Origin of the sequence: Janthinobacterium sp. SUN100 (assembly GCF_030397705.1) — a bacterium.
Taxonomy (GTDB): Bacteria; Pseudomonadota; Gammaproteobacteria; order Burkholderiales; family Burkholderiaceae_D; genus Janthinobacterium; species Janthinobacterium kumbetense.
This window is the reverse complement of sequence record NZ_JAPUBU010000005.1, coordinates 173,015-230,685: the sequence shown is the minus strand read 5'-3', so window position 1 is coordinate 230,685 and position 57,671 is coordinate 173,015. Positions and strand designations below refer to the sequence as shown.

Below are 57,671 nucleotides of genomic sequence, written 5' to 3'. Positions count from 1 at the left end.
ACCACCAGGTTGTTGGCGCGCACGTTGTAGCCGCCCGACTTGAAGCCGCGCGACAAGTTGCTGTAGAAATTCGTCGTCTTCGACGCTTCATAGCGCACGGACAGTTTCGGCGAGGTATTGCTGACCGACAAAGACTTGTCGAAATCGGCCGCCGTCTGGATCGGCCGCGTGAAGCTCACGTCGGCAAAAGCACGGTTGAGCACGATGGCGCGCTTTTCCTCGCGCGTGTGGCGCAAGCCCGCATTGATGCTCCACGCCTTGCCCACAGGCCAGGTCCAGTCCGTGTACAGCGCAGTGCTGTCCGTCTCCACCGTGCTGACGGCGGCCTGGAACTGGCGTCCCAGGAAATTGTTGTAGATGCCGCCGCCGGCCGTGCCTTCGAAACGGTACAAGCCGATCACGCCGGCGCCATAGTCGCCGCTGTAGGATGCCTGCAATTCCAGGCTTTTCTGCTCGTCGCGCGAGTCGCCGAACACGTCGGCGATGGGCTGCGGCAAGCCGTCGAAGTCGATGGTTTGCTCGGACGTGCTGCGCCGCTTGGCGCCGATCACTTTCACGGACCAGTCGTTCGACAAGGTGTAGTTGGCCACCAGCGAGCCGCCCCGGTTGTGCGTGAAGTTATTGCCCGGCATGCCGCTCTGGATATCGTAGGCGCTGGTGCTCGGTGGCCGCTTGAGCGGATCGAAAGCGCTCACGCCCATGCGCTGGAAGCCGCGCACGCCCGATTTGTCGTCCGTGGCGTCCAGGCTCAGCACGACGGTCAAGGGGATGTCTTGCGGGAAATAGCCGACGGACAGGCGCGCGGCCGTGCTGTCCTGGTCGCTGACCTGTTCTCCGTTAAACGTGTTGCGGCCGAAACCGTCACGGTCCAGCTTGGCAGCCGCCAGGCGCGCGCGCCACGTGCCGTTTTCGTTGGCCACGTTGAAGGCGGCCTTGAAGTTGCGCTGGTTGTAATTGCCGATGCCCACTTCCGCCGAGGCGCCGTTTTCCTTCGCCAGCGGACGCGAGATGTACTTGATGGCGCCGCCGATGGTGTTCTTGCCGTACAAGGTGCCTTGCGGGCCGCGCAGCACTTCGATGCGCTGCACGTCGAACACGTCGAGCAGCGCGCCTTGCGGACGGGCCATGTAGACGTCGTCAAAATAAATGCCCACGCCCGGATCCACGCCCCAGACGGGGTCGGCCTGGCCGACGCCGCGGATAAACGCCGTCAGGGTGGTGTTCGTGCCGCGCGAAGCGTACACGGTCAGGTTCGGCACGCGTTCCTGCAAGTCCGCCAGGTTCTGGATATTCGCCCGTTCCAGGGCCTTGGCGGAAAACGCCGTGACGGCCAGCGGCACGTCCTGCAGGCGCTCTTCGCGGCGCCGGGCGGAGACCGTCACGGTTTCCATGCGTTCTTTCGCGTCGCTGGCTTCCTGGGCGCTGACGGCAGTTGCCGGGTTGGCTTCCTGCGCCTGGGCCTGGGTGGCAAACGCGCCGGCAACGGCGAGGGCGGCGGGCATCAATTTCAAAGCAAGTTTCATAGCGTCTCCAATGTCAGGCTTGCTTACCGCCTGGGAAAACGGCCGGATTCCAGAATCGCAAGACGTAACGGTACCCGCGCGCAAAAAGCGTGCACCTGCCCTGCGATGACTGTGTTCCGGCCCTCGGCCCGTGCGGCGAGTGGCCTGTTTATTTTGAATTTATAGTAAGGAAGGACTGCAACAAGGTATTCACACGCTGCGCCTGGTCCAGGGGCGTGGCGTGGCGCGAGTTCGCGATGATCTCGATCTCGCACTGCTGAAACTGTGCGGCAAAGGCCCGCTTGCTGGCGACGGGCGTGTAATCCTGGTCGGCCGCCATGATCAGGACGGGCATGGCCAGGGCCTGGAAATGGATGTCGATATCCCAGTGGAAAATGGCGTCCAGCGCGGCCAGGTAGGCGCGCTTGTCCATGCCCGCCATCTGCGTGGCGAAGCGCTCGACGAGGGCTTGCTGTTCAGGATCGGGAAACAGTTTCTTGCCGATGATCTTGCCCATGGCTTTCAAGCCGAAGGTGGCGATCACCGTGCGGCGCAGCCAGTAGGCAAACAGCAGCGCGGCCGGTTTGCTGCCCTGGAACGGCTGGGAATTGATCAGGCACAAACTGGTGACCCTGCCGGGGGCGCGGTTGGCCATTTCCAGGCCCATCATGCCGCCCAGCGAAAAGCCGACGATGTGCGCGCGCGCCACGTCGAGCTGGTCCATCAGGTTGAAGAGGTCGTTGGCGAAGTCGCCGATCTGCCAGTCGCCGTTGGGCGCCGGACTGGCGCCATGGCCGCGCAGGTCGGGCACGATCAGGCGATGGCTGCTGCCGAGGGCGTCGATTTGCGGGCGCCAGTCTTCGGCGCAGGAACCGAGACCGTGCAACAAAAACACGGGATCGCCCTGCCCTGCCTGTGTGCCGGGACCGAGGTCGAGATAATGCAATGGAACATCGGATGTCGTGTGACGCCGCATTCTGTCTCCTTGCTGTTGAACATGCTTTGTGTTCAGGTGCAGGAATATATTTTCCTGCTGTTGGAAAACATAATACGGAATCCGAATTCCGATTTCAAGTTAAATCGGTAAATATCTCAAGTCAGGTAATTTAAAGCAACACGTACCAGCTCGTCTTCCAGCGCGGCCGCCGACAGGAAGGACAGCGAACCCGACAACACGTGCTGGTTCAGGATGCCCAGCAGCACGGGCGGCACCACCATCATCGCCTGCGTGGGATTCGGATGGCGGATGCTGGCCGACTTGCTGGCCAGCACGGCGACCGTGCGCTGCGAGATCAGATGGTTGATCTGGTGCACCTTGTCGCGGAACTGCGCATCCTGCGAGCAGCGCGTGATCAGGGCGCGCAGCACGCCGCGCCGGCCCATGTTGACGGCCACGAACATGGCCACCATGGCGCGGATGAAGTCTTCCAGGCTGCGCCCTTCCCACTGACGCAGCTCCGTCAGGGTTTCGACCTTTTCCACCATGTCGGAAAAAAAGCGCTGCAGCAGCAAGCGGCTCAAGGTGTCCTTGTCGCCCAATAAGCGGTAAAACGTGCCCACCGAGGTTTCCGCCAGTTTTGCCAGGTCGGCCACGCCGATTTCATCGAAACGGTTTTCCGCCAGCAACTGTTCACCCACCAGCAGCAAGCGCTCGAAGGCCAGCTTGCTGCGCGCCTGGGTGGGCTCGGGTGGAACGATCAACTGCGGGAAGGGCATCGGGAAGGAAGGCATGCGGCGTCGGCGTCTCGGAATAGTGGAACCTAAGTTCCGTTATGGATGCGCGTATTGTAACGCGGGAGACGGCCGATGGGGAGCGCCGCGTGGCGCCATGGCGTGCGTTAACGGCCCTGCCACTCCATGTAGACGTCGGCGCGCTGGTAATGGGCCTCGCCGGCGGGCCGCGCCACGTGCGTAAAACCGCTGCTTTCATACAGGCGGATGGCGGGCGCCAGCTTGCTGTTCGATTCCAGGAACAGCAATTGCGCGCCGCTGGCCTCGAAGGCGTCGAAGGCCCGTTCGATCAGGCGGCGCGCGATGCCCAAGCCCTGGCACTCGGGGGTGACAGCCATCTTCGACAGCTCGATGCTGGCGTCGCCGGCGCGGATCAGGGCGCAGGTGCCGACGATGCAGCCATCGAGGCGCGCGAGGAAGATCTGTCCGCCGTCGTCCAGGATCGAGCGTTGCGGATCGGACAGCACCTTGTCGTCCAGCGCCTCGACATAGAAATACCGCTCCAGCCAGGCGATGTTCAGCCGCTTGAAGTCTGCCGCGTATTGCGGCTGGTAATCGATGATTTCCACGGCGGCCCGCTCGCGCTGGCGCCGGCAGGCGGCGATGGTTTCGCCGAAACCTTGCGCCTGCAGGCGCGCTTCGGCCCGGTCCAGGGTGGCCATCAGCTGCGGCGTCCCCTGCTCGAAGACGCTATCGACGGCCGCGCGTACATCGTCCCACAGGGGCGCCATGTTGCGCAGCAACGCTTGACCGGCGTCGGACAGCGCCAGCAGCCGGCGCCGCTCATCCTTGGCGTCCGGCATCTCCACCACCACGCCGGCATCGAGCAGCTTGCGCCCCAGCTGCACCACCACCGGATGCGTCTGCCCGATCTGCGCGGCCAGGGCCGTGATCGCCGTCGGGCCATTGTCGCGCAGCAGCAATAACAGGGGGAAACAACGCGACGTCAACTCGACGCCGGCGGCCAGATAGCTGGTATCGACACCGGCATACAGTTGATCGGAAAGACGGCGCAGGCGGCTGGCCAGCATCAGGGAGCCGTAGGTTTGCAAGTTGGAAGACATGTTGGGTGGGATATATGTAAGTAGTTACGTATACCCTAACGTAAACGGGCTTTCCAGGTCAAGGGCAGGCTTGCCTAGTCCTCATCGTCCGCCAGCGCCTCCTGCAGCCTGGCCTGAAACACGGTCTCGACCAACTCTTCCAGAGTCGGCCACACCTGCGTCAGCCAGCGCTTGCCCTCTGCGCTCACCGCCACATACGGCGCGTCGCGCGTGACGCAGGCCAGGCCGAGCTCGATGACTTGTCCCGCATCGTCCAGGCCGCCCGCGATCATGGCGGCTATGGGCAAGGCGATCAGCTCGGCGGTCAGATGCGGACGCAGCAGGCAGGCGGGCGCGATGATGGCGAACGATGCTTCCACGTAACTCCAGCAGTTGGTGGGCCAGTGGGCGGCTTTGACGGCGCCGAGGAAGGCCGCGTCGCCGATAGCATCCGGATGGGCTTGCGCCTGCGCATAAAAGCCGGCCAGGGCGACGAGTTGTGGCGGGGAAGTCCAGGTGGGCATGGGGTCTGAGGCAAGGTGGGCTGGCGAACGCGGAACCGAAGCCCGGCGTTCGCCATATTACATCACTTAGTTACATCACTTAGTTTGACGTGAAGTCGGCGTTATAAACGAAAGACTGGCCCGTTTCCGCCACAAAGAACTTGTAGCTCAGTTTAGCCGTTGCGCCATTCGTCTTGGGCGACACCAGCGAGAAGGTGGCGCTGCTGCCGGCAGGAATGACCTGGCCCGACACCAGACCGACGATGGCTGGAACGACCTTGCCGGTACTGTCGACGGCCGTCACATTGGTAATCATGAAGCTCGTCCCGGCGGCGGCCACCTTGAAGGTATCGACCGTAAAGTTGACCGCGCACGATCCCGAGCACGACTTCTGTACCGTCGCATTGGCGAGGTAAGGCAAGCCGGCCTTCGTCTCGACCGGACCGGCCCCATTGTCCTGCACCTGGTATAAATTGAGCAGATTCGGCGTCGCCGTTACCGTGACATTATCTTCGCCACTATTCACCGAGCCATCGTTGACGATTAATGTCGCGACATAATCACCGGCCATATCTGCGACAAATGTCGGCTGCGCGTCAGTCAGCGACGACAGCACGGCCGCACTGCCAGCAGGCTTGCTCTTCAACTGCCAGCGGTATGTCAACACATCGCGGTCCGCATCCGTACTGCCAAGTCCCGTCAAACGCACGGTCGTTCCTGGTGCGACAACCTGATCTATGCCCGCATTGGCCATCGGCTCCGCATTGGTCGAGCTTGCAGTGGCAATAATGGTGGCGGTTGATGGTGCACTGTCGACCGTACCGTCATTGACGACAAGGCTGACGACATAGGTTCCCGGCACATTCGCCCAAAATCTGCTGACTGCCTGGCTGCGGTACCATTCGCCGGGAAACGGTTGCAGCATGCTATTTGGCGGCACGGAGATGAACGTCCATTTATAGCTGAGATTGTCGCCGTCCGCATCCGAACTGCCCCTGCCATCGAGGGTCACACCATACGCACCTGCCTGCACACGCTGATCCACCCCGGCATTCGCCACCGGGGCGGCATTCGTGGACGTCGCCGTAATCGTGACGCTCATTGAATCGCTCGATGTCGTTGCGTCCCACACACGCAACGTGGCGACATACGTGCCAGCCTTGTCGGCGATAAACGAGGGTTTCACCAGCGTTGCGGACGACAACGTGGCAGTACTCCCCGCAGGACGGTAAGTCAGGGTCCAGTAATACGTCAGGGCATCGCCATTCGCATCGGAACTTGCGCTGCCATCAAGAATAACGGTGTTCCCCTTGAGCACGTTCTGCGCCACGCCCGCATTGGCCAATGGCCGGGCATTGCCGACAACCGCCGTCGTCGTCACGAAAGCCGGCGCACTATCGACCTTGCCATCGTTGACAACCAGGCTCAGTTCATAGGCACCCGGCAAATCCACGCCGACATACGGACGCACGGAGTTTGCATCCACGATCCGTACAGTACTGCCGGCAGGCTTCGATACCAGGCTCCATTTATAGGTGAGGATATCGCCATTCGCATCGCTGCTTGCGCTACCATCCAACATGATACCCATACCCGCAACAATGGTCATTGACTGCCCCGCGTTAGCGACAGGCGGGGCATTGGCTACCGACGCGGCAACCGTCACCGACGACAGCTCGCTGCTGATCTTGCCATCATTGACCATCAGCGTGGCCACGTACACGCCCTCCACATCAGCGGTAAAAGTCGGTTTCACGGCAGATAAGGAATCCAGGACAGCGGCGCTGGATGCAGGTTTGGAGCTGATCACCCATTTGTAGGTCAAGGCATCGCCATTGGCGTCGGAGCTGGTACTCGCATCCAAGGTCACGACGCTGCCGACCACCACGCTTTGGGCCGGCCCGGCTTGCGCGACTGGCTGCGTATTGACCACGGTGACGGGGGGAGTTACGGGTGGCGCCACGACGCCGCCATTGTCCGCCGCGTCATTACTGCCGCCGCCACAGGCCGACAAGGCAGCAAAAGCCAGCGCACAAAATAAAATTCTACTATTCACGTGATATTCCGATCAGGTTAATGACATTTCACTCGACCCGAATTATTCACGATAACTAAAAAATATGATAGGCAACCGCTGAATTGAACGGCATAAAAATATATTAATTCCAGCGCCGCCTTCGTATTATCCATTTCAAGCAGAGAAAAATATCGCACCACAACCATCTAATAAAATTCATTTGTAACGATGAGTCACCACAGGAAGCCGAATTAATAAACACGAAAACAAGGACGATGCATTTTGATCGAAAAGAAATCTGCCACCATCAATAAAATCACGGGCGGCACAGGTCATAATGGCAGCTCATCGCGATCATTTCATTCATGCCATGCCATCCTCATTCGAACACTGGAAAGCCGAACTTTTAATTTTGGGCAACATCATCCAGGATGACGACACCGCCACGCCGCCCGATGAAGCCCAGCAGCGCTTCCAGCGCTATTGCGCCATGCTCGATGCGCTGACGGGCAAGGAAGGTGCGCAATACGCACTGGCCATCTTTCAATCCGTGCAAGCCGAACACGATTACGGCGCCTATCAGATAGCCAACCGCGCCGCCTGGCGCTACGGCGAGACGGCGTATTGCATGGCACTGCTGCATGAACTGCCGCGCCTGATCGCCACCTTGCCCGACTGGGCTGGCGAGTTTCTCGTCGGTATCGCCAATGGCGCCGGTACGCCCCACGCCTCGGCCATCAATTGCTTCAACTCCCTGCTGGCCGGCGCGCCGCCCGCGCCTCAGGCGCTGATCGCGGCCTTTATTGCCGAGGAAGAAGACGATGGCTGGTTCGAGCATTGCCCTGGCGTGCTGGGCGTCATTGCCAGCGAACGCTACGCAGGCATCATGCCAGGCCACGCTGGCGCCCCCGGCTACCAGCTGTTCCTGCTGCCCGGCGAAGGCGGCGCCCTGCCCTGGCAAGCCGCGCTCGACTGGGCCGCGGCGCGCGGCGCCTGCCTGCCGACGCGCAGCGAACTGGCCTTGCTGCACGCCAACTTGCGCGACGCCTTCCCGGATGCCTGGTACTGGTCGTCGGAAGCGGACGCCATCCTGCCCCGCCTGGCCTGGAGCCACGATTTCGATAACGGCACCCAATACAACTTTCGCAAGACCTACAGCGGCCGCGCCTGCGCCGTGCGCCGGGTCGAATTGGCGCCATCGGCGACCGCACCCGTCCCCTTGCGGCAGGGCGAACGCTATGCCGGCCTGATTCTCGGCAAGGATGGCGCGCCCGACTACCATCTGGTATTGCAGCCGGACAAGTTCGAGCAGGAGTACGACTCGTGGCAAGCCACGTCGGACTGGGCCGCCAGCCTCGGCCACAGCTTGCCGGATCGGCGCGAGCAGACCTTGCTGTATGCGACATTGAAAGAGGCGTTCCGGCCAAACTGGCACTGGTCGAGCGAGCCGGGCGACATCGAAGACGAAGCCTGGTGCAAGGACTTTGACACGGGCGTCGCCTATCTGACTTTGCGCGAGTTCGACGGCTACGCGCTCTGCGTGCGCCGGGTGCTTGTATAGTGCGCGTTTGCTCAGCCGAGCTGTCCCATCAAGGAAAACCATGCTGTTATCACTCGACGATCCCCTCTGGCCCACCCTGGAAGGCGGCTACCGCATGCCTTACGACGTGGCCGAGGCGCTCAAGGCCATGCAGTCGGGCGAAGACGTATGGCATGAGCTGTGGGAAGAGCTGCACCACCAGGGCGACGTGGGCGTCGCCTCGTATGCGGCCGTGCCCCAGCTCGTCGCCATGCTGGGCGGCGCGCAAGCGCGCGAGGAAGATTTCTATGCGCTCATCGCCCTGATTGAAATCGAGCGCCACCGCCTGCACAATCCGCCTCTGCCGGACTGGCTGGCCGACAGCTACCGCGATGCCTGGGCGCAACTGCCCGCCATCGCCGCGCGCGACTTGCAGGGCCAGCTCGACCCCGTCATGCTGGAATCCGTGTTCGCCGTGCTGGCCCTGGCCAAGGGCAAGCTGCGGCTGGGCGCCGCCCTGATGCACATGGATAGCTCGGAAGTGGACGAATGGCTGGAAGAGCGTCTCGGCTGGTCCGAGGTCTACGGCGAAAACGCGTAAAGACTGGAAATAAGCTAGAAACGCTCGTCGCGCAGCGCGGGCATCACCAGTTCGCGCACGAACGAGGCGTTCGACAGCTTCAGCAGCATGCGCACGACGGCAACGACGTCATGCACGGGTATCAGCTCGCCTTCGCCGCGCGCGCTAGCGTCCGCCAGCGGCACGGATAAGCCATCGTAGGTATTCAGGTAGCCGAGTTGCAGCGCCGTCACGGCCAGTCCCTGTTCGCGGAAACCTTCGCGCAAGGCGTCGGCGATGCCGTTCAGAGCGAATTTCGACGCGCTGAACGTCACTTCCGGGCGGCCGCTCTGGCGCAGGCCGGACGTCGACCCCGTGAGTATCAGCTGCGGCTTGTTGCTGGCCAGCAAGCGTGGCACCAGGCGCTTGAGCAGCAAGATCGTCGCCGTGATATTCGTATTGACCATGTCGACGATGGCGTCGTCCGCATCGCCGAGAAAAGCGTAGTCATCGCTGAATGCCTTTTCTTCCCACACGCCCAGATTGTAGATCACCGCGTCCAGCGCGGCAGGCGCTGCACGCGCGATGCGTTCGACGGCCTCGGCAGGTGCGGCCAGGTCCGCCGCGATCCATTGCAGCTGCGTGCCCTGGCCGGCGGGCAAGTCGGCAGGTTGCTGGCGCGATACACCGATGACGGCATGCCCGTCAGCGAGCAAACCGTCCACCAGCGCGCGTCCCAGGCCCCGGCTGGCGCCCACAATCATGATGTGCATACTGTGTCCTTTGCAATGAAGTCAACGCCGATGATAGCGGCGTTGTATTAAGCACAGCTGAGGCGGCTCCCCCTCCCCCCGCATTTACTCACGCGGCGGAATTGCGTATGCTAGGTCTGGCAATCTCCCATAACACACAAGAACGAGACACATGCCTACCTCCGACACCGCCGCAAGCAACGCCGCAAGCCGTCCCCTCACCCAGCAAGACTACAAGACCCTGTCGCTGGCCGCCCTGGGCGGCGCGCTGGAGTTCTACGACTTCATCATCTTCGTCTTCTTTGCCAACGCCATCGGCCAATTGTTCTTCCCGCCGGAAATGCCGGAATGGCTGCGCCTGCTGCAAACCTTCGGCATCTTCGCCGCCGGCTACGTCGTGCGTCCGCTGGGCGGCATCGTCATGGCCCACTTCGGCGACTTGCTCGGCCGCAAGCGCATGTTCACCCTCTCCATCCTGATGATGGCCGTGCCGACACTGCTGATCGGCCTGCTGCCCACGTATGCCACCATCGGCCTGGCCGCCCCGCTGCTGCTGCTGTTGATGCGCATCTTCCAGGGCGCGGCCGTGGGCGGCGAAGTGCCGGGCGCCTGGGTGTTTGTGTCCGAACACGTGCCCAGCCGTTTCACGGGCTTTGCCTGCGGCGTGCTGACGGCGGGCCTGACTGTCGGTATTTTGTTGGGTTCGCTGGTGGCGACGGGCTTGAACACCGTCTACACGCCGGCAGAAATCACCGATGGCGCCTGGCGCTATCCGTTCTTGCTGGGAGGTATCTTCGGCTTCGGCGCCATGTATCTGCGCCGTTGGCTGCATGAAACCCCCGTGTTTGCGGAAATGCAGCAGCGCAAGGCGCTGGCGACGGAAATGCCCTTGAAATCCGTGCTGCGCAGCCACCGCGGCGCCGTCGTCGTATCGATGCTGCTGACGTGGATGTTGTCGGCCGGCATCGTCGTCGTCATCCTGATGACGCCTGCCCTGCTGCAAAAGATCCACCACATCGCGCCGCGCACCACCCTGGTGGCCAATACCGTGGCGACCCTGTGCCTGGCCTTCGGCTGCATCATCGCCGGCATGCTGGCCGACCGCCTGGGCGGCAAGCGCGTGATCTTCGTCGGTTCCGTGCTGCTGGCCATTTCCACGTACCTCTTCTACACCACCGTCGGCACCCGCCCCGACCTGCTGCTGCCCCTGTACGCCATGACGGGCCTGTTCGTCGGCGTCGTCGGCGCCGTGCCCTACGTGCTGGTGCAAGCGTTTCCGGCCCAGGTACGCTTCTCGGGACTGTCGTTTTCCTACAACTTGTCGTACGCGATTTTCGGCGGCCTGACGCCCGTGGTCGTGACCCTGATGCTGAAGAACAACGTGCTGGGCCCCGCCTATTACGTGATCGGCGTGTGCGTGGTGGGCATGCTGACGGCCCTGTTCATCAAGGATCAGCGGCAGACGGTGGGACGCTAGACTCGGGCAGCGCACGGGCTTGCCTCGTGCGCTGCAGCAGTTGCCCCGGCAAGCGATCAGGAAAATAGCAATAGAAAGTCTTCAAAGGAGTTTGAAATCTTCCGCCAGTAATCATCGTCCCACAAGATGACGGATGGTGCGCCCCGGACGCCCCTGAAATCGAGACAGAATGGACTGCCGTCACCGGCCATGCCGAAACAAATGATTTCTGTAAAATCAACGATGTCCGGCATGGCTCCCGGGCCAGCACTGCCGCTTCCAGGCTCCCCATAGCAGCCATCGCCAACGAAGTACGCCCCCAGCTGCGCTGTCCGGGCAGTCAATTCGGCGGCATCCATATAGATGTGCGCCAATTCCGTCTGCAGGATGCGACCGAAAGAATCGAGCTCCTCCTTCAGCCGCAAATTGCAGAATCCTGCCGCATCCCGATACCTTGCCGCAAAAGCAATATACTCGACGGGTAAATCCATACCGTTAATCTGCATCGCTGACGTTACCTTTCACAAGCGGAGCATGATATTAAAACAAATGTACCGCTACGCCACCTTCGGGTGGCTCCTTTCGCCCCGATTTGTCGCGCTGCACCAAAATCTGAAAAGGCGTTTCACATCGCGGGATTTCAAACGACAGACTCATCCATTAATGCTCTCACTTTTTGAAAATTCATTTCACATCCTGAAAAATTATAATTAAGTCGTTGAAAAACAACGATTAAATTTAAGTTATATGTCTTATATAAGACTTGAAGATCGGCGCGAATCGGCCTACTATTTAGTCATGCAGTTTGCTTCGACAAGACGTTGTGGCGCACTCGGCGATTTTCTCAAACATAGCTTTTCTTTTTAGGAGATTCACATGTCCCAATATCAAGACGACATCAAGGCTGTTGCTGGTTTGAAAGACCAACAAGGTAGCGCCTGGAACGCCATCAATCCCGAGTCCGCCGCCCGCATGCGTGCCCAGAACAAGTTCAAGACCGGCCTGGACATCGCCAAGTACACGGCGAAGATCATGCGCAACGACATGGCCGCCTACGATGCGGACCCATCCAAGTACACCCAGTCGCTCGGTTGCTGGCATGGTTTCATCGGTCAACAGAAGATGATCTCGATCAAGAAGCACTTCAACAGCACCGACCGCCGCTACCTCTACCTGTCCGGCTGGATGGTCGCCGCCCTGCGCTCCGAGTTCGGCCCGCTGCCGGACCAGTCGATGCATGAAAAAACCGCCGTCTCGGCCCTGATCAAGGAACTGTACACCTTCCTGCGCCAGGCCGATGCCCGCGAACTGGGCGGCCTGTTCCGCCAGCTGGACGCGGCCCAGGGCGATGCCAAGCAAGCCATCCAGGCGAAGATCGACGGCCACGTGACCCACGTCGTGCCCATCATCGCCGACATCGACGCCGGTTTCGGCAATGCCGAAGCGACCTATTTGCTGGCGAAACAGTTCATCGAAGCGGGCGCCTGCTGCATCCAGATCGAAAATCAGGTATCCGACGAGAAACAATGCGGCCACCAGGACGGTAAAGTCACGGTACCGCACGAAGACTTCCTGGCCAAGATCCGCGCCATCCGTTACGCCTTCCTGGAACTGGGCGTGGACGACGGCATCATCGTCGCCCGCACGGACTCGCTGGGCGCCGGCCTGACCAAGCAGATCGCCGTCACCAATGAACCAGGCGACCTGGGCGACCAATACAACTCCTTCCTCGACTGCGAAGAAGTGTCGGCCGACGCGCTGGGCAATGGCGACGTCATCATCAAGCGCGAAGGCAAGCTGCTGCGTCCGAAACGCCTGCCGAGCAACCTGTTCCAGTTCCGCGCCGGTTCCGGCGAAGAGCGTTGCGTGCTCGACTGCATCACCTCCTTGCAAAACGGCGCCGACCTGCTGTGGATCGAAACGGAAAAACCGCATATCGCGCAAATCGGTGGCATGGTCAGCGAAATCCGCAAGGTCATCCCGAACGCCAAGCTGGTGTACAACAACAGCCCATCGTTCAACTGGACCCTGAACTTCCGCCAGCAAATCTTCGACGGCATGAAAGCGGCAGGCAAGGACGTGTCCGCCTACGACCGTGCCCAGCTGATGAGCGTGGAATACGACCAGACGGAACTGGCGATCGCCGCCGACGAGAAGATCCGCACCTTCCAGGCCGACTCGGCCCGCGAAGCCGGCATCTTCCACCACCTGATCACCCTGCCGACCTACCACACGGCAGCCTTGTCGACGGACAACCTGGCCAAGGAATACTTCGGCGACCAGGGCATGCTGGGCTACGTGGCCGGCGTGCAGCGCAAGGAAATCCGCCAGGGCATCGCCTGCGTGAAACATCAAAACATGTCCGGCTCGGACATCGGCGACGATCACAAGGATTACTTCAGCGGCGAAGCGGCGCTGAAGGCGGCAGGTAAAGACAATACGATGAACCAGTTCTGAGGTTTTGGTTTGGTTGTAGAGTGAAAAAAACCCGCTTTGGCGGGTTTTTTTGCGTCTGAACGAGAGGGGGATTCACATTACTTAAGGAGTTACTCCCAAATGAGAGAATTTTTGCGCTCTAAGAATACTGTATGCCCCCATTCATGCCCCAAGATAGGAAAGCCGATATTGAGCTTGATCCATTTAAGATAATTCAAAAAACAGGGGCCGATCAGATCGAATTTTAGGGAGCAAGCGTATCCCTACGCAATTCGCAATCACTGTCGGTGGACCTCGCACCAGCGAACACGTCGGTAAGATCCCGCAATGTCACAAAGACACACAACAATTAACTCACGAAGGAAACTCAAAGAGAGCTATAACCGCGTTTTTAGCTAGAAAACAAAATTCCACCTTCGCTGCCTTCGATGGGAATGAGTGCCGGTGAACAACGTAAAAAGGCAGCACTTAGAACCGGTTAAGCAAGCGCTCCGATTTTTTAAAGATATCCTTTTTCACAGAACCAATCGTTCGCCGCTAGCGCTTGGAAAAATGCTGCACGCCACGAATTCTTGTGCAAGGCCAATTCTGTCGTTGCACACGCCGTTAAAAATTCACGAACCGCACCGGGTCCGCTATGGCTAACATAGTCGGCCAACATTCCCGTTAGACTCGACAACTCATTCGCTGCCATGATTGAAAATCTTGCCGCAAGCTTAAAGGCATCGAAATGTGCTTTAGCTCTTTCCTTATTTTCACGAAGCCACGTATCTGGAGCTGAAACAAAAAATCTAATCGTTGCAGGTGAGGAAATTAAAACCTCAGCAAATATCCATTGTTCAGTAACAAAGGGGGAAATATCAAAATAAGGATGTAGAGACTGAGATTCTTTATCCTCACCAAATTCCGCGAGTTTCCCCGTATTGCAATCACGGCAAGCAGGGACCAAATTTAAAGGTAATACTGAGAATAATGGGAACTTCGCCTTGGGCATATAATGATCAAGGGTCGCCGCCATACCCACCCCACACAATGGACATATCCCCCTAGGTGCCGCCGCAAGTATAGAATCATAATAACTCCGGGCTCCGATCTTTTTTACCAAGTTGTAAGTATAAAGATTTTTGACTTCGCCTTTTGTTACATTACCAACCAGAATTTCTTCATCTTTTTGGTGGTTTACAAGAAAAGTATATAACTGTGCAATCTCAGCAGATTTTCGATAACTAACGGAAGCGTCTATAAAATTTTGTCTTACTTCGAGCATACGATTGCGCAAATCTTCATTACCAATACTGCCTATACAAGCATCTAATACTTCAGCAGGCATACCCACCGGAATTTTCATCTCACGCATAGCTCAATATCCACGCGTAGCAATTAGAGAACGAAGCACAGCCTTGCCTTCTAGCCCTATCTGGCCGTCGTAGTCATTTAAAATTTCATCAAACGACTTCCCCTCATTTACGTCTCGATTCAGCAGATCATGAAATCCAGACTTTTGCACTTCCAGTTGAAATACCTCACGAGTTAATACCCCAACGTTCTCGCCAAACGTTTCGCTTTCAGGTCGATCCGCGTTTGCGTTCAGTTTGGTACGTCTAAGCTTCCAAACACAACGCCGAGGTACCTCTTGCAGTACTACAGGCGAATGAGTGGCAATAATGCAAACGGCGTTACGATTGGTGAGTAGATCAGAAAGTGCTCTTGTGAATGCTGAGAGCAAGGGCGGGTGTAAATGACTTTCCGGTTCGTCCATCAATACCAATGTTTTTTCATCAACTTTTTCAACCAGTTTAGTCATCGTCAGTAGTACTACGGCATGACCGGAACTCATTTTCTTAAATAGTTTAAATTTAAGTTCGTTCAACCTAACGGTCCCATCTTCTTCTGCAAAACGGGTCAAATCCATTTCCGCAAAATTCTCGTCGGACTCAAGAAATCGAATTGCCCTAATCCAACGATGCTTTTTTTGGGGTTGGCTAAAACAGCTTGACAAACTCGAAGCAAATTCTACGCTAAATTTTTCTATATCTTTGTGTTCGCTTTTCAAGACATTATTTTCACGAACAACTTTTTTTAGGCCTACATAAAAATATTTTAGATCATTGCTGTGATCTTCCGAGTCAAGTGGCGGTGTGAATGGATCAAAGGCGCTGAATGACACCGAAACCAACGATGAAAAATATTTATCTTCGATTAGGCTAAAAGGAATCTGCGACACATTCCAAAAATTCCCGGCCCCACGCTCTAACTTATGACCCTTAACAATCGCAGATATCATTCCATTTAATAAAGTAGTTTTGCCAATTCCGTTTCTACCAATCAACACATGAATATTTGTTGATGGTTTAGAATCAGGCGAGACATCAAACCTTAGTTCCAACCCCGCTGTCTCAGCATCGGCTTGCACTTTATAAATAAAGTTATAAGGAGTCTGCGGCGCACCCCCACCAAGTGTTCGTCGAAATTGCTCAGATATAGAAGTAAAGCTGACGCCACGGGTTAGCGATGTCTGAAACGCTTTATCATCTTTTATGCGGTTCAAAAAATCCGGATCAGCAACGACATCATGTAAAGAACCGGTAATATTTCTACATATCTCAGGTGGCAATTTAGAAAGCTTCTCATAATACTCTACGTCCAGTCCAAGTGAGTAAAAATTGGGTGGCAAACTTTCAAATTCTTTCGGAAATGAATGAGCTGTCCAACCACTAGACTGGTTCTCAAAAGCAATTTTTATCTCTCCCAAGTAGTGCTCAGAAGCATTGAAATCACACCACGTAACCGCAAATTGTGTTTTGAATCCGAAATCATCCCAGTTGTTTGGGTTTAGGAAAACTATATTTTTACCACCTGGAACTCGCCCCCTGTAAACACCATAATCCAGTGGAATAAATTTTAGTTTCATAATATTAGAATAACTCAGCTTGAAAAATTTTAAATATATCGATTAAAAATCCGAACTTCTATTGGATCAAGCAAACTAGCAATATTTCTCATTCTTAGCTTTTTAACACGCTGAACATCATCTAAGGTTTCGCAATTAGAAAAAATGTTCGATATTTTGCGAATGGACTCCGATGGAATACCACAATCCTTCAGTATTATTTCATGATTTTTTGTCGTACCGTATTCCAGTTGTGCAATCATCAACTCCAGAGAGATTGGGCTTGCATCATTTATCTTGGCTGCATAATTGTAAATATTTTGGAATGCCATAATGTATCGAGGCCATATAAATTCAAAATATCTAGACGTTAAATCAAAAATATATCGTATTCTAGAGTCAATTTTTGGCCTAAACTTTATAATCGTCGCACTAGAAAGTAATTCCGTAAATGACGGTTTATAAAAAAGATAATAACTTGTCAACTGCAATAAAATTGACTTTCCAACCTCATCTTTAAAATTCCGTCCACGATCGCTCTCGGTGAACAAATGGTCGTATATACAGGAAAGTATGAGCTTGGCCACTTCAGCATTCGGCATGCCACCCATAAAACTAAATTGTTCCCAAGACTTACTAGTGATCAAGTACTTTAACAACGATGCTTGACCACCAACGCTAACATATTTATTCTCTTTGAACATCTCAAACGGAAGGCCAACGCTTTCCATTGTTGATTTTAGTTGATTCTTTTTATGATGCCCGGCTTCTGACAAGAGTTCATCGTCGAATTGGATAATAGCTTCGATTGACGGATTCTCGCTATCCAGAGATTCAATTTCCACTACTCGATCGTCATTATTTTCAATATACGCCTCCAGATGAAAGACACGACCAACAAAGTGGCGCATAAACCGCCCCGCACGCCCCTCAATATTACGCCGGTCCAGAACACCGATCGGGTCTCCAGTACCAATCTTTTCATCATATAAGACCACATTCTTTGCCGAGGTGTTAATTCCCTCTGTCAATGATGTTGTGCAAAATAAGAAATCGATGCCTCCGCCCGATGAGTTATTGAATTCGTCGACAATCAGGTCCTGGATATGTCGAGGCATCGCGCCATGATGAAATGCTACCCCCTTTTTTATGCATGAAACCAGCTTCCATTCAGGCGAAACAGTTTTTTCAAGATATCTTATCAGATTTGAATCCCATCTAACTTCAGATCTTGCGGAGGAAAACTTTCCTGCAGACTCTTCAACATACCGTTTTTGATAACGATATATCAAAAATTTTCCATCAATATAATCATTCGAAGTTAGTCTGGTCAAATTCACAAACTTATCTCCGACAATTTTTATGAAGCGGCCTTCAATTTTGTGCGAACCTTTTAATCCAACATTATCAAGAAAATAGAAGTCCTTCTGAACGATCTCAACCTCGAATTTGAGCATCTTTGCGTTGAACAGCGCACGAAAACGTTGACTAAAATCGGTAATATATGGGCCAATTAAATAAAAATCGGAACCTCGTTGCGCCAAACGTAGCAATACATCAGAAAACACTCTAAACCTATCGTCATTAAGCTTAAAGTCAGTTTTATAAATTTCATCCATCACAAAAAAATCAAAATGAAATTCAGGATTCTCACTGAGGAATGCACTCATTCGTTCTGGAGTCAAAACAAGAATATAATTCCTATCAGGCTCAATCTTAATTTTTGAGGTCTTTGATACCACGTACCCGCTAATGGAATCCTTTATATCACGGTATTGCTCAGACAAAAGCGATACCGTAGGTAGTATAAGCGCTATATTGCGATAGTTGTTGTGACGGATGATCTCACGAATTATTCGTGTCTTCCCGAATGAAGTTGGCGCACTTACAATTAAACGCCTACATTCTTGAAAATTATCAAAAACCTCTTTCTGTGGTTTCGTCAAAGTAGTTTCTGTAGTACGGCTAGTGTAAAAGGCTTTTAATATATGATCCTGCATTGAAAACTCAGGATTGTAATTTTCATCTCTCGTATGCAGCAAATTATCGTAAAGAAATATTCTTGATTTTGAAACATTATCGTGTAGCAATTGCTGAATCATTACATCGCTAAATCTTCGATCTGCCACGTGACATATTACGGCCAAACATAAACTGAAATCAGAGGGATCGATTGAGTCTAATAACTCATATGTGCTGAGTAACAGACATTCCAAATCATCGATTTTCATTTCAACATTAGATCGAAGCACATTTAATTGGTACTGAACAGTTTCTCTCAAGACACCCCCTAAAATTTCATCGCAGTTTCAATTGTATCTAACATTTCTTTAAGCTCGGAAACCGACCTCAATGGTAGTAAATAAAATGAAATAGTTATATTATTTTTAGCTGGCCAAGTGCGCTCATAGACAGAAAGAAATTTTCCCTTCAACTCAGCAATCAGACTTTCTTGAAAAACAGCTGAGCCGATATCGGCATTTTCTGTTCCACAAAAATCCCCAATGCATTTACTATCGTATGTCAACAGAACAGGGACCTGGATTGAAACTTTATCTAACGACTTTGACCCGTTTGTATGCGACTTTAGAAGCAAATACTCATCAGGTAGTATATTTTTATTTATTTCTATCTCACCACTCAAAAGTCGCAATTCAGACTTAATTTTTTCCGCATCCATCAAATGATCGTTGAGTGATTTAAATGACTGAGCAATTGCACCTGAAAAAGTTTGATGAAATTTTGCCTCTCCGAGCCAGAGAGTGATCGTTCTATCCGCATTTATTGAAAAATGTGCGCAATCAAAACCCTTAATCTGCTCACGAGTCGATGAACGAAGTCTTGCTTTTGTGACGAATTTCGGAGTGTCATAAAATATGTTCAAAATAATGTAAAGCAACAATTCACCGTAGTCGCCTTTTTTTGTCGGCTGAGCATCAGAGATTCTAGTGAAGCTGCTTTTATTCCAATCTGACTTATCTAATGATGCAATTTCTTCCTGGGTTAAAGCGAAATATGGAACAGTGTCACGGATAAGACCGGCTAACGCTTGTTGCCGATAATTCTTTTCTTCAAAGTCTAACGTGAACGTCGCATCCTTCCCAGACTCACATCCAAGTGACGCGTCTATCTTAAAAATTTGATTTACAGCGCGTAATCGTAATGCGTCATCCATATCCGGCCCGTTCATTTCTACGTAATTTCAGGTAAATCTGCGGCTGCTGCTCGATTGGAACAGGTAGGTAACCTTTCGTTCATGATAATCCAATAATTGCTTGATGACAATTCGAAGATTGCCGCTAAAGAAATATTTTCGAACAGAGCGATAATTTTGGATTCGATTTGGCTAAATGTCTCGTGCGATGGCACTGCAAGTTCAAATTCAGAGCGCCGTTGATAGGAAAAGCCATCAGAGCAAAAGGTTTAAGTGCCCAGTCCCGCTCGAAAGGGAGCAGGAGAGCAAGGGTCAGATCTGCCATTCGGACATGGACTCACGCAAAGGTGCAGTAGATGCATGCTCATTCGAAAGTCTCATTTGGAGCGATACGTTGAGCACAAAGTGAGAATAAGCAGGTGTGAAGTTAGCGAAACAAAGATTAGCTAACTTCACCTATCCTGCCCCACTCTGTGCAGCGACTGAATCACTAAAATCATCGGACGCAACTTCGACCGAGTCGTTTTTTCAGGTACGAGAGCAGGTTTAGCAGGACCGCCAAGGTCTGGTCCGCCATTCGGACACAGACTGATGCATTTGATGCCATAAAAGCATGCTCTATCGATGCCTAATTGGAACCACGAACGCGCGCCACAGGCGCGCAGGACTGCCGCGCAGCGGCAGCAGTTGGACGATTCGGAGAAGGCCGGTAGGCCCGCCCCAGGACATCTTACGAGGTAGAGCGCTGCTAATCCAGCCACTATTAACTCCCACTCAAGCAACTCCCCGCCTAGCGTCAATACAGCGCTGCTGCCATTGAGCGATTTCCTCTGCGTCCCAGGCAACGGACTTGGGGCCAATAGGAATTGGCGCTGGCAACACGCCTGCCTTCACCTTGCGCCAAATTGTGGCGCGGGACCAGCCGGTGGCTTCGATTACCGCAGGCAAGCGGAGGAATTTTTTAGTCGTGGTCATAAGATTCTCCTTCGATTGATGAACAGCAAACAATGAAGAGTCATGCCGACTCTCCGCGATCATTCCGGCAGCGCCAGCGCTGCCCCTTCTGCATCTCTTCTATTCCATGCGCTGCGGCCCTGATACAAGTGGGCGGTCATCTACCCAGATAAATGGACGTAACCTGCTCACGCCCATGCCCCATCTCCACCGAAATCTTCAGCCGTGCAGCTTGATCTGCGAGCTTTTGTGAAACATCCAGTTGTCTGGACGTCGCGCCGCCACACGCTGGGCTAGGTCGGCCAGTCAACTCGGCATAGCGCCGCTGTGCGTACTCATGACGTAGCCCGTGCACGCCATGGATGCCAGCCTTGTCGCACTGCGCCCGAAAGCGGTTCAACTGGTCCCGATAGCGCAACTGCGCCGGAATCAAGCTGCCTTTTCCCGCCAGCGCCTTGGCCGCTTCCAGCACGGCGCGCTGCTGCATGGTGGCAATCGGCACCTCCCGGTACTTACCGCCCTTGGTCCAGCTATCCTGCAGACGCAGGATGTTCCCGCCATCGGCCCATCCCGGCTTGATCTTGATGCTTTCCTCGCGCCGCAAACCAAACGCCGCCTGCAACTGCAAGGATATGCGCGTATACGGATCATTCACGCGGGCCAGCGTGTCGGCGTCGAGCACCTTCGCCTTCGAGACATTGGTGACAAACACCCGCTCCGCGATGCCGTATTCGCCGTTGGTGCGCGCAACGATATTTTCCTTGCCGATCTTCTCGGCCCACCAGCGCAAGGCGCTCATGCGATTCTTGATCGTTCCAGTACTGACGCCATCCTGCTTCCACTTGTCGAGCAGCGCCGCCACATGCTTCGGCTTCAGGCTGTCCACGCTCATATGCTGGAAGCCCCGTTCCGCCAGGTCGTTGGCGCACAGGTTTAGTAAGCGTTCGCGGTCGGCCTGCGTCGCAAAGCTGCCATCCCGGTTGCGGTGACACAGTTGCTTGAGCTGGTAGTTCAAGTCGCGCATGGCAAAGTCATCCCTTCGATCTTTGGTTTTCACATCGATGCCGCGTGGTGTAATCCTGTCTGGTAAGTGTTTCTGGCCACCCTCACTGCCTCGGCAGAAAAGGTTGAATCAAGGGCCTCGGGACACCACTCCCGTGTATGCGGTTGCTGTTACTGCCTGCCCGCGCCGCATGCGCGTGTGGCACCGCTGCGCGCTCCCGGAGGAAGCTACCGCAGCGGGGACCAATCACCCAGGGTCCATGGAGTGCACATCGTGCACGGATCAACTTCTATTAATCAGCCCGTAGCGGGCAAAGGACATCGCAGGGCTTGCCTGCGATGCGGGGCGCCTGGCCCTGTCACTGAACAACATCACGCGGTGGAATTCCGCTTGCCGCCTGGGCGTATGCCGTCGGCGGCGCGTCGTCACTGGCAGCACGCCGCCAGTAACGACGCGCGCACGCAGCCATGGCATGTGACGGCATACATGCCAGCATCGCACTCGCGGTGACGATACTGGCGACTCTGAAGCACATGCGCTGGCGGCGGCCGCGATGGCATCGCATCGCTGGCATTTCTGCTGACGGTGCGGCTTGCGGCAAAGCCATGCTGTGCTTCATACGGTGCGCTACCTCGCGGGGCATGCGAACCAATCAGGGCAGGAGTCTTGCTCCTGTTTGAAGAAGCGCCCATCGGGCGCAATCATCCAGGCAATCCGACTTGCGGATTGTGGGATATGAAGACGCTGAAGGCAGCGCTTTATCGTGCCGAGATGTGCATGCTTCTGCATGGCCCGGCGATTTATCTAGCAGAAACTGCTAAGTATCATGGTGGCGGGTGACGACCGCAACGCCTATGCCGCTAAGCATAGGATCATGCTCGAAGCATGCCCTCGTGGGAGCGATTCCCACATAAGAGAGCTTCATTCTATGCCTGATATCGACGTTTGCAAGTGGTTCGTTTCGTCAAGTGCGCTTTTCGTAGTACGCAGCATCGGAACCGGCGCGGACTGGGCTGCTGCCACTGGCATTGACCGGCAGCGTTGCAGCCCGGACAAAGGCTCCGATAGCCAGTTTATGTAATTTTTCCTTGGAAGCGGTCTGCTTGATAAGCGCATCCGTGAGGCGCAATACATACTTAGACATGGTGCCCTCCTGTTCCGCCATCCCGGCTGAATTCGCCACTGACCAGCGTTAATCTTGGCGTCTGCGGTGGCGCTCCCTTGCCGCTGACGGCATCGATGTAATCGGCCCAATCCTGCATCATCCGGCGCCGTTCCGCCAGGAACTGCGCCCGGTCATAAGCACTGGCCACCTTGTCCTTCGGCGCATGTGCCAGCTGCCGGTCCACGACTTCATGCCGGTAGCCCAGGCGCTCCTTGATAGTGCTCATGGCCAGCGCCCGGAAGCCGTGGCCGGTCATCTTGCCCTTGTATCCCATGCGTCCAAGCGCCACCAGTATCGTGTTATTGCTGATCGGCTTTTCGTGGTCGCGCTGATTCGGGAACAGGTACTTGCTGCGGCCCGTGATCGCGTGCAGTTCGCGCAGCAGCTCCAGCGCCTGGCGCGACAGGCATACGTGATGGTTGGTCATATCCGGATTGACGGTCAGCTTGCCGCGCTTCATGCGCTGCCATGGAATGATCCACTCGCCGCGCTCCAGGTCAATTTCACTCCAGGGCGTTTCGATCAACTCGCTGGTACGCACAAAGCACAGCAGCATCAGCCGCAGCGCAATGCGGGTCGGCGCGAACATGCGTGCTTCGTTGCGGTCCAGAATAGCCAGAAACTGCGGTAGTTCGTCGGCGTTGATTGCGGCGAAGTGTCCGGCGCGGACGGTCTTCAACACATCCTTCATATCGGTGACCAGATTGCGCTCTGTGAATCCGCATTGAATCGCGTAGCTGAAAATTGACGCACATACCGCTCTCAGGCGATGAGCGACTTCGCTTGCGCCACGCTCCTCGATCTTGCGCAGCGCGGCAATCAGATCGCGGTGCTTTATCTCATCGATCGGCATGCGGCCGATGGCTGGGAAGATGTCCGCTTGCAGGCGCTGGATGGTGCTCTTGGCGGTGCGTTCGCTCCACGTCGGCACTTTGTTGCCGTGCCACTCGCGCGCGATTTTTTCGAACGTGTTGGACGCCTTATCCTTTGCCAAGCGTTTGGCGTCGTCACGATGCTTGGCGGGGTCGATACCTTGCAGCAGCAGGCGGCGTGTCGCCAGGCGCTTTTCCCGTGCGTCCTGCAAGGTGATTTCCGGGTAAGGGCCGAACGTCAGCGTATTCTCTTTGCCGTTGGCCTGCCGGAACTTGAAACGCCAGATGCGGGAACCGGTAGGAGCGACGACGAGGTACATACCGTCACCATCGAACATTTTGTACGGCCGCTCGCGTGGCTTGGCGTTGCGGATGAGTAAGTCTGTCAGCGGAGCAATGATCTTTGGCATGGCAAACCTCCTGCGCGGCATGCTGTAAAGATCAATATAGTCGTTTTTTTGAATTTTTGGGGCAAGCGGCAATGGCTGAGTACGAGAAGCCCCCAAACTTGCGCCTACTTGAGGTTGATGTCCTGGGACGCTGTGCAACGTCCAGAAACGAAAAAACCGCTTAGAATCAAGGCTCTAAGCGGTTTTTGAGGGACTTCCTGAGACGTCCTGATCTTACTTAATTACTATCCGTGGCGGAGAGAGGGGGATTCGAACCCCCGATAGGCTATGAACCTATACACGCTTTCCAGGCGTGCGACTTCAACCACTCATCCACCTCTCCTGCAGGCAATGCATCTACTTGCTCGCATTGCGTACTATTTCTCGCTTGTCGCGAAGCCGCAGATTATAGCAAAGATTCTACGGACTGCCAAAGTTATTTACCGTGGGGTAAAAGTTAAAGCACACAGCGACAAGCAGCAGCCCAATACAGGCCATGGTCGGCCCCCGCAGGGACCGGCCTTTCATTACGACGCTTCCTTCAACTGCTCCAGGATGGCCGGGTTTTCCAGGGTCGAGACGTCTTGCGTGATCGTCTCGCCCTTGGCCAGCACGCGCAGCAGGCGGCGCATGATTTTGCCGGAGCGGGTTTTCGGCAGGTTGTCGCCGAAACGGATTTCCTTTGGCTTGGCGATCGGGCCGATTTCCTTGCCGACCCAGTTGCGCAGCTCCAGGGCCAGCTTCTTCGCTTCCTCGCCTGTCGGACGCGCCTGCTTGAGCACGACGAAGGCGCAGATCGATTCGCCTGTCGTGTCGTCCGGACGGCCCACCACGGCCGCCTCGGCCACCAGCGGGTTGGCCACCAGGGCCGATTCGATTTCCATCGTGCCCATGCGGTGGCCGGACACGTTCAGCACGTCATCGATGCGGCCCGTGATGGTGAAGTAGCCCGTGTCCTTGTTGCGGATGGCGCCGTCGCCTGCCAGGTACATCTTGCCGCCCAGTTCTTCCGGGAAATAGCTGGACTTGAAACGCTCGGGGTTGTTCCAGATCGTGCGGATCATCGATGGCCATGGACGCTTCACCACCAGGATGCCGCCCTGGCCGTTCGGCACGTCCTGGCCCGCTTCGTCGACGATGGCGGCCATGATGCCCGGCAATGGCAGGGTGCAGGAACCGGGGACCATCGGCGTCGCGCCCGGCAACGGGGTGATCATGTGGCCACCCGTTTCCGTTTGCCAGAAGGTATCGACGATCGGGCATTTCTCGCCGCCGATGTGCTTGTAGTACCACATCCACGCTTCCGGATTGATCGGCTCGCCGACCGTGCCCAGCAAACGCAGGCTGGTCAGGTCGTAGTTGCCTGGATGGACTTTCGGGTCCACGTCGGCCGCCTTGATCAGCGAACGGATGGCCGTTGGCGCCGTGTAGAAGATGCTGACGTTGTGTTTTTTGATGGTTTCCCAGAAACGGCCCGCGTTCGGGTAGGTAGGAATGCCTTCGAACACCACTTGCGTGGCGCCCACGGCCATCGGGCCATACGCGATGTAGCTGTGGCCCGTCACCCAGCCGATGTCGGCCGTGCACCAGAACACGTCGTCGGGCTTGATGTCGAAACTCCACTTCATCGTCAGCGCGGCCCACAGCAGGTAGCCGCCGCTCGAATGCTGCACGCCCTTCGGCGTGCCCGTCGAGCCGGAGGTGTACAAGATGAACAGTGGATGCTCGGCATCGACCCATTCCGGTTCGCATTGCGCGCTCTGGCCTGCGACCAGGTCGTGCAGCCACGTGTCACGGCCTGCCACCATCGGCAAATCGCTGCCCGTGCGCTTGTAGACGATGACGTTTTTCACGGTATCGCAGCCGCCCAGCGCCAGCGCTTCGTCGACGATGGATTTCAATGGCAGCTTCTTGCCGCCGCGCAATTGCTCGTCGCCCGTGATGACGGCCACGGCGCCCGCGTCGATGATGCGCTCCTGCAAGGATTTCGCGGAAAAGCCGCCGAACACGACCGAGTGGGTGGCGCCGATGCGCGCGCAGGCTTGCATGGCGGCAACGCCTTCGACGGACATCGACATATAGATGATGACGCGGTCACCCTTGGCGATACCCTTGGATTTCAGGCCGTTGGCGAACTTGCAGACTTTTTCGTGCAGTTCTTTATAGGTAGCCTTGGTAACGGTGCCGTCGTCCGCTTCGAAGATGATGGCCGTCTTGTCGCCCAGGCCATTTTCGATATTGCGGTCCAGGCAGTTGTACGACACGTTCAGCTGGCCGTCTTCGAACCATTTGTAGAACGGGGCATTGTCTTCGTTCAGGGTGCGGGTGAACGGCTTTTTCCAGCTCAGGTTTTCGCGCGCCAGCTTGGCCCAGAAGCCTTCGTAGTCGGTTTCTGCCTCTTTCACCATGGCCTGGTACGCGGCCATGCCGGAAATGGTGGCTTGTGCGGCAAAGGCAGCCGATGGTTCAAATACGCGCGACTCTTCTGGTCCTTGCTGCTGCGTGCCCTGTCCTTGGTTTTCTGTAGCGGCCATGCTTGTCTCCAGTGTAGTAATTGTTTGCTAACACGATAAGCGCCCTGTCTTACGGACGCCTTACATTGCGCATTTTCTGCAGCGTTTTCCTCTGTCAAGGCTAACCATAAGCGCCTTCGGCGATGGGCGTCAAGAGGACGCCGTACAGTATTTTCACTGGGAAAATGCCTGGCGCGCCGAAGCTTCAATACCACTTTGTGTTTCATCAAACCCAATAATACAGAGCAAGGCCATGCGCAGTAATCGACAGCAAGTGTAAAATGTCGGGCATGCCAAAAATTGGTATTTACTCCCCCAGGAACCCCTACATGATCGACCACCTACCACCGTCTGCCAAACATACCAAGCTGCATCCATTGTCCGCCTTCATCTTCATGTCGCGCTGGCTGCAGTTGCCGCTGTACCTGGGCCTGATCCTCGCACAATGCGTGTATGTCTTCCATTTCTGGGTGGAATTATCCGACCTGATCGGCGCCGTGTTCGGCAATGATGCAGCCCTGCAGCACGTACTGACGGCCGTCGCCGTGCCCGGCAGCGCCCTGCCGACCAAGCTGAACGAAGCGACCATCATGCTGGTGGTATTAGGCCTGATCGACGTGGTCATGATTTCGAACCTGTTGATCATGGTCATTATTGGCGGCTACGAAACCTTCGTTTCGCGCATGCACCTCGATGACCACCCAGACCAGCCGGAATGGTTGTCGCATGTAAATGCTTCCGTGCTGAAGACGAAATTGGCGATGGCCATCATCGGCATCTCGTCCATCCACCTGCTGAAGACTTTCATCAATGCCAACTCCTACAAGATGGAAGTGATCATCGCGCAGACGGTGATCCATATGGTCTTCATCATTTCCGCCATGGCGATCGCGTACACCGACCGCATCATGACGGTGACACAGAACCAGGCACGACCGCATTAAGGAGCATCCATAAAAAAGTCCAGGGCGTTGTTGCCTTGCCTCGCCGTACATTCGTACTGCCTTCGGCAAGGCGCCTAGCCCTGAACATTTTTCTGGCGCTCCCGTACTAATTAGCAAGCAGCACCAGGCATCAAGTAACTAGCATCAAAGTCTTACCCTTCTTATCTACCGCGAGAACACCATGACTGTCATAAAGCAAGAAGACCTGATCGAATCCGTCGCCGCAGCGTTGCAGTACATTAGCTACTACCACCCTGCTGATTACATCGAACACCTGGCGCGCGCCTACGCGGCCGAGCAAAGCCCGGCGGCAAAAGATGCGATCGCGCAAATCCTGACCAATTCGCGCATGTGCGCGGAAGGCAAGCGTCCGATTTGCCAGGACACGGGTATCGTCAACGTCTTCCTGAAAATCGGCATGGGTGTGCGCTTCGAAGGTTTCAGCGGCACGGTTACCGACGCCGTCAACGAAGGCGTGCGCCGCGCGTACAACTTCGACGACAACAAGCTGCGCGCCTCCATCGTGGCCGACCCGCATTTCGACCGCAAGAACACCAAGGACAACACGCCAGCCGTCGTGCACATGGAATTGGTTGAAGGCAATACCGTCGACGTGAAAGTGGCTGCCAAGGGCGGCGGTTCGGAAAACAAGTCGAAAATGATCATGATGAACCCGTCCGACTCGCTGGTGGACTGGGTCATGAAGACCGTGCCGACCATGGGCGCCGGCTGGTGCCCGCCTGGCATGCTGGGCATCGGCATCGGCGGCACGGCCGAAAAAGCCATGCTGATGGCAAAAGAAGTGTTGATGGAAGACATCGACATGTTTGAGCTGAAACAACGCGGCCCGCAAAATAAACTGGAAGAATTGCGTATCGAGCTGTGCGACAAGATCAACTCGCTGGGCATCGGCGCGCAAGGCCTGGGCGGCCTGACAACCGTGCTCGACGTCAAGATCATGATGCACCCGACGCATGCCGCGTCGAAGCCCGTCGCCATGATCCCGAACTGCGCCGCCACGCGCCACGGCCACTTCGTGCTGGACGGCTCGGGCCCTGCCTACATGGAACCGCCATCGCTGTCGTCGTGGCCGGAAGTGCACTGGACGCCGGACACGGAAAAATCCAAGCGCGTCGACCTGAACACCCTGACGAAGGAAGAAGTCGCTTCGTGGACGCCGGGCCAGACCTTGCTGTTGAACGGCAAGATGCTGACGGGCCGCGACGCCGCGCACAAGCGCATCCAGGACATGCTGGCCAAGGGCGAAGAGCTGCCGGTCGACTTCAAGAACCGCGTAATTTACTACGTCGGCCCGGTCGATCCGGTACGCGACGAAGTGGTCGGCCCGGCCGGCCCGACGACCGCCACGCGTATGGACAAGTTCACCGACATGATGCTGGAACAGACGGGCTTGATCGCCATGATCGGCAAGGCCGAACGCGGTCCGGTCGCCATCGAATCGATCCAGAAACACCAGTCGGCCTACCTGATGGCCGTGGGCGGTTCCGCCTACCTGGTGTCGAAAGCCATCAAGGGCGCGAAAGTGCTGGGCTTTGCCGACATGGGCATGGAAGCCATCTACGAATTCGACGTCGTCGACATGCCGGTGACGGTGGCCGTGGACTCGAAAGGCACCTCCGTGCACAACACGGGCCCGAAAGAGTGGCAGGCAAAGATCGAGCAACTCAATAGCGTCAGCAAGATTCCCGTGACGGTCGCTTAAACAAGCACTACCATTAACGCCGCGCGGCAACACAGCGCGGCGTTTTTTTATCTTCTTCGGCTTTATATGACTTCTATTGCAAGCAATGCCCGCCCGGACGCCCCCATCGGCATTTTTGACTCCGGCGTGGGCGGCCTGTCGGTACTGCGCCATATCCGCGCGCAGCTGCCGCAGGAAGACCTGATTTACTTTGCCGACTCCGGCTATGCCCCGTATGGCGACAAGACGGAACAGCAAGTGATCGACCGTTCGCTGGCGATCACCGCCTTTTTATTGCAGCAAGGCGCGAAGGCGCTGGTCGTGGCCTGCAACACGGCCACCATCGCCGCCATCAAGGCGCTGCGCGCGCGCTACCCCGACCTGCCCATCGTCGGCGTCGAACCGGGCTTGAAACCGGCGGCAGGCATCAGCCGCAACGGCAAGATCGCCGTGCTGGCCACGGAACGCGCCTTGCGCGGCGACAAACTGCTGGCCTTGCGCGAGCAGGTGAGCGCCGCCACGGGCGCCACGTTCATCTTGCAGCCCTGCATCGGCCTGGCCGACCGCATCGAGCAATGCGAGCTGGGCACCGATCCGCTGGACGCCACCAGCGCCATGCTGGAACGCTACATCGCCCCCATGCTGGAACAAGGCGTCGACACGCTGGTGCTGGGCTGCACGCACTACCTGTTCGTGCAGGACGCCATCGAACGCACGGTGCGCGCCCACACGCAGGAACAGATCACCCTGGTCGACACGGGCGACGCCGTGGCGCGCCAGCTGGCCCGCCTGCTCGATGCGGCAAGCTTGCGCCGCATCAACAACGACGCGCCACGACTGCAAGGCTACACGACGGCCAAGGTCGAGTCCCTGGCGAAAGCCTTCGCCGGTTTGCTCGACTTGCACCCGCCCGTCGAACACCTGTCCGTGTGAGCTGGGTGAGCAAAAGCGACCGTTTTCATGCAATCTTTCGATTCTTTAAAAAAGACTGCATTTAGATTTGCCACTTTGCCGAGTTCTTTGTATAATTCGGCACCTGTTCAGCAAAACAGCTAAACAGGTAAGTAAGACAGTGGTGGCTGTAGCTCAGTTGGTAGAGTCCAGGATTGTGATTCCTGTTGTCGTGGGTTCGAGCCCCATCAGCCACCCCACAAAATTCAGTAAGATCAGTGCTCGTAAGAAGCAAACTGATTTCACAAGGTGAAATTTCGAGAATTCTAGAAATTTCCCAATGAGCGAAAAACCAAGCCAGCTATTTGCTGGCTTTTTCGTTTGTGCATTTGCAACGTATTTTCGTACGTTAGACGCTTTCCACAGATTCTGCTGTATTGCGCTAGGGCTAACGCAGTATGATCATTTGACAGATTCGATTTCCCCGTCCCTAGCAGCCCAGTGACAATTGAATAGAATTTACAACAACTCTGAGGCTATGATGCCTGAGTTGCAACTCATTGACCAACTGCAATATTGATGGCTCCAGTTCATTAGTTGCTCTGTCTAATAGCCCAAACGATACTGATGGAAACACTTGAACTTTCGCCCGCAGTACTAGACTGGGCAGCAGCCCAAGTCGGTGAGCACCTTGGGGACCTTGCGCAAAAAATTTCCAAACGATCTGCAGACAAGATAAAAGAAGGAACTCTTACTTATCCGCAGGTGCTAAAGTACGCAAAGCTCGCTAGAGTGCCACTAGGATATTTATTTCTAGATGAACCTCCGGAAGTACGAAAAACACCACTAGCTGATTTCCGTACAGTTCCAGATGCACATCCTCTAAGCAAAGATTTTTTTGATGTCTATGATGATATTGATTTTAAACAGTCTTGGTTTAAGGAGCGACTAGTAGGACTAGGAGCCGAGCCACTAGCGTTTGTTGGAAAGTATCGAGCTAAACGCCCTACTGTGGAAACGTTGGCTACTGAGATACGGACAACAATCAATTTCAAGACCACAGACCTCCATACCGTCCCAAATCCTGATCAGCATTTCGGATTGCTATCTGAAAAATGCGAGCGTGCAGGAATCTTAATTTTCAAAAATGGTGTAGTAGGAAATAGCAATAAACGAAGTTTATCTGTCAGTGAATTTCGAGGGTTTGTCATAGCAGATGAATATTGCCCAGTCATTTTTATAAATGGCGCTGATGCGCCCGCAGCTTGGGTATTCACCCTCGCACACGAACTAGCTCATATTTGGCTTGGAGACTCTAGTATTTCTGACGTAAATGCGGGAAACGAGCATGAAGTCGAAAAATATTGTAACGCTGTTGCAGGAGAAATTCTTGTTCCCACTGAAGAATTTTTACGCATCTGGTCTAGCGAGCAAGGATTATCTTCCGATACACAACTCGATAATATTCGCAAGCACTTCAAGGTAAGTAAAACAGTTGCGGCAAGAAAAGCTTTTGATTTATCTTTTATTTCTCGCCACAACTACTTTCAAGTCTATGAAAGTGCGCGACAAGCAGCAAAGGCAAAAGCTCAAGATATAGCAGGCGGTGATTTTTACCGAACGTTAGCAGTGCGAAATAGCAAATTTTTCTCTATGGAAGTAGCAAATTTAGCTGTAGGCGGAGAGATTACATTAGCTCAAGCAGGTCGTTTATTAAATGCAAATCCCAACAAAGTAGTAAAACTATTTGAGAAGCGGAATGCGATATCTATTTGACTCTGATGTTTTAATCAATTCGGCGCGGCTACACTACCACCCCAATTACTGCCAAGCATTTTGGGACTGGGTAACTGCTGGCTACAGAGCCGGAATTTTCTTCAGCATAGATAAAGTCAAAGATGAGCTTTTAGATGGGGATGAGGACCCATTGCATGCGTGGGCCAACGCTCCAGCACTTACCGGATTTTTTCAACCTAGCAATCAAGCATTACCTCTGTGGGGAACCCTCACCAAGTTCGCAACAGACCCCGCTCGCGCTTACAAAGAATCGGCTAAATCAAAATTTCTGAATGCAGAAAAGGCAGATGCTTGGCTTATTGCACATGCAGCGCATCAAAAAGATTTTACAATTATCACGAACGAAACGTCCGCACCCGACTCGAAAAGGGAAATTAAACTTCCTGACGCTTCTGCATGGTTATCCGTTCCCACCACTCGCATCCACTCTGTTCTACATAATTTTGCCGAAGCCAACTTCAAATTTCAGGTGAAGTAGCTCCTTACCTATCTTATAGAAATATATGTAAATCTCTCTTATCGACGACCTACTGATATATAACAGAGACAGACGAAAGAGTTAATCAACCCGCCAGCACCGACTGCACCGTCGTCGCCAGGTCTTCCAGGCGCACGGGTTTGACGAGAAAGTGGCGGAAGCCCACTGCCAGCGCGTCGTCCATGTACATGGGCAGGCTGTGGCCGGTGACGGCGATCAGCACGGCGTTGGCCGTTTCGGGGTTGTGGTGCAGGCGGCGGCCGATTTCGATGCCGCTGATGCCGGGCATTTCGATGTCGAGGTAGACGGCGTCGGGCACGCACAGCTTGACTTGCTCGACGGCCATCTGCCAGTTGCGCACCACCACCGCGTGGTGGCCCAGCGCTTCGAGCAGCATGGCCAGCGATTCGCCCACTTCCTGGTTGTCGTCGACCACCAGCAGATTCAATTTGCGCGCAGCACTTGCCGGCTGGTCGCCCTGGCGGCGCTCCACGGGGGGATTGCCTGGTGTCGTTTCAGTTGTCTGGCTCATTGTACGTTCACGTCTGACGGCTGCAAAAACGGGAGTATACAAGAAGCGCGCACAATGCCGCCGCACCCGAGCACTGGTGCCAAGCGGCAATCAAGGCCGCCCGCTGTACCGCGCCAGCAACACTTCCCCACCCTGCGGGCGGGCATACCGCCACTACGCAATATTCGCAATTGACGGATAAAATGAGAATCATTATCATTCTTATCCCCTTGCGCAGGATGCCCACGCCACGATGTTGTCGCGCCGCCAAAAATGCCCGCGCAACCATTGTCCCTACGGAGATCCATGCATGGCCGCCACACTTTCCCCACTGCCTTTTTCGCTGCGCCCGTGCGCGCTGGCCATCGCCCTCGCTTGCCTGGGCATTTCCCTTGCCGCGCAGGCACAGGACGCCAATACTGCCGATAACGCCGGCCCCATCCTGGAATCCATCCAGGTCAGCAGCAACCTGCTGGGCACCAGCATGGCTGCCAGCACGAAGAATTTCGCGGGCGCCCGCACGGTAGTGCAAAAGGATGACATCGAAAACTCGGGCGCAACCAGCCTCAGCGACGTGATGCGCCGCATTCCCGGCGTGCAGATCAGCGACAACTCGGGCAGCGCCGGCAGCGCCATTTCCCTGAATATCGGCGTACGCGGCCTGGCCGGACGCTATTCGCCGCGCAGCACGGTCTTGCTCGATGGCATTCCGATGTCGGTCGCGCCGTATGGCCAGCCGCAACTGTCGTTCGCGCCCGTCAGCCTGGCCAATGTCGAGACGGTCGACGTGGTGCGCGGCGGCGGCGCCGTGCGCTTCGGCCCGCAAAACGTGGGCGGCATCATCAACTTCAAGACGCGCCGCGTGCCCACCACGCCAGGCATCACGGGCGACGCCACCGTGCGCTACAACTCGTACAGCGAAGTGGGCCACAACACGCAGGCCAGCGTGTTTGCCGGCACCCAGCTCGACAGCGGCCTGGGCCTGGCGGTGCTGTATTCCGGCATCCGCGGCAGCGACTGGCGCGTGGGCAGCGATGAAAAGGTCAACGACTTCGCCCTCAAATTCCGCTACGACCTGAGCCCGACGGCCGAGGTGTACGGCAAGCTGTCCTACTATGACGTGACGTCGCGCACGCCGGGCGGCCTGACGGCCGCGCAATACAAGCAGGACCCGTTCCAGAACACGCGCCCGACCGACTTCTGGAGCGGCGAGCGCAAGGCCTTCGACATCGGCTACCTGAATGCCATTTCCGGCACGCAAGAATTCGAGGTGCGCGCCTATTACAACAAGAGCTCGCGCGAAAGCACGCTGATCAGCGGAAACAATCTGGGGCATCAGCCGCGCAACTATGAAACGACGGCCATCGAACCGCGCTACACGCAGCGCTTCACGACCGGCAAGGTGTCGCAGGACGTCACCGTCGGCTACCGTTATCTGGTCGAACGGGCCGATGAAAGCATCTACAACGTCGTCATCGCCAGCGGCGTGCAGCAGGCGCCGACGCGCTTCGCCGACAACTCCACCGATGCGCAAGCCGTGTATATCGACGACAAGATCGCCATCGACGCCTGGCGCATCACGCCGGGCGTGCGCTACGAGCACATCAAGACGGTGCGCTTCAACCACTTGCCGACCGACCAAAAGATCGAGTTGCTCAACAACAAGGCCCTGCCGTCGCTGAACGTGGCCTACTTGCTCAATAACAACGTCACCCTGTTCGGCAACTGCAACAGCTCGTTTGGCGCCGTGCAAAATACGCAGCTCAATGCGCAATCGAGCAAGAACCCGCTGCAGCCGGAACTGGCGAAAACCGCCGAGCTGGGCGCGCGCTGGAAGAGCGGCCAGCTGTCGGCCGAGGCGACCTTGTTCAACATCAAGTTCGACAACCAGATCCAGTCCGTCGGCAGCGGCGAGAACGTCGTCTTCTACAACGTGGGCGCCACGCATCACCGGGGCCTGGAATCGGCCGTCGACTACCACTTCGACCAATCCGGCCCGCTGGCCGGATTGAACGCCTACGCCACCTACACCTACACCAAGGCCACCTTGCAGGATGGCGTGAACGCGGGCAATGACGTGCCCTTCTACTCGCGCACCACGGACACCGTCGGCGCCCACTACCAGCTGGGCGCGTGGGGCTTCGACCTGTCGAGCAGCCACCAGAGCCGCCAATTCGCCGACGAGGCCAACACCGTGGCGGAAAACCCGGCCGGCAGCGTGGGCGTCATTCCCGGCTTCCGTACGTGGAACACGCAAGTGAAATGGAAAGTACCGGGCCAGAACGGCCTGGAACTGGTCGCCGGCGTCAACAACCTCGCCGACAAGCGCTATTTCACGCGCACCTCGGACGGCAACCTGGGCAAGCTGGTGGGCGCGCCGCGCATGGTCTACCTGCAAGGACGGCTGGCGTTCTAGTCCCGCGCACGTCGCGGCTATGGCATCAATAGCCGGGCGCGCACGCGGGCGGCACGCAAAAAACCTGCATCGTTGTTATTTCGATGCAGGTTTTTTTACGTCCCGATGTCACAAAAATACTCCGGGGCAAGCAGCCTCAGGGCCGCGCTCACCCTGCGGCAGCACTGCAATTGGTTCACCATGGAAATTAATGCAATTTTGAACATGAATGATTTCACAATTACAAATATTTTTATCGTGCAGCAGTTTTTTTCGTGAGTTTTAGTGATATTCTTTAAATGTCATTTAGGAAATGAAATTAACTTTTAAATAATAGAACGGACCCACATGAAAATGCCTGCTACCCTCTTCAAGATTGCCGCGCTGGCCTCCCTGATCACTGCCGGCGGCGCCAACGCCGCGACCGAACTGGTCGTCAACGGCAGCTTCGAAAGCAACGCCATCACCACCCCATTCGCACAATTGAGCGCCGTGACGGGCTGGACCTCATCCGTCAGCGGCAATACGGCCTTTGAAATCCAGAAGGGCGCCACGCAAGGCGGCCAGAGCGGCTTCAACCCCGTCGCTGCCGCCGGCACGCAATACCTGGAACTCAACGCCGAGCGCCTGACGTCCGTGTCGCAATCGCTCGCTACCACGGCCGGCGGCACGTATGCGCTGTCGTTTGCCTACTCGGGCCGCCCGAATACGCCAGGCGGCGCAAGCAGCCTGATGAACGTCTACTGGGGTTCGACCCTGCTGACGCCAACGGCCCTGGTCGGCAACACCACCGGCGTGTGGCAAACCTACAGCCAGAACGTCACCGCGCTCGGTTCGTCCACCTTGCTGCGTTTCGAATCGATCGGCCCGGCCTCCGCGCCAACCTATGGTTCCTACCTGGACAACGTCTCGGTGACGACGGCCGTGCCGGAACCGGAAAGCTACGCCATGATGCTGCTGGGCCTGGGCTTGCTGGGTTTCATGGCACGCCGCAAGACTGCCGCCTGAGTCTGAAGTCGTCGTGCAACAGCCGCTCCGCCACCAGGCCGGGCGGCTTTTTTTATGGCCCAAACGGAAGCATAATTCCCAGGAAATGTTGCCAAAAAGAATTAAATTGACGCTACAATAGCGGGGTATCAAGCAATGCCAAGCATCGCTCCGCCAGGGCCACTACCCCGCCCTGATCATCAGCACGCATTTTTTGAACAGGATGACTGGCGCTGCCGGGCCCGATTGCGCTCCCGGCACGGCCACCACACGTACCATGTCTGCAGAAAAAACCATTACCGAAACGAGTTCCTACGGCAAGGAAACGCCCGTGGGACGTCCCGACATCGATGGCCGCGCCGGCATTTTCGTGCCCACGGCGGAATTTGACATCGACAACACCACCACCATCCGCAAGGGCGCGGGCATTGTCGGCTTCGGCAACCTCGATGGCACCCTGACCGTGTATTTCGAAGCGAACCGCTTCGACGAAAGCAATCTGCACAAATGGGAACACAAGGCGCGCAAGGCGTATGACCGCATGGTCATGGGCGCGCCCACGGTGTCGAAGGCGAAAATCGATGCACGCATGCTGGAACAGGTCGGCATCATCGATGGCATGGGCATCAATCTCAAGCATCCGGAACGCCTGACGCACTGGCTGGCGATCTCGAACGTGCCGGACACGGCGCCGGAAGAGCCTGTAGTGCGCTGGAAAAACCGCTAAGTAATCCTCAGGAAATTATTGTGAAGTTATGACGAACAGAACCGGATGCTATGCAAGGCGCCCGCTGCGACGCAGTGCGAGCACTGCTAGCAGTGGGCAACACCGCAGAGCGCCGGTTATGGAAGTCAGAAATCGGAATAATTGATTGGGGGTTACTCAGGCGGTCGGAGAGCGAGACGGGGCGCCAGGGACGAGGTGTTGTCCTACATCGTGGCGGACGTTCATCCGATGCCCAAAGGCATCGAGTCATCCTATGATGAAAGCCTGACCACACCTCACACTACTCAGGAGTACGACATGTCCCGCCTCATCCCGATCAGCTTTGGCGCCTTGCAAATAGGTCTGGCAGCGGCGGCGATGTACATCCTGTGCTCGGCGGACGTGCTGCACCAGAGTTCCGTGTATTTCCACTGAGTTCATATTACGTCACAACTCTCACCAAATTGTAGCGAGCGGCAGTGAGTCGTGGGGGAGAAGCGCAGCTGTACTTTAGTACAGCGAGCATCGCAGCCCGCGAATCGCGACGCGCAGTAAATTTGGTGGGATGTTGACTAGCGGCGGCCGTAGTAACGTCCGTGCCCGCCCCAGCCGCCGCGGTGTCCACCGTAGCGCCCAAAGCCAAACATGAAGTCCAACCCGATCGATACGGGCGGATTGTAATAATACGGTTGCGGCGCGTACACGGGCGCCGGCACATACACGGGCTGCTGCACGTACACCGGTTGCTGCTGCACATACACGGGTTCATTCGTGTATTCCACGCGCGGTGCGCTCACCACGCGCGATGACTGCACCGGCTCGGACGAGACCGTATGCCATTCATAGGGATTGTAAGCCCCCTGTGGCGCGCGCGAACCGTAATACGCGGGACCGGGCGGCGCCACGACGCAGCCCCCCAGGGCGGCCAGCGAAATTACTGCCAACAGGGTTTTCATTGCAATTCTCCTCGGGTACCAATACTGGTGTACTACCTTAATTAAGTACTATAAGAAATTACGCCGCGCTTTGCTGTGCTTTTACCGATTGTTACACCCCGACGCACGCCGCAACATGAAGTGTCGCAAAGCCGCCACAAACGGCGCGCGCGGCATGTTTCCTCAAATAAACGGTATCGCGCAGGTATCGATGGCCTTGCCGGCCGCATCGTAGCGCTGCACGCACACCTGGTAGCGCACGCCGTAATCGAGCTCAACCTGCTCGACCTTTCCATACTTCAATTTCCAGCTGGGCTGCACCTGTTGCCGGCCAGCCAGCGCGGCCACATCCTGCGGAATCGCCATCGCCGTCTGCGTCTCTCCCAGGCGCGCATCCTGGCGCCGCGCCACGTCGATAGCCACGCTCACGGCCAGGTCGACGCCGCCGTCCGCATACTGCAAAGCGGGCGCGCCGCGCTGCGCCCGCATCACGCCCCAGGCGCACGGCTTGCCGCCCGCCTCGCATTGCTTCAGCTGCGCCAGCGGAAAATACTCAGGGGCAATCTTGCCATCCTTGATGGGCCAGCTGGTGCGCACGCCGTCGCGCTTGCCCGTCAGCGGATTGTCCCAGCTCAGGCTATTGACGACGGCCACGGTCTGCCCGGCCTGCAAGCCCACGGGCGTGCCCAGCGAGGCGCAGGCGGAAAGCAGCAAGCCGCTGGCGGCCAGGAAAGAAAGTGTCAGGATGCGCTGCATGGTAGGCCTCTTGTGGTGGGAGATCCCGAAGGTATGTTTCGAGGGTAACAGAATCGGCGGCGACAGTGCCGTTGGCTGGCGCACATAACAGTACGGGCGGCACCCTTGCAGGCGCCGCCCGTAGCGGAGAGCTCATGCCGGGAGCCAGGCCCCCGGCAATAGGTGGATCAGTCCAGCTTCCAGGCGTAGTCGACCTTGGTCCAGGTCTGCGCTGCGGCGCCATCCTTGGTGCCCGGCTTGAACTTGCACGCGGACAGGGCCTTGATGGCGGCCTTGTCCAGGTTCTTGAAGCCGCTGCTCTTGTCGACTTTCGAATCGGCAACGCTACCATCGGCATTGACCAGGAAGGACATCGACACGGTGCCCTGCTCTTCGTTCATCAGCGAGGCTTTCGGATACTCGGCCTTGCAATTCTTGGCATCGAACGACGCCGGCACCTCTGCCGCGAAAGCCGCGGAAGAAACGGACACCAGCAAGGCTGCTGCAACACTCATCAAACGCTTATTCTCAAACATGTGCTTCCCCATGATTATCAGATACGGTAATTACAACTTCCTGTGCGCTGTTGGCCGCGCTTAAAACTCTTCCCACTCGTCATTGCTGCCGGCGCTTGCCGCCTTGCGCGGCGCCGGAGCAGCCACGGGAGCTGCCGCTTCCGCCTTGCGTGCCAGCGATTTCACCGGACGCAATGCCGGCGCCGGCTTGCGCGCGGCAACGGGGGCAGCCACAGCCGCCACGGGGGCCGGCACATACGCCGCCGGCTTTTCTTCGCCTTCGACCAGTTTGAAGATGCTGACCACGTGGGCCAGTTCGGCCGCCTGGTCTTGCAAGCTTTGCGCCGCGGCGGCAGCCTGCTCCACCAGGGCCGCATTTTGCTGCGTCATGCCATCCATCTCGATGATCGACAGGTTGACCTGCTCGATGCCGGCGCTTTGTTCCTGGCTGGCACTGGCGATCTCGCTCATGATGTCGGTGACGCGGCGCACGCTGTCGACCACTTCGCCCATCGTCACGCCGGCCTGGCCCACCAGACGCGTACCGCGTTCCGTCTTCTCGGCCGAATCGTCGATGAGGATCTTGATTTCTTTCGCGGCGCCAGCGGAACGCTGGGCCAGGTTGCGCACTTCCGACGCCACCACGGCAAAGCCGCGGCCTTGTTCGCCGGCGCGTGCCGCTTCCACGGCCGCGTTCAGGGCCAGGATGTTGGTCTGGAAGGCGATGCCATCGATCACGCCGATGATGTCGACAATTTTCTTCGCCGATTCATTGATCGAGCTCATGGTGTCAACCACTTGCGACACCACTGAGCCGCCCTTCAGGGCCACGTCCGACGCCGTGGCGGCCAGCTTGTTGGCTTCCCGCGCATTGTCCGCATTCTGTTTCACGGTCGAGGTCAGCTCTTCCATGGCCGACGCCGTTTTTTCCAGCGCGCTGGCCTGCATTTCCGTACGCGACGACAGGTCGATATTGCCGTCGGCAATTTCACGCGACGCCGTGCCGATGGTTTCCGTGCCGACACGTACCTGGCCGACGATGCCCACCAGGCTGTTGCGCATTTCCTTCATTTCCGCCAGCAGGCTGGAATTGTCCGATGGCTGCGTGTGGATGCCGATCGACAGGTCGCCATTGGCGATGCTGCCGGCGATCGACGCCGTGTAGTCAGGCTCGCCGCCCAGTTGTTTCAGCAAGCCGCGGGTGATCACCAGTGCCGCCGCCACGCCCATCGCCACGGCCAGTACGCCGAGGATAATCATGAACAGGCGCGCGCTGTCGAAGGCCTTGCGGGCGTCCGATTGCATCTGCTCATTGAGCTTGTCTTCCAGCACGGCCAGTTGCTCCAGCGCTTCCATCCATTTTTTCTGTACCGGGCGGATTTCCTTGATCATCACGCGCGTGGCGCCTTCCGCATCGTTGGCCATCCACAGCGCGGACGCCTTGGCGATGGCCGGCATGGCGGCGGCTTCGTATTCCTTGATCGAGGTCAGCAGGGCTTTTTCTTCAGAAGTCGACTCGACGGCGAATTTCTCTTCGAGCTTCTTCTGCGTTTCCTGATAGGTGCTGGTCTGCGTCTTGATACGCGCCATTTCCGGCTCCATATCGCTCGCGTCGGTCATCAGGGTCAGGATGCGCAGCGAGGTGATGCGGTCGCTGACGTTGCCACGCATGTCGATCACCAGGCGGGTGACGACGTTGTTGACATTGATCACGTGATCGAGACGTTCCTGGATTTGCGCCATGCGCGCGATGCCGAGGACGGTCACGGCCACCAGCAGAACCAGTACCAGGGCGAAACCCAGGCCCAGGCGGGTACCAACCTTCATTTTTGCTAAATTCATTTCGGCTCTTCGTAAATGAAACTATTGATAAGGATTTTTGCCCGGCACGACAAGACGAAGGCTGCGCAACACCGGCATCCGCCCTTACCCATTGGTATGCTGGCGGTATCCGGCCGCACGCAGCCTGGGGTACTTCCTGATCTACAACAGCCCTGAAAACCCCCAGTGACTGCGAATGCAAATTTGTTCCACAAACTGAATTTTTGACGCAGATGATGTGAGATCAACATCAAACATTCATATGAGAAATATTTGTCTATAATCAATTATAGGTGTAAATTTTGCCTCAAAGCAAGCAATAAGTACCTGAATAAATGGCTGATTAACTTTCTTCGGGGAAATGGCAACAACGCCGTTTCTTGCCCCATAGAAATGCCCCACGACAGTGCGGCCGTGCGCCGAAACAGCGCATTTACAACACATGGCATAGCCATATGACATCGTTTCGGAAGTGGTATTCAGAGGAGGGGGTGGTGCGGACAATACCAGTGCGCCGGGGCACCGGTATAGACAAGTTTGCTCAGCGGTCCCAGCTGCAATGCATCACATAGGCGTGACGCTCTGTGCCAAAGACAAAGACGCTCCAGATGGCGCCCAATTGACTGGCCAGGCTGTGCTGACCGGACGATACCAGTTGATACCAGCGGGGCGCACTGCCCAGCAGTTCGGCCAGTTCGTTCTCGAAACCATCGAACAGGCGCGCGTCGAGCGGCTGGCGGTCGGCCTCGCTCGCCGGGCGCAAGCGCTCCAGCAGCCACTGGCGCGGCGTGCACAGGACGCCGCTGCACACCACGCTCTCGATGGGCTGCAGGCGCATGCCGTCCGGTGCGATCTCCAGCGAGCGGCACAGCGCGTCGAACGCCGCCTGCGGTGCCACGGGGCCCAGACAGGAGCATGCGAAAAGGCTGCCATCGTCCTTCAGCGCGCTGACGGCTTGCAGGTAGCCTTCAATCTGGCGCGCAAGACCATGGCAATCGCCGCTCATCAGGCAGGCAACGACAGGCGCGCCGCCGCTTCCAGCAGCAAACGCGGGTCGCCCGAAGCCAGCTTCTTCGAATCGGACAAGGTCTGGCGGAAGCCGCGCGCGCCGGGCAGGTTTTGCATCAGGCCCAGCATGTGGCGGGTAACGCTGTTCAGCTTCAAGCGCCCCGCTTCTTTCTCCAGCTGCGCACTAATATAAGGAATCATCGCTTCGAGCACCTGTTCGCGCGTTTTGACGGGAGCGTCGTCGCCGTAATAGCGCTGGTCGAACTGCGCCATCACGTACGGGTTATGATACGCCTCGCGGCCCAGCATCACGCCGTCGAGGTGCTGCAGGTGCAGGTCGATTTCCTCGAGCGTCTTAATGCCGCCATTGATAATGAACTCGAATTGCGGAAAATCACGCTTCAAACGGTAGGCATAGTCATACTTGAGGGGCGGCACTTCACGGTTTTCCTTCGGACTCAGCCCTTTCAGGATGGCGTTACGCGCATGCACGATAAACGTCTTGCAGCCGGCGTCGGCCACGGTGCCGACGAAATCGCGCACGAAGTCGTACGACTCGCTGTCGTCGATGCCGATGCGGTGTTTCACCGTGACGTCGATATCGACCACGTCGCGCATGGCTTTCACGCAATCGGCCACCAGTTGCGGCTCGGCCATCAGGCAGGCGCCAAACGCGCCCTTTTGCACGCGCTCGGACGGGCAGCCGCAGTTCAGGTTGACTTCATCGTAGCCCCACTGCTGGCCCAGCTTCGCGCTGGTGGCCAGGTCCGTCGGATCGCTGCCGCCCAGCTGCAGCGCCACCGGATGCTCTTCCTCGTTGAAGCGCAGATGGCGCTCCACGTCGCCGTACACGAGCGCGCCCGTCGTCACCATCTCGGTGTACAGCCAGGTGTGGCGCGTGATTTCGCGGTGGAACTTGCGGCAATGGCGGTCAGTCCAGTCCATCATGGGGGCAACGGACAGGCGGCGGGAAGGCAAAGAAGAGGAAGTCATGGTGTCTACAAAAAACAGGAGCTGCAAATGACAAACCCGCTGCGCGCCTCACCAGTGACGGTGACGCGGCGCAGCGGGCCGGAGCGGCATGGCCCGCAGGCCATGCTCTACAACAGATTACGAATCACGCGACGCTTTTTTACGCTCGTGCTCTTTCAGGAAGCGCTTGCGCAGACGGATCGATTTAGGGGTGATTTCCACCAGTTCGTCGTCCTCGATGAATTCGACTGCGTATTCCAGCGACATCTGAATAGGTGGTACCAGGCGCACCGCTTCGTCGGTACCCGACGAACGCACGTTGGTCAGCTGCTTGCCCTTGATCGGGTTGACGACCAGGTCGTTGTCGCGCGAGTGGATACCGATGACCATGCCTTCGTAGACCGGGTCATTGTGCGACACGAACATGCGGCCGCGGTCTTGCAGTTTCCAGATAGCGTAGGCAACAGCGGCGCCGTCGTCTTGCGAGATCAGCACGCCGTTACGACGGCCAGCCATTTCGCCACGGGTGTTGTCGACTGGTGCGTATTCATGGAATACGTGGCTCATCAGGCCGGTGCCGCGGGTCAGGGTCATGAATTCGCCCTGGAAGCCGATCAGGCCACGTGCCGGGATCAGGTACTCGAGACGCACGCGGCCCTTGCCATCCGATTCCATGTTTTGCAGGTCGCCACGACGACGGCCCAGTTCTTCCATGACGCCGCCCTGGTTGGCTTCTTCCACGTCGACCGACAGGTTTTCAAACGGCTCGTGGCGCACGCCATCGACCATTTTGAAGACCACGCGTGGACGCGAAACGGCCAGCTCGAAGCCTTCGCGACGCATGTTTTCGATCAAAATCGTCAGGTGCAGCTCGCCGCGGCCCGATACTTCGAAGATCGTGTCGTCGTCGGTTGGTGCCACGCGCAGAGCAACGTTGGCTTTCAATTCTTTTTCCAGACGGTCACGCAGTTGACGCGAGGTAACGAACTTGCCTTCGCGGCCAGCCAGTGGCGAGTTGTTGACCATGAAGTTCATGGTCAGGGTCGGCTCGTCGACGGTCAGCATAGGCAGCGCTTCTGGCGTGTCCACTGCGCACAGGGTCGAACCGATGCCGATTTCGTCGATACCGTTGATCAGGCAGATGTCGCCGGCGACGGCTTCGTCCACCAGCACGCGCTCCAGGCCCTTGAAGTTCAGCACCTGGTTGATGCGGCCCTTGATCGGGGTAGCGCCTGGGCCATTGATGACCAACACGTCTTGACCGACCTTGACGGTACCGCGGTTGACGCGGCCAATGCCGATCTTGCCGACGTACGACGAGTAGTCCAGCGAGGTGATCTGCATTTGCAGCGGGCCTTCCGGATTGTCGTCACGTACTGGAACGTGTTCCAGGATGGCGTCGAACATCGGCTTCATGTCGCCGCCGCGCACGTCTTCGGTCAGGCCGGCATAGCCGTTCAAGCCCGAAGCGTAAACGATAGGGAAGTCCAGTTGTTCATCGGTAGCACCCAGCTTGTCGAACAGTTCGAACGTCTGGTTGATGGCCCAGTCCGGACGTGCGCCCGGACGGTCGATCTTGTTGACGATAACGATAGGCTTCAGACCCAGTGCCAGCGCCTTGCGCGTGACGAAACGGGTTTGCGGCATCGGGCCTTCCTGTGCATCGATCAGCAGCAGAACCGAGTCCACCATCGACAGAACACGTTCCACTTCGCCGCCGAAGTCGGCGTGGCCTGGGGTGTCGACGATGTTGATGTGGGTGCCTTCGTACTCAACGGCGCAGTTCTTCGACAGAATCGTAATGCCGCGCTCCTTTTCCAGGTCGTTCGAGTCCATGACTCGGGTGTCGACCGCTTGGTTTTCACGGAAGGTGCCGGACTGGCGCAGCAGCTGATCCACCAGCGTGGTTTTGCCGTGGTCAACGTGGGCGATAATGGCGATATTACGAATTGCGCGTTTTGTATTTGACATGGTCGTAGTAGTTACTGAAAAACTGCGGAGTGCGTACAAGATGTACGAGATACCCGAATGCTAATCTATTTCCGGAACCGCGTAGTATAGCATGTTGCGTTGCAACGCTATCTAAAAATGCTGGCGGCTCCCGCAGTCGGGGACGGTTTGTTTAAAAAAGCGACACTGTTTAACGAGTGTCGCTGGGTAATATGACGTTGCTGTGACTTATTGATGCGCCGTGGCAATCAAGCGTTCTGGCGCCAGGATGCTGTATTCCTGCAACTGGCCCGTGCCCAGCAGCTTGCTGTCGTGATACACGCGCACCCTGCCCGGCTCGGCCGACACGGCGACGTCTTCCTTGCCCAGCGCGATGCGCTGGCCGTGCAGGAAACGCTTGGCCAATTCTTCCGTCAGCTGGACGGCGGGGAAACTCGACAATAATGCATCGACGGGCGCCAGCAAGCTCAACGGCGCGGCGTGCGCCGTCAGTTCATCGAGCGTGACGACGCCGTCCAACGTCAGGTTGCCCACGTGGGTGCGGCGCAAGGCGTTCAGATGGCCGCCGCAACCCAAGGCATGGCCGATGTCTTCGCCCAGCACGCGGATATACGTGCCCTTGCTGCACATCACGGACAATTTCAGGAACGGGGCTTCGTAGCCGAGGAACTCGAGCTTGTGGATGGTCACCGGGCGCGCTTCGCGCTCCAGGGTGATGCCGGCCCTTGCATACTCATATAAGGGCTTGCCGTCCCTTTTCAAGGCCGAGTACATGGGCGGCGTCTGCAGGATAGGCCCGCGGAACTGCGCCAGCACGGCTTCGATCTGCTCTTCGGTGACGTTGACGTCGCGCGTTTCCAGCACTTCGCCTTCCGTGTCGCCCGTATCCGTCGTCTGCCCCAGGTGCACCAGGGTTTCATAGGTTTTATCGGCTTCCAGCAAGTCCTGCGAGAACTTCGTCGCCTCGCCAAAGCACAGCGGCAGCAAGCCCGTGGCGAACGGATCCAAGGTGCCCGTATGGCCCGCCTTCTTCGCGTTCAGCACGCGCTTGGCCTTGATCAGGGCATCGTTGCTGGACCAGCCGACAGGCTTATCCAGCAGCAAGACGCCATCGACCAGGTCGCGCACCCGCTTGATGCCCGGTGGTTTCTTCGGACCCGCCACTGTTATTGCTCGTCCGTCTCGGGTTTCGCGTCCGGCTCGGCGTCGGCCGCGCGCGTGGCATTGGCCTTGTCGATCAGCAAGGACATTTCCATGCCGCGCGAAGTCGAGCTGTCGTGCACGAAATGCAACATCGGCAAGGTGTGGATGTGCAGGCGCTTGCCCAGCAAGCCACGGATGAAGCCGGCCGCGGCCATCAAGCCTTCGGTGGTGTTCTTGATGGCTTCCTTGCTGTCTTTCAACATCGTGAAAAACACCTTGGCGTGCGCGTAATCGGGCGTGATCTGCACTTCGGTGATGGTGATCATCGTGCCGACGCGCGGGTCCTTCAATTCGTAGGCGACGATTTCTGCCAGATCGCGCTGGATCTGGTCGGCCACGCGCAAGCCGCGCGCTGGCATGGTTTTGCTATGTTTAGCCATGATTTTATGCTGTCCTAAGTGCCGCAGGGCGCATGGGTCAAACGGTTGCCCGTTGACCAATGCGCCCCACGTGTTTGCGCGGACAAAGATATGTCCGCGCCATTACTGCTGTGATTACAGGGTACGAGCGATTTCCTGGACTTCGAACACTTCCAGCGTGTCGCCAACCTGAATGTCGTTGTAGTTCTTCAGCGACAGGCCGCACTCCAGACCGGCGCGAACTTCTTTCGCATCGTCCTTGAAGCGTTTCAGGGAGTCGATCTCGCCGCTCCACACCACGATGTTGTTGCGCAACAGGCGGACGGAAGAAGCACGCTTGACCACGCCATCGGTGACCAGGCAACCGGCAATCGCGCCCACTTTCGAGACCAGGATAACCTGGCGGATCTCGACCTGGCCGATGACCGTTTCGCGTTTCTCTGGTGCCAACATGCCCGACAACGCCGATTTGATCTCGTCGATCGCATCGTAAATGATGTTGTAGTAGCGAATGTCCACGCCATTCGACTCGGCCAGCTTGCGTGCCTGGGCATCAGCACGGGCGTTGAAGCCGATGATGACCGCTTTCGAGGCGACTGCCAGGTTGACGTCCGATTCCGTGATGCCGCCGACGGCAGCATGGACCACTTGTACGCGCACTTCGGAGGTCGACAGTTTCTGCAGCGAACCGACCAGCGCTTCTTGCGAACCTTGCACGTCGGTTTTGATGATCAGTGGCAAGTTTTTCACTTCGCCTTCGGCCATCTGGTCGAACATGTTTTCCAGTTTCGCAGCTTGCTGTTTTGCCAGTTTCACGTCGCGGAACTTACCTTGACGGAACAGACCGATTTCACGCGCCTTGCGCTCGTCAGCCATGACGACGACTTCTTCACCGGCAACCGGCACTTCCGTCAGGCCCTGGATTTCGACAGGAATCGAAGGACCCGCTTCAGCGATGGCTTTGCCGTTCTCGTCCAGCATGGCGCGAACACGGCCATACGAAGAGCCAGCCAGGATCACGTCGCCGCGGCGCAAGGTACCGGACTGCACCAGGATCGTCGCGACAGGACCACGGCCCTTGTCCAGACGCGCCTCGACTACCAGACCGCGCGCTGGCGCTTCGACCGGTGCCGTCAGTTCCAGCACTTCGGCTTGCAACAGCACTTGTTCCAGCAGGTCGTCGATACCCTGACCCGTTTTGGCCGACACCGGCACGAATGGCGATTCGCCACCGTATTCTTCCGGCACGACTTGTTCGGCGACCAGTTCCTGCGTCACGCGGTCAACGTTGCCGCCTGGTTTGTCGACCTTGTTGATCGCCACCACCAGCGGTACGCCGGCTGCTTTCGCATGGGCAATCGCTTCTTTCGTTTGCGGCATCACGCCATCGTCGGCGGCAACCACCAGAATGACGATGTCGGTTGCCTTGGCGCCACGGGCACGCATTGCGGTAAACGCTTCGTGACCCGGGGTGTCGAGGAAGGTGATCATGCCGCGTGGCGTATCGACGTGGTAAGCGCCGATATGCTGCGTAATGCCGCCCGCTTCGCCGGAAGCAACCTTGGCGCGACGAATATAGTCCAGCAGCGAGGTCTTGCCGTGGTCGACGTGACCCATGACGGTGACCACCGGTGCGCGTGGCTTGGTTTCGAAGTGCGCGTGTTCGCCCACGTCGGCCAGCAGCGCTTCCGGATCGTCCAGTTCGGCGGCGAACGCCTTGTGGCCCATTTCTTCCACCAGAATCATGGCGGTTTCCTGGTCCAGCACCTGGTTGATCGTGCACATCTGGCCCAATTTCATCAAATGCTTGATGACTTCGGATGCCTTGACGGACATTTTGTGCGCCAGTTCGGCCACGGTGATCGTTTCCGGTACGTGCACGTCCTTGACGACGGCTTCCGTAGGCGCCTGGAAGTTCGATTCACGGTCGTCATGGTGCGTCGGGCGACGGCCCTTCGCGCCACCGCGCCAGCTGTCACGGCCGCCTGGACCGCTGTTGCCGCGTGGTTTAGGACCACCGGTGGTGCCGCGTTTTTTCGCGTCATCGGACCAGGTGGACGACACATTCGCCGACTTGATAGATTTCTTGTCTGCAACAGCAGGCTTCTTATCGCCCGGCTTGTCGCCAGGTTTCTTGTCAGCAGGCTTGTGCAGGGTGCCTTCCGGAGCCTTCGGCTTGACCGGTACCGGTGCAGGCTCAGGAGCCTTGATGGCGCGGCGTGGCGCGTTCATCATGGCCTTGATCTGGGCGACTTCGTCGGCTACGGCCTTGCGTGCACGCTCGGTGGCTTCCGCTTTGTCAGCGGCTTCCTTGGCGGCAACAGCAGCGGCGGCGGCTTTCTTCTTCGCTTCTTCAGCGGCAGCAGCTTTTTTCGCTTCGGCGGCGGCGTCGTCAACGACAGGCGCAGCGGCGCTGGCGGCAGGCGCGGCGGCAGCCTTGGCGGCCGCTTTCTTCGCTTCTGCTTCAGCTTCTTTCTTCGCAGCCAATTCAGCCTGTTGCGTGGCTTTCGCCTGGGCTTCTTTTTCCGCGTCGAGCTTGGCCAGACGTTCTTGCTTTTCGCGCAGATCGGCTTCCTGGCGGGCGATCAGTTCAGCCTGTTTACGGGCTTCTTCTTCACGGCGCGCCACGTCGGCGGGATCGATCACCGGTGCGGCAGGCGCGACCGGTTCAGCTGCGACCGGCGCAGCTTCGTCACGCTGGACGAAAGTGCGTTTCTTGCGCACTTCCACCTGGATGGTGCGCGATTTGCCGGTGGCGTCAGCTTGCTTGATTTCAGTCGTTTCCTTGCGGGTCACGGTGATTTTCTTCTTTTCTGTGTCAGCCGCTGCGCCGTGTGTGCGGCGCAGATGATCCAAAAGCTTGTCCTTATCATCTTTCGACAATGGATCTGACGTCGAACTTTTCTCGACGCCGGCAGAACGCAGCTGCGTCAGCAGCAAATCTGCAGGCATCTTCAGTTCGGTGGCAAATTGGGCTACGTTGTTACTCGCCATTCAGTCCTCTTTTCTATGTGTCGCGGAGATGATAAAGATACTCAAATTAAGCCTTTGCGGATTCGGCCAGACTCCATGCCTTGGCTTGCAACGCCTTGGCACGATCGTCGTATTTCGAGTCAACCAACTTCATCTCATCGTCGGTCACATCTTTAAATTCACTTGTAATCAGTTCACGCGCACGGTCCGCAGACAAGGCCAGGATTGCGCCAAATTCGTCGTATGCCAGTGCTGCAAATGCTTCAACGGTCTTGATACCAGCCAGACCCAGCTTGCCGGCGGTAATGCGGTCCATGCCTTCCAGACCGACCAACGCCTCGTCCATGCCTTCCAGACCCTCTTCCGAAGCAATCGCTTCGGTCACGAGCGCATCACGCGCACGGGTACGGAGTTCATTGACGGTATCTTCGTCAAACGATTCGATTTCCAGCATTTCGGAAATTGGCACGTAAGCGATTTCTTCCAGACTGGCGAAACCTTCTTCCACCAGAATATCGGCCACTTCCTGGTCGACATCGAGCTTTTCCATGAACAGGATGCGCACGGCAGCCGTTTCCTGGGCAGCTTTGTCAGCCGATTCTTCGGCCGTCATGATGTTGATCTTCCAGCCGGTCAGGTCCGAGGCCAGGCGCACGTTCTGGCCGGAACGGCCGATCGCGATTGCCAGGTTTTCTTCGTCCACGACGACATCCATCGCGTGTTTTTCTTCGTCGACCATGATCGACGACACGTTCGCCGGCGCCAGAGCGCCGATGACGAACTGCGCCGGATCTTCCGACCACAGCACGATGTCGACACGTTCGCCGCCGAGTTCGCCGGTCACGGCCTGCACGCGCGAACCGCGCATGCCGACGCAAGTACCGATCGGGTCGATGCGCTTGTCGGCCGTGTAGACGGCGATCTTGGCGCGGACGCCGGCATCGCGGGCTGCGGATTTGATTTCCAGCATGCCTTGCTCGATTTCCGGCACTTCCAGTTCAAACAGCTTCATGATGAAGTCTGGCGCGGTACGCGACAAAATCACTTGCGGGCCGCGCATATTGCGGTCGATGCGCAAGATGAAAGCACGCACGCGGTCGCCGATACGCAGATTCTCTTTCGGGATCATCTGGTCGCGTGGCAGACGCGCTTCGATCTTGCCCGATTCGACGATGGCGTCGCCGCGTTCCATGCGCTTGATGGTGCCGGTGACGAGCGAGTCGCCGCGTTCCAGGAAGTCGACCAGGATCTGTTCGCGCTCGGCGTCACGCACGCGCTGCAGGACGACCTGTTTGGTATCCTGGGCGAAACGGCGGCCGAATTCGACGGATTCGATCGGTTCTTCGATGTGGTCATCGACTTCGATATCCGGAATCTGTTCTTTTGCCTCGAAATGCAGGATCTCCTGATCCGGCAATTGCAGGCCCGCTTCATCGGGCACCACGTGCCAGCGGCGGAACGATTCGAATTCGCCCGTTTCGCGGTCGATCGAAACGCGGATGTCTACCTCACCCTCATACCGTTTCTTCGTGGCTTGCGCCAACGCGAATTCGAGGGCGCCGAAGACGACATCTTTATCGACGTTTTTTTCGCGCGCCAGCGCGTCAACCAATAATAAAACTTCGCGGCTCATGCTTTGCGTCCCTTAAAAACCACCTGCGGCACCAAGCGTGCCTTATCCACATCCGCGAGCGTAAACTCCAACATCGCCGGACCATCCTTACCTTCAAATTCCAACGACAATTTATCGCCCACGGGTTCTTGCAAGATCCCCTGGAACGATTTCCGGTTGTTCGTACCCGGCATCGCCACCATCAGCTTGACGATGATTTCCTGACCTGCGAAACGGACAAAGTCTTCCAGCTTGCGCACCGGACGATCCAGACCCGGGGAAGAAATCTCGAGGCGTTCGTAAGGAACGTTCTCTACCGTCAACACATGCGATAACTGGTGACTCACCGTGGCACAGTCTTCGACCGTGATCGGACCTTTTTCAGCGGCATCGGCGGCGCTGAAATCAATAAAGACGCGCAGCAGTCCGCGCTCGGCACGTTCGACATCAACGAGCTCATAGCCCAGACCTGTAACTGTCTTTTCAATTAATCCCAACTGCTGCAAGAAATTCTCCAGAAATAAGGCCCGTTTTCGGCATGACAGCGCCACATCGGGCGCCTACAACATGCAAAAACACGCATTCAAGTCATATATGGCCCCTTGCGGAGCCATTACAAACGGTTCAACAAAAAAAAAATGGGCATCTGCCCATCTTCTTGTATTTCCCCAACCAGATGAAAGCACTCCCCACCAAACAACCCTGCGGAGAACTTTTATTAGGCTGCAGATTATAACCTCTTATTAACTTCGCCGCAATGCCGCACACGCGGAGCGGCCCGGCTTACAACAGTTACAAGAGCGCGCACCCGCGGCAGATCGGCGGGCGCGCAAGAAGAAACTCTTCCCGATTAACCTTTGCTGCGGCGGCGCGGCATGCCATCCATGCCGCCACGATCCATGCCGCCACGCGGCTGGCCACCGGAACGTTGCCCACCAGCACCACCGCCACCCGTATTGCGGCGCGGACCCGTGTTGGCGAAGCCGAACGCCGTTTGCAGCGGATCGGGCTGGCGCGGACCGCGCTGCGGCGCGCGGCCTTCACCACCCGGACGGCCTTGACCCTGGCCTGCCGCACGCGGCGGACGGCCCTGGCCTTGCGGCGCGCCTTCGAACGATGCCGACGAGCGGGGCTGACCACCCTGGAACGGACCTTGCGGCTGGCCACGGCCAGGACCACGCGCGTCGCCTGGACGGCCGGCGCCGCCTGGGCGACCCTGGCCTTGCGGACGGGCAAACTGGCCTTGCGGCTGGCCACGGCGCGGCGCGACCGGGAAAGGATCGGCGTTGCGGTTGCTCACATCGATGCGGTTGCCATTCGGCTCGTCATCGCGGCTGGCCTTGCGCGCTTCGCGGCCCTTGGCGGCGCCAGCGGCACGGGGGTCGCCCGATGCCGGCATTTTCTTTTCGATGCCGTAGGCCGTCAACAGGTCGCGCACGGTGTTTTCATCCATCTCTTCCCAGCGGCCGCGTTTCAGGCCGCTCGGCAGGGTCATGGCGCCGTAGCGGGTACGGATCAGGCGCGAGACGGTCAGGCCGATGGCTTCGAACATGCGGCGCACTTCGCGGTTACGGCCTTCGCCGATCACCACGCGGTACCACTTGTTGATGCCCTCGCCGCCGCCATCGGCGATCTTCGAGAACTGCGCCAGGCCGTCTTCCAGCTCGACGCCGGCCAGCAGTTTCTGGCGCATGCCCTCTTCCAGCTCGCCCAGGGTACGCACGGCGTACTCGCGGTCGATGCCGTAGCGCGGGTGCATCAGGCGGTTGGCCAGGTCACCGGAGGTGGTAAACAGCAGCAAGCCTTCCGTGTTGAAGTCGAGGCGGCCAACGGCCAGCCACTTGCCGGCTTTCATGGTCGGCAAGCGGTCGAATACGGATGGACGGCCGTCCGGGTCATTATGGCTGACGATTTCGCCGGCCGGCTTGTGGTAGACCAATACGCGTGGCGGCTTCTTGCTGACGCGGCGCTGGATCAACTTGCCATTGATGCGCACGTGATCGCTCGGCAAGATGCGCTGGCCGATGTGGGCTGGCTCGCCATTGACGGACACGCGGCCCGAAATGATCAGGTCTTCCATGTCGCGGCGCGAACCGAGACCGGCTTCGGCCAGCACCTTGTGCAGCTTCGGCGCATCGTCGTCGGACGTCAGGTCGCGGCGCACGACGGCTTTCTGTACGCGGCCCGTGCCGCCTTCTTCGCTGTCGAACGCGTCGGAGGTGACGAACGAGAAGACAGCATCAGCGTCGCTGAGCTTGCCCGGCGCAGCCTGGCGGCCCTTGCCCTTCTTGCGGCTCTTGCCGGCATTCTTGCCGGCGCCCGGCACGTCGTTGCGCGGACCGCGCGGCAGGCGCGGGCCGGAGACGAGGTTGCCTTCGGCATCGAACACATCGGCGACAGGCGCGGCAGCTTGCTCGGCGACAGGTGCGGCTTCGGCTGCCTGCGGCGCTTCGGCGCGCGGCGGCTGGCGCAGCGCGCGCTCCGCCTGCACACCGCGCATCTGGCGCGGACCGCGCGTCGGGCGCGCTTCGGCAGGCTTGTCGGCAGCAACTTCCGGCGCCGTTTCAGCGACGGCGGCAGCAGCCTTGGCGGCGGCGCGGGCGCGCGGCGGACGCGGCGCCGGAGCGGCAACCGCCTCGGCAGCCGCTTCGGCGGCGTCGGCCACGGCCTTCAAGGCTGGCTTGGCGCGGGTTTTCTTGGCGGCTGGCGCCGCTTCAGCAGCGGCGACAACGACGGGCGCATCGGCAGCCACGTCGGCTTTCGTGCGGCGCTTCGGCTTGGCAACGGCGGTATCGCCTGCGGCGGCAGCAGCGGCCGTATCGGCTTCGATCTGGGCCTTGGTGCGGCGCTTGGGCTTGGCAACGATGGCTTCGTCGCTGGCGGTTACTGTCTCGGGTGTGTTCGGATTATTCATTCTTCGTTTCTTGGCTGTGCTGACCTGGCGCAGCGTCAACCGTTAGTTCTGGCGCAGGGTCGTGAGTGTAGGCTTCGTCCGTGGGCGAAGCATCGGGGCCGGCATCAAGGCTTGCTGTCACATCTACATCTGTCACAGCCGTATTGCTACCTGCACCAAGCTGGGGGACAAGCTCATTGCTTGCCTTGTCAAAATTCTCTTGCAGGGCCGCTTCCAGGGCTTCCAGCCCATTGCCCTGCATTTCACTGATTTGCTGCAACGGCGGCAGCTGGGACAGCGAATGCAAACCCAGGTCATCCAAAAACTGCTTGGTGGTGGCCAGCAAGGCCGGCCGTCCCACCACGTCGCGGTAACCGATGGCATCGACCCAGCCACGGTCTTCCAGCATCTTGATCGTCTGCGAATTGACGGCAACGCCGCGAATCTCCTCGATATCGCCGCGCGTCACCGGCTGGCGGTAGGCGATGATGGCCAGGGTTTCCAGGGTCGCCCGCGAATACTTGGGCGGCCGCTCGGGCGTCAGACGGTCCAGATACATCTTCATTTCCGGGCGGCTTTGAAAGCGCCAGCCCGAAGCGAGACTGACGATCTCGATGCCGCGCCCGTCCCACTCATCGCGCAACTCTTCCAGCAATTGCTTGATCGTGTCGGCGCCGACGCCGACGCCACGCACGCGACCATTCTCGTCCGCATCGACGAACAGCTTCTTCAAGCTGTGGATCGTCAGCGATTCACGAGCGCACAGCAACGCGGTTTCGAGGACTTTTTTAGCCTCAATTGTATTCATAGCAATTCTGTGCGGATGTGTGTTGCAATTCGTATGCAGAGAAAGAAATCAAAAACGTTCATTTCAACGTAACAGAGGGCAGACATCGATGATGACGCCGTGCTGGGTTACTAGTTGAGGCTGTTTTTCCGACGCCTTGGCCGATGCGCGCAAAGCGGGACTAAAGCGGATGCAGTGAAAGTCCTGCCATCCATGGTGCTGGCCTTAAATAACCAGCAATGAAACGAACTCCGGAGCAGCTGCTTTTCCCGTGGCGACGATGCAGCCAGACGGGAAAGCGACAGTCGTCGTTTCATCCAACGATGCCAATTGTACCTGATAAAAAGCGGAAAAGCGCAAAACCGGGTAAAACACGCGTTTTACCCGGCTCTGGCGCGACATCCCGCCCGCTGCCCGCATCACAGGGAGGCGAGTTTCTCCGAGAGAATGGCCGATGCGCCCAGGAAAGCTGGGTACTGCGCCGTGATGACAAAGGTCGGCACTTGCGAGACATAATTGGCGAAGCGACCCTTGCGCTCGAAGCGGGCGCGGAAGCCGGAGCGGTCGAAACGCGCGCCCAGGCGCGGCACGATGCCGCCGCCGATATAAATGCCGCCCAGCGCGCCCAGGGTGACGGCGACGTTGCCCGCCACGGTGCCCAGCATGCAGCAGAACGCTTCGATGACGTCGTCGCACAACTGGGATTCGCCAGCCAACGCGCGGCGCGTGATTTCCGCCGCCGGCAAGTCTTCCGCCGGCACGCCCGCGCGGTCGGCCAGGGCGCGGTAGATCAATTCCAGGCCATCGCCGGAAATCAGGCGCTCGGCCGAGACATGCTCGTATTCGCGCCAGGCGAATTGCAGAATGCTCACTTCCGTTTCATTGAACGGCGCGAAGCTGACGTGGCCGCCCTCGCTTTGCAGGGCGATCCAGCCGCCATGCGAAGGAATCAGGCCCGATACGCCCAGGCCCGTGCCGGCGCCGATCAGGCCGATGGCCGTGTTCGGACGGGCCGTGCCCGCGCCCACCTGGTGCTTTTGCTCGTTGGACAGCTGCGGCAAGGCGCGCGCCAGGGCCGTGAAATCGTTGACCACGTCCAGGGTCGTGAAACCGCACTCTTCGCGCATGGCGCGGATCGAGAACGACCAGTGGTGGTTCGTCATGCTGAGGAAATCGCCGTCGACCGGATTGGCGATGGCGATCACGGCATGGCGCACGGCTTGCCCGCCGGCCGCGGCGATGTGCGGTAGGGCCAGGTAGGCTTGCAGGGCGGCGGACAGGCTCGGGTAATCGGCACAGGGCAACACTTCCACCAGGGTGATGTGGCCGGCGGCCACTTCCAGGGCGAAACGGGCATTGGTGCCGCCCACGTCGGCCAGCAGGCGCGGTCCATCGGCGAAGGCGGAAGTCGGCAGTACGGGAGAAGACGAAGCGCTCATGATTTTAAATGATGAAGTGGGACGCATGGGACGCCAAGCTTAAAGGATGAATGCGCCCGGAGGCAAGCAAAGTTTGTAGTTTAAGTACATCAAAACAAGCCTTTATTGGTAGTTCCACTCCAAATGCAACAGGCAGCGCCAAAATTGCTTAGAAACAATGATTTATAGTAAGTACTTGCACTCGTCAGGCACGCGAAAAGCATGCTGCACAGCAGCAGGAATCACCTTGAAAACAGAGTATGCCGGAGTTTGCGCAAAGCCGCTTGGTACGCGGCGGCGCTGGTGCGGCGCTGCCGTCCTGGGCGCGCCGCAAAGGTGTTTTCGTATTATTACTACCGGTTTTTACTGCGGGTTTTATTGCCAGCCTGGCGTGCCGGCGGCAGCCTGGATCAGGAAGGCAAGCCTTCGCCCAACAGGCTGGCGGGCGCCGGCTGGTCCGAGCGGTAGGCGGCATTCCAGGCATCGAGGCCGCCATGCAGGGGCTTGGCCCGGTGGAAGCCGTGCTGGTGCAGCAGCTTGGCCACTTGCGCGGCCGTCACGTCGTTGGGACAGCTGCAATACACGATGATGTGGCGGTCCTTGTCCATGGCGATCATGGCGGGCACCGGTTCCTTGCCATTGAAAAACAAGGCACCCGGCACGGCCGGCTCCAGCGCCTGCGCCGTGGCGCTGCGCGCGTCGACCATCAGCGGCTCTTCGCCCTGCTCTATGAGTTCGAGCAATTCATCGATGCCGATGCGCTCGATCTGCAAGGCCTGGCGGAAACGCCGGCGTTCGAGGAATTTGTACAGCAGGAACAAGCCCAGCAAGGTAGCCAGCATCAGCAAGGCCGTGCTGCCCATGGTGCTGAGCAAGTCGAGCACCTGCTGCACGCTGGCATGGAAAATCACGCCGACGACGATGCCCGTGCCCGTCCACAGCAAGGCGCCCAGGCCCGCGTACAGGAAAAACAGGCCCGGCGGCGTGCCCAGCGCGCCCGACATGGGCGCGGCCACGGTATTGAATCCCGGCACGAACTTGGAGACGATCAGGGCTTTCGGACCCCAGCGCTTGAATTTGTCTTCCGTCTGGCTGACGCAGTAATCGGGCGACAGCGAGATACGGCACAGCAGCCGCAGGATGCGCTTGCCGAAATGGCGGCCCGCGCGGAACCACGTGAAGTCGCTGATCAGGCAAGCGCTGAGCGCGGCGGCCAGCACCAGCCCCCCATTCATGTCGCCATCGACGGCCAGCGCCCCCGCCACCACGAGGATGGGAAAGGCGGGAATCGGCAGGCCGAGCTGCTCCACCAGCACGATGCCAAAGACAATCAGGACACCGTAATGTTCGAGCAGGTAAATGAGGTTGGGCATGGCCGCTATCTTACCGTAAAAAGCCCGACCTAAACGTCGGACATAACCGTAGCGAGCGGCAGTGATTTGTGGCTAAGAAGCGCAACCGTGCTTGAGCACGGCGAGCATCGCAGGCCGCAAAGCGCGACGCGCAGCAGGTTTTGACAGACGTTATATTTGCACGCCCTTCGGTATCGCGCTTAGTAACGTGCGCGTGTACGGATGCACGGGATTGCGGTACAGCTCATCCGAATCGGCCAGTTCCACCA

At 57.7% G+C, this 57,671-nt stretch carries 47 protein-coding genes and 2 tRNA genes (2 of these 49 running past the window's edge); 13 read left to right on the top strand and 36 right to left on the bottom strand.

Annotated features, from left to right (window positions below; all coding sequences use genetic code 11):
- The 6 genes from O0881_RS23920 to O0881_RS23895 form a co-directional block, all read right to left on the bottom strand.
- Positions 1–1,523 carry the 5' portion of a TonB-dependent receptor gene (locus O0881_RS23920; RefSeq protein ID WP_289913346.1) on the bottom strand. It extends 682 nt beyond the left edge of the window, so 1,523 of the gene's 2,205 nt are visible here — the first part of the coding sequence; it begins with the start codon at positions 1,521–1,523; its stop codon lies beyond the left edge, outside the window.
- Between the two features lie 148 nt (positions 1,524–1,671).
- Positions 1,672–2,478, bottom strand: a complete 807-nt coding sequence (locus O0881_RS23915; protein ID WP_289913345.1) for an alpha/beta hydrolase — start codon at positions 2,476–2,478, stop codon at positions 1,672–1,674.
- A gap of 116 nt (positions 2,479–2,594) precedes the next feature.
- On the bottom strand, positions 2,595–3,233 hold the full coding sequence (locus O0881_RS23910; RefSeq protein WP_218965280.1) for a TetR/AcrR family transcriptional regulator: 639 nt from the start codon (positions 3,231–3,233) through the stop codon (positions 2,595–2,597).
- A gap of 107 nt (positions 3,234–3,340) precedes the next feature.
- Positions 3,341–4,297 (bottom strand): bifunctional helix-turn-helix transcriptional regulator/GNAT family N-acetyltransferase, encoded by a 957-nt coding sequence (locus O0881_RS23905; RefSeq protein WP_289913344.1) that lies wholly within the window; start codon positions 4,295–4,297, stop codon positions 3,341–3,343.
- A gap of 74 nt (positions 4,298–4,371) precedes the next feature.
- Complete coding sequence (locus O0881_RS23900) at positions 4,372–4,800, bottom strand: hypothetical protein (protein WP_289913343.1); 429 nt, start codon at positions 4,798–4,800, stop codon at positions 4,372–4,374.
- Between the two features lie 79 nt (positions 4,801–4,879).
- Positions 4,880–6,835 (bottom strand): PKD domain-containing protein, encoded by a 1,956-nt coding sequence (locus O0881_RS23895; RefSeq protein ID WP_289913342.1) that lies wholly within the window; start codon positions 6,833–6,835, stop codon positions 4,880–4,882.
- A gap of 331 nt (positions 6,836–7,166) precedes the next feature.
- On the opposite strand from O0881_RS23895, the gene O0881_RS23890 reads away from it, so the two are divergent.
- Positions 7,167–8,357 carry a hypothetical protein gene (locus O0881_RS23890; protein ID WP_289913341.1) on the top strand — a complete coding sequence of 397 codons (1,191 nt, stop codon included), beginning with the start codon at positions 7,167–7,169 and terminating at the stop codon, positions 8,355–8,357.
- A gap of 40 nt (positions 8,358–8,397) precedes the next feature.
- Positions 8,398–8,916 (top strand): hypothetical protein, encoded by a 519-nt coding sequence (locus O0881_RS23885; RefSeq protein WP_289913340.1) that lies wholly within the window; start codon positions 8,398–8,400, stop codon positions 8,914–8,916.
- 14 nt (positions 8,917–8,930) lie between these two features.
- On the opposite strand, the gene O0881_RS23880 is transcribed toward O0881_RS23885, so the two are convergent.
- Positions 8,931–9,647, bottom strand: a complete 717-nt coding sequence (locus O0881_RS23880; protein ID WP_289913339.1) for an SDR family NAD(P)-dependent oxidoreductase — start codon at positions 9,645–9,647, stop codon at positions 8,931–8,933.
- A gap of 151 nt (positions 9,648–9,798) precedes the next feature.
- Between O0881_RS23880 and O0881_RS23875 the strand changes: the two genes are divergently transcribed.
- On the top strand, positions 9,799–11,103 hold the full coding sequence (locus O0881_RS23875) for an MFS transporter (RefSeq protein ID WP_099665267.1): 1,305 nt from the start codon (positions 9,799–9,801) through the stop codon (positions 11,101–11,103).
- A 56-nt stretch (positions 11,104–11,159) separates the two neighbouring features.
- On the opposite strand, the gene O0881_RS23870 is transcribed toward O0881_RS23875, so the two are convergent.
- On the bottom strand, positions 11,160–11,573 hold the full coding sequence (locus O0881_RS23870; protein ID WP_289913337.1) for an SMI1/KNR4 family protein: 414 nt from the start codon (positions 11,571–11,573) through the stop codon (positions 11,160–11,162).
- Positions 11,574–11,958: 385 nt separating this feature from the next.
- Between O0881_RS23870 and O0881_RS23865 the strand changes: the two genes are divergently transcribed.
- Positions 11,959–13,539, top strand: coding sequence for an isocitrate lyase (locus O0881_RS23865; protein ID WP_034784508.1), 1,581 nt, complete (start codon positions 11,959–11,961; stop codon positions 13,537–13,539).
- A 478-nt stretch (positions 13,540–14,017) separates the two neighbouring features.
- Here O0881_RS23865 and O0881_RS23860 read toward each other — a convergent pair whose 3' ends face one another.
- The 10 genes from O0881_RS23860 to acs all read right to left on the bottom strand — a co-directional run bounded on the left by O0881_RS23860 (position 14,018) and on the right by acs (position 26,479).
- Entirely contained in the window at positions 14,018–14,875 is an 858-nt protein-coding gene (locus tag O0881_RS23860) for a hypothetical protein (RefSeq protein WP_289913336.1), read from the bottom strand.
- A gap of 3 nt (positions 14,876–14,878) precedes the next feature.
- Positions 14,879–16,429: an AAA family ATPase gene (locus O0881_RS23855; protein WP_289913335.1), complete on the bottom strand. Its 1,551-nt coding sequence runs from the start codon at positions 16,427–16,429 to the stop codon at positions 14,879–14,881.
- Positions 16,430–16,458: 29 nt separating this feature from the next.
- Complete coding sequence (locus O0881_RS23850; protein WP_289913334.1) at positions 16,459–18,639, bottom strand: DEAD/DEAH box helicase; 2,181 nt, start codon at positions 18,637–18,639, stop codon at positions 16,459–16,461.
- 59 nt (positions 18,640–18,698) lie between these two features.
- Positions 18,699–19,583, bottom strand: a complete 885-nt coding sequence (locus tag O0881_RS23845; RefSeq protein ID WP_289913333.1) for a DUF1837 domain-containing protein — start codon at positions 19,581–19,583, stop codon at positions 18,699–18,701.
- A 753-nt stretch (positions 19,584–20,336) separates the two neighbouring features.
- A complete protein-coding gene (locus O0881_RS23840) occupies positions 20,337–20,537 on the bottom strand; it encodes an AlpA family transcriptional regulator (RefSeq protein WP_289913332.1) in 201 nt (66 codons plus the stop codon).
- Positions 20,538–20,673: 136 nt separating this feature from the next.
- Positions 20,674–21,540: a phage integrase N-terminal domain-containing protein gene (locus O0881_RS23835; protein WP_354670226.1), complete on the bottom strand. Its 867-nt coding sequence runs from the start codon at positions 21,538–21,540 to the stop codon at positions 20,674–20,676.
- A 943-nt stretch (positions 21,541–22,483) separates the two neighbouring features.
- Positions 22,484–22,663 (bottom strand): hypothetical protein, encoded by a 180-nt coding sequence (locus O0881_RS23830; RefSeq protein ID WP_156894940.1) that lies wholly within the window; start codon positions 22,661–22,663, stop codon positions 22,484–22,486.
- Entirely contained in the window at positions 22,656–23,966 is a 1,311-nt protein-coding gene (locus tag O0881_RS23825) for an integrase arm-type DNA-binding domain-containing protein (protein ID WP_289913330.1), read from the bottom strand. Before O0881_RS23825 ends, O0881_RS23830 begins: the two co-directional genes overlap by 8 nt.
- 231 nt (positions 23,967–24,197) lie before the next feature.
- Positions 24,198–24,288 (bottom strand) — tRNA-Ser (locus O0881_RS23820).
- Positions 24,289–24,472: 184 nt separating this feature from the next.
- Positions 24,473–26,479, bottom strand: a complete 2,007-nt coding sequence (acs, locus tag O0881_RS23815; protein WP_289906323.1) for an acetate--CoA ligase — start codon at positions 26,477–26,479, stop codon at positions 24,473–24,475.
- A gap of 308 nt (positions 26,480–26,787) precedes the next feature.
- On the opposite strand from acs, the gene O0881_RS23810 reads away from it, so the two are divergent.
- From O0881_RS23810 to O0881_RS23785, 6 genes are all read left to right on the top strand, one after another.
- Positions 26,788–27,402, top strand: coding sequence for a YqhA family protein (locus O0881_RS23810; RefSeq protein ID WP_077400355.1), 615 nt, complete (start codon positions 26,788–26,790; stop codon positions 27,400–27,402).
- A 181-nt stretch (positions 27,403–27,583) separates the two neighbouring features.
- Positions 27,584–29,125 carry a fumarate hydratase gene (locus tag O0881_RS23805; RefSeq protein ID WP_099665278.1) on the top strand — a complete coding sequence of 514 codons (1,542 nt, stop codon included), beginning with the start codon at positions 27,584–27,586 and terminating at the stop codon, positions 29,123–29,125.
- A 66-nt stretch (positions 29,126–29,191) separates the two neighbouring features.
- Positions 29,192–30,037, top strand: a complete 846-nt coding sequence (murI, locus tag O0881_RS23800) for a glutamate racemase (RefSeq protein WP_099665279.1) — start codon at positions 29,192–29,194, stop codon at positions 30,035–30,037.
- A gap of 142 nt (positions 30,038–30,179) precedes the next feature.
- Positions 30,180–30,255 (top strand) — tRNA-His (locus tag O0881_RS23795).
- A gap of 367 nt (positions 30,256–30,622) precedes the next feature.
- Positions 30,623–31,771 carry an ImmA/IrrE family metallo-endopeptidase gene (locus O0881_RS23790; RefSeq protein WP_289913329.1) on the top strand — a complete coding sequence of 383 codons (1,149 nt, stop codon included), beginning with the start codon at positions 30,623–30,625 and terminating at the stop codon, positions 31,769–31,771.
- On the top strand, positions 31,755–32,270 hold the full coding sequence (locus O0881_RS23785) for a DUF4411 family protein (RefSeq protein WP_289913328.1): 516 nt from the start codon (positions 31,755–31,757) through the stop codon (positions 32,268–32,270). The genes O0881_RS23790 and O0881_RS23785 overlap by 17 nt, the downstream gene beginning before the upstream one ends.
- A gap of 85 nt (positions 32,271–32,355) precedes the next feature.
- On the opposite strand, the gene O0881_RS23780 is transcribed toward O0881_RS23785, so the two are convergent.
- A complete protein-coding gene (locus O0881_RS23780; RefSeq protein ID WP_099665282.1) occupies positions 32,356–32,802 on the bottom strand; it encodes a response regulator in 447 nt (148 codons plus the stop codon).
- Positions 32,803–33,091: 289 nt separating this feature from the next.
- Here O0881_RS23780 and O0881_RS23775 point away from each other — a divergent pair, with 289 nt between their 5' ends.
- The 3 genes from O0881_RS23775 (at position 33,092) to O0881_RS23765 (ending at position 36,890) form a co-directional block, all read left to right on the top strand.
- The gene (locus O0881_RS23775; protein WP_289913327.1) at positions 33,092–35,197 is read left to right on the top strand and encodes a TonB-dependent siderophore receptor; all 2,106 of its coding nucleotides are present in this window, start codon (positions 33,092–33,094) and stop codon (positions 35,195–35,197) included.
- A 327-nt stretch (positions 35,198–35,524) separates the two neighbouring features.
- Positions 35,525–36,184, top strand: a complete 660-nt coding sequence (locus O0881_RS23770; RefSeq protein WP_099665284.1) for a PEP-CTERM sorting domain-containing protein — start codon at positions 35,525–35,527, stop codon at positions 36,182–36,184.
- A gap of 256 nt (positions 36,185–36,440) precedes the next feature.
- A complete protein-coding gene (locus O0881_RS23765) occupies positions 36,441–36,890 on the top strand; it encodes a hypothetical protein (RefSeq protein ID WP_035825219.1) in 450 nt (149 codons plus the stop codon).
- Positions 36,891–37,441: 551 nt separating this feature from the next.
- Here O0881_RS23765 and O0881_RS23760 read toward each other — a convergent pair.
- From O0881_RS23760 to O0881_RS23680, 17 genes are all read right to left on the bottom strand, one after another.
- Positions 37,442–37,825: a hypothetical protein gene (locus tag O0881_RS23760; protein WP_289913326.1), complete on the bottom strand. Its 384-nt coding sequence runs from the start codon at positions 37,823–37,825 to the stop codon at positions 37,442–37,444.
- A gap of 162 nt (positions 37,826–37,987) precedes the next feature.
- Positions 37,988–38,560 carry a hypothetical protein gene (locus tag O0881_RS23755; RefSeq protein WP_289913325.1) on the bottom strand — a complete coding sequence of 191 codons (573 nt, stop codon included), beginning with the start codon at positions 38,558–38,560 and terminating at the stop codon, positions 37,988–37,990.
- A 167-nt stretch (positions 38,561–38,727) separates the two neighbouring features.
- On the bottom strand, positions 38,728–39,075 hold the full coding sequence (locus O0881_RS23750) for an energy transducer TonB (protein ID WP_289906330.1): 348 nt from the start codon (positions 39,073–39,075) through the stop codon (positions 38,728–38,730).
- Positions 39,076–39,135: 60 nt separating this feature from the next.
- A complete protein-coding gene (locus O0881_RS23745; RefSeq protein ID WP_289906331.1) occupies positions 39,136–40,896 on the bottom strand; it encodes a methyl-accepting chemotaxis protein in 1,761 nt (586 codons plus the stop codon).
- A gap of 520 nt (positions 40,897–41,416) precedes the next feature.
- Complete coding sequence (locus tag O0881_RS23740) at positions 41,417–41,881, bottom strand: hypothetical protein (RefSeq protein ID WP_289913324.1); 465 nt, start codon at positions 41,879–41,881, stop codon at positions 41,417–41,419.
- A complete protein-coding gene (dusA, locus tag O0881_RS23735; protein ID WP_251349820.1) occupies positions 41,881–42,876 on the bottom strand; it encodes a tRNA dihydrouridine(20/20a) synthase DusA in 996 nt (331 codons plus the stop codon). The genes O0881_RS23740 and dusA overlap by 1 nt, the downstream gene beginning before the upstream one ends.
- Positions 42,877–42,993: 117 nt before the next feature.
- Positions 42,994–44,826, bottom strand: coding sequence for a translational GTPase TypA (gene typA, locus O0881_RS23730; protein WP_076569139.1), 1,833 nt, complete (start codon positions 44,824–44,826; stop codon positions 42,994–42,996).
- 207 nt (positions 44,827–45,033) lie between these two features.
- Complete coding sequence (gene truB, locus O0881_RS23725) at positions 45,034–45,969, bottom strand: tRNA pseudouridine(55) synthase TruB (protein WP_289913323.1); 936 nt, start codon at positions 45,967–45,969, stop codon at positions 45,034–45,036.
- 2 nt (positions 45,970–45,971) lie between these two features.
- Positions 45,972–46,388 carry a 30S ribosome-binding factor RbfA gene (gene rbfA, locus O0881_RS23720; protein ID WP_099665290.1) on the bottom strand — a complete coding sequence of 139 codons (417 nt, stop codon included), beginning with the start codon at positions 46,386–46,388 and terminating at the stop codon, positions 45,972–45,974.
- 114 nt (positions 46,389–46,502) lie between these two features.
- Complete coding sequence (gene infB / locus O0881_RS23715; RefSeq protein ID WP_099665291.1) at positions 46,503–49,361, bottom strand: translation initiation factor IF-2; 2,859 nt, start codon at positions 49,359–49,361, stop codon at positions 46,503–46,505.
- A 46-nt stretch (positions 49,362–49,407) separates the two neighbouring features.
- The gene (nusA, locus tag O0881_RS23710) at positions 49,408–50,973 is read right to left on the bottom strand and encodes a transcription termination factor NusA (RefSeq protein WP_077400312.1); all 1,566 of its coding nucleotides are present in this window, start codon (positions 50,971–50,973) and stop codon (positions 49,408–49,410) included.
- On the bottom strand, positions 50,970–51,458 hold the full coding sequence (gene rimP, locus O0881_RS23705; RefSeq protein WP_035828693.1) for a ribosome maturation factor RimP: 489 nt from the start codon (positions 51,456–51,458) through the stop codon (positions 50,970–50,972). Before rimP ends, nusA begins: the two co-directional genes overlap by 4 nt.
- Before the next feature lie 344 nt (positions 51,459–51,802).
- The gene (gene rluB, locus O0881_RS23700; RefSeq protein WP_289913322.1) at positions 51,803–53,866 is read right to left on the bottom strand and encodes a 23S rRNA pseudouridine(2605) synthase RluB; all 2,064 of its coding nucleotides are present in this window, start codon (positions 53,864–53,866) and stop codon (positions 51,803–51,805) included.
- Positions 53,859–54,653, bottom strand: a complete 795-nt coding sequence (gene scpB, locus O0881_RS23695; protein WP_289913321.1) for an SMC-Scp complex subunit ScpB — start codon at positions 54,651–54,653, stop codon at positions 53,859–53,861. The genes rluB and scpB overlap by 8 nt, the downstream gene beginning before the upstream one ends.
- A gap of 398 nt (positions 54,654–55,051) precedes the next feature.
- Positions 55,052–56,071, bottom strand: coding sequence for a glucokinase (locus O0881_RS23690; protein WP_077400303.1), 1,020 nt, complete (start codon positions 56,069–56,071; stop codon positions 55,052–55,054).
- Positions 56,072–56,460: 389 nt separating this feature from the next.
- The gene (locus O0881_RS23685; protein ID WP_251349817.1) at positions 56,461–57,423 is read right to left on the bottom strand and encodes a VTT domain-containing protein; all 963 of its coding nucleotides are present in this window, start codon (positions 57,421–57,423) and stop codon (positions 56,461–56,463) included.
- A 150-nt stretch (positions 57,424–57,573) separates the two neighbouring features.
- Positions 57,574–57,671: the 3' portion of an ABC transporter ATP-binding protein gene (locus O0881_RS23680; RefSeq protein ID WP_289906334.1), read on the bottom strand. Its footprint extends 1,594 nt past the window's final position; only the last 98 of its 1,692 coding nucleotides appear in the window; the start codon falls outside the window, past its right edge; the stop codon is at positions 57,574–57,576.

Bases quoted from the DNA above. Each gene is read 5' to 3' on its own strand.
- infB (WP_099665291.1), bottom strand. From the start codon at position 49,361: ATGGCGAGTAACAACGTAGCCCAATTTGCCACCGAACTGAAGATGCCT.
- O0881_RS23850 (WP_289913334.1), bottom strand. From the start codon at position 18,639: ATGAAAATCGATGATTTGGAATGTCTGTTACTCAGCACATATGAGTTA.
- O0881_RS23775 (WP_289913327.1), top strand. From the start codon at position 33,092: ATGGCCGCCACACTTTCCCCACTGCCTTTTTCGCTGCGCCCGTGCGCG.
- O0881_RS23905 (WP_289913344.1), bottom strand. From the start codon at position 4,297: ATGTCTTCCAACTTGCAAACCTACGGCTCCCTGATGCTGGCCAGCCGC.
- O0881_RS23755 (WP_289913325.1), bottom strand. From the start codon at position 38,560: ATGCAGCGCATCCTGACACTTTCTTTCCTGGCCGCCAGCGGCTTGCTG.
- O0881_RS23840 (WP_289913332.1), bottom strand. From the start codon at position 20,537: ATGACCACGACTAAAAAATTCCTCCGCTTGCCTGCGGTAATCGAAGCC.
- nusA (WP_077400312.1), bottom strand. From the start codon at position 50,973: ATGAGCCGCGAAGTTTTATTATTGGTTGACGCGCTGGCGCGCGAAAAA.
- typA (WP_076569139.1), bottom strand. From the start codon at position 44,826: ATGTCAAATACAAAACGCGCAATTCGTAATATCGCCATTATCGCCCAC.
- O0881_RS23890 (WP_289913341.1), top strand. From the start codon at position 7,167: ATGCCATCCTCATTCGAACACTGGAAAGCCGAACTTTTAATTTTGGGC.
- dusA (WP_251349820.1), bottom strand. From the start codon at position 42,876: ATGACTTCCTCTTCTTTGCCTTCCCGCCGCCTGTCCGTTGCCCCCATG.
- O0881_RS23915 (WP_289913345.1), bottom strand. From the start codon at position 2,478: ATGCGGCGTCACACGACATCCGATGTTCCATTGCATTATCTCGACCTC.
- O0881_RS23880 (WP_289913339.1), bottom strand. From the start codon at position 9,647: ATGCACATCATGATTGTGGGCGCCAGCCGGGGCCTGGGACGCGCGCTG.
- O0881_RS23835 (WP_354670226.1), bottom strand. From the start codon at position 21,540: ATGCGCGACTTGAACTACCAGCTCAAGCAACTGTGTCACCGCAACCGG.
- O0881_RS23740 (WP_289913324.1), bottom strand. From the start codon at position 41,881: ATGAGCGGCGATTGCCATGGTCTTGCGCGCCAGATTGAAGGCTACCTG.
- O0881_RS23900 (WP_289913343.1), bottom strand. From the start codon at position 4,800: ATGCCCACCTGGACTTCCCCGCCACAACTCGTCGCCCTGGCCGGCTTT.
- O0881_RS23805 (WP_099665278.1), top strand. From the start codon at position 27,584: ATGACTGTCATAAAGCAAGAAGACCTGATCGAATCCGTCGCCGCAGCG.
- O0881_RS23685 (WP_251349817.1), bottom strand. From the start codon at position 57,423: ATGCCCAACCTCATTTACCTGCTCGAACATTACGGTGTCCTGATTGTC.
- O0881_RS23830 (WP_156894940.1), bottom strand. From the start codon at position 22,663: ATGTCTAAGTATGTATTGCGCCTCACGGATGCGCTTATCAAGCAGACC.
- O0881_RS23780 (WP_099665282.1), bottom strand. From the start codon at position 32,802: ATGAGCCAGACAACTGAAACGACACCAGGCAATCCCCCCGTGGAGCGC.
- rbfA (WP_099665290.1), bottom strand. From the start codon at position 46,388: ATGGCTAAACATAGCAAAACCATGCCAGCGCGCGGCTTGCGCGTGGCC.
- O0881_RS23845 (WP_289913333.1), bottom strand. From the start codon at position 19,583: ATGGATGACGCATTACGATTACGCGCTGTAAATCAAATTTTTAAGATA.
- O0881_RS23745 (WP_289906331.1), bottom strand. From the start codon at position 40,896: ATGAATTTAGCAAAAATGAAGGTTGGTACCCGCCTGGGCCTGGGTTTC.
- O0881_RS23865 (WP_034784508.1), top strand. From the start codon at position 11,959: ATGTCCCAATATCAAGACGACATCAAGGCTGTTGCTGGTTTGAAAGAC.
- O0881_RS23860 (WP_289913336.1), bottom strand. From the start codon at position 14,875: ATGCGTGAGATGAAAATTCCGGTGGGTATGCCTGCTGAAGTATTAGAT.
- O0881_RS23760 (WP_289913326.1), bottom strand. From the start codon at position 37,825: ATGAAAACCCTGTTGGCAGTAATTTCGCTGGCCGCCCTGGGGGGCTGC.
- O0881_RS23870 (WP_289913337.1), bottom strand. From the start codon at position 11,573: ATGGATTTACCCGTCGAGTATATTGCTTTTGCGGCAAGGTATCGGGAT.
- O0881_RS23765 (WP_035825219.1), top strand. From the start codon at position 36,441: ATGTCTGCAGAAAAAACCATTACCGAAACGAGTTCCTACGGCAAGGAA.
- O0881_RS23770 (WP_099665284.1), top strand. From the start codon at position 35,525: ATGAAAATGCCTGCTACCCTCTTCAAGATTGCCGCGCTGGCCTCCCTG.
- O0881_RS23690 (WP_077400303.1), bottom strand. From the start codon at position 56,071: ATGAGCGCTTCGTCTTCTCCCGTACTGCCGACTTCCGCCTTCGCCGAT.
- O0881_RS23885 (WP_289913340.1), top strand. From the start codon at position 8,398: ATGCTGTTATCACTCGACGATCCCCTCTGGCCCACCCTGGAAGGCGGC.
- O0881_RS23810 (WP_077400355.1), top strand. From the start codon at position 26,788: ATGATCGACCACCTACCACCGTCTGCCAAACATACCAAGCTGCATCCA.
- O0881_RS23910 (WP_218965280.1), bottom strand. From the start codon at position 3,233: ATGCCTTCCTTCCCGATGCCCTTCCCGCAGTTGATCGTTCCACCCGAG.
- O0881_RS23750 (WP_289906330.1), bottom strand. From the start codon at position 39,075: ATGTTTGAGAATAAGCGTTTGATGAGTGTTGCAGCAGCCTTGCTGGTG.
- acs (WP_289906323.1), bottom strand. From the start codon at position 26,479: ATGGCCGCTACAGAAAACCAAGGACAGGGCACGCAGCAGCAAGGACCA.
- O0881_RS23855 (WP_289913335.1), bottom strand. From the start codon at position 16,429: ATGAAACTAAAATTTATTCCACTGGATTATGGTGTTTACAGGGGGCGA.
- rluB (WP_289913322.1), bottom strand. From the start codon at position 53,866: ATGAATAATCCGAACACACCCGAGACAGTAACCGCCAGCGACGAAGCC.
- O0881_RS23790 (WP_289913329.1), top strand. From the start codon at position 30,623: ATGGAAACACTTGAACTTTCGCCCGCAGTACTAGACTGGGCAGCAGCC.
- scpB (WP_289913321.1), bottom strand. From the start codon at position 54,653: ATGAATACAATTGAGGCTAAAAAAGTCCTCGAAACCGCGTTGCTGTGC.
- O0881_RS23785 (WP_289913328.1), top strand. From the start codon at position 31,755: ATGCGATATCTATTTGACTCTGATGTTTTAATCAATTCGGCGCGGCTA.
- O0881_RS23875 (WP_099665267.1), top strand. From the start codon at position 9,799: ATGCCTACCTCCGACACCGCCGCAAGCAACGCCGCAAGCCGTCCCCTC.
- O0881_RS23825 (WP_289913330.1), bottom strand. From the start codon at position 23,966: ATGCCAAAGATCATTGCTCCGCTGACAGACTTACTCATCCGCAACGCC.
- murI (WP_099665279.1), top strand. From the start codon at position 29,192: ATGACTTCTATTGCAAGCAATGCCCGCCCGGACGCCCCCATCGGCATT.